This window comes from Frondihabitans sucicola (assembly GCF_030296615.1).
Taxonomy (GTDB): domain Bacteria; phylum Actinomycetota; class Actinomycetes; order Actinomycetales; family Microbacteriaceae; genus Frondihabitans; species Frondihabitans sucicola.
Genome location: NZ_AP027732.1, coordinates 1806888 through 1860952 on the forward strand (window position 1 = coordinate 1806888; position 54065 = coordinate 1860952).

62 protein-coding genes and 5 pseudogenes (2 of these 67 cut by a window edge) are annotated in these 54065 nt (G+C 65.4%); 40 read left to right on the top strand and 27 right to left on the bottom strand.

Features of this window, described 5'->3' with window-relative positions; translation table 11 throughout:
- The 5 genes and pseudogenes from iolD to QUE79_RS09325 all read left to right on the top strand — a co-directional run.
- A pseudogene (gene iolD / locus QUE79_RS09310) lies at positions 1-209 on the top strand (3D-(3,5/4)-trihydroxycyclohexane-1,2-dione acylhydrolase (decyclizing)) (it extends 1673 nt beyond the left edge of the window).
- Positions 210-240: 31 nt separating this feature from the next.
- Positions 241-1164 (top strand): sugar phosphate isomerase/epimerase family protein, encoded by a 924-nt coding sequence (locus QUE79_RS09315; protein WP_286346413.1) that lies wholly within the window; start codon positions 241-243, stop codon positions 1162-1164.
- 31 nt (positions 1165-1195) lie between these two features.
- A complete protein-coding gene (locus tag QUE79_RS26150; protein ID WP_434011043.1) occupies positions 1196-1714 on the top strand; it encodes a Gfo/Idh/MocA family protein in 519 nt (172 codons plus the stop codon).
- Positions 1663-2244, top strand: coding sequence for a Gfo/Idh/MocA family oxidoreductase (locus QUE79_RS26155; protein ID WP_434011053.1), 582 nt, complete (start codon positions 1663-1665; stop codon positions 2242-2244). The genes QUE79_RS26150 and QUE79_RS26155 overlap by 52 nt, the downstream gene beginning before the upstream one ends.
- 5 nt (positions 2245-2249) lie before the next feature.
- Positions 2250-3121: pseudogene (locus QUE79_RS09325) on the top strand (sugar phosphate isomerase/epimerase family protein).
- Between the two features lie 133 nt (positions 3122-3254).
- Here QUE79_RS09325 and QUE79_RS09330 read toward each other — a convergent pair.
- Complete coding sequence (locus QUE79_RS09330) at positions 3255-3461, bottom strand: hypothetical protein (RefSeq protein ID WP_286346414.1); 207 nt, start codon at positions 3459-3461, stop codon at positions 3255-3257.
- A 154-nt stretch (positions 3462-3615) separates the two neighbouring features.
- Here QUE79_RS09330 and QUE79_RS09335 point away from each other — a divergent pair, with 154 nt between their 5' ends.
- Positions 3616-4746, top strand: coding sequence for a transaldolase family protein (locus QUE79_RS09335; RefSeq protein ID WP_286346415.1), 1131 nt, complete (start codon positions 3616-3618; stop codon positions 4744-4746).
- 119 nt (positions 4747-4865) lie between these two features.
- Complete coding sequence (locus QUE79_RS09340) at positions 4866-5273, top strand: tautomerase family protein (protein WP_286346416.1); 408 nt, start codon at positions 4866-4868, stop codon at positions 5271-5273.
- A 112-nt stretch (positions 5274-5385) separates the two neighbouring features.
- Here QUE79_RS09340 and QUE79_RS09345 read toward each other — a convergent pair whose 3' ends face one another.
- Both QUE79_RS09345 and QUE79_RS09350 read right to left on the bottom strand, forming a co-directional pair.
- Positions 5386-6147 carry a GntR family transcriptional regulator gene (locus QUE79_RS09345; RefSeq protein WP_286346417.1) on the bottom strand — a complete coding sequence of 254 codons (762 nt, stop codon included), beginning with the start codon at positions 6145-6147 and terminating at the stop codon, positions 5386-5388.
- Positions 6148-6348: 201 nt separating this feature from the next.
- Positions 6349-6951: an exonuclease domain-containing protein gene (locus QUE79_RS09350; RefSeq protein WP_286346418.1), complete on the bottom strand. Its 603-nt coding sequence runs from the start codon at positions 6949-6951 to the stop codon at positions 6349-6351.
- 136 nt (positions 6952-7087) lie between these two features.
- On the opposite strand from QUE79_RS09350, the gene ychF reads away from it, so the two are divergent.
- Positions 7088-8161, top strand: a complete 1074-nt coding sequence (gene ychF / locus QUE79_RS09355) for a redox-regulated ATPase YchF (protein ID WP_286346419.1) — start codon at positions 7088-7090, stop codon at positions 8159-8161.
- Between the two features lie 52 nt (positions 8162-8213).
- Here ychF and QUE79_RS09360 read toward each other — a convergent pair whose 3' ends face one another.
- From QUE79_RS09360 to QUE79_RS09375, 4 genes and pseudogenes are all read right to left on the bottom strand, one after another.
- Positions 8214-8786, bottom strand: a complete 573-nt coding sequence (locus tag QUE79_RS09360; protein ID WP_286346420.1) for a GNAT family N-acetyltransferase — start codon at positions 8784-8786, stop codon at positions 8214-8216.
- 137 nt (positions 8787-8923) lie between these two features.
- Positions 8924-9943, bottom strand: a complete 1020-nt coding sequence (locus QUE79_RS09365; protein ID WP_286346421.1) for a Gfo/Idh/MocA family protein — start codon at positions 9941-9943, stop codon at positions 8924-8926.
- Positions 9944-9974: 31 nt separating this feature from the next.
- Complete coding sequence (locus QUE79_RS09370; RefSeq protein ID WP_350271691.1) at positions 9975-10607, bottom strand: Gfo/Idh/MocA family protein; 633 nt, start codon at positions 10605-10607, stop codon at positions 9975-9977.
- Positions 10605-10931 (bottom strand): annotated as a pseudogene (locus tag QUE79_RS09375) (Gfo/Idh/MocA family protein); the annotation flags it as partial. The pseudogene QUE79_RS09375 and the gene QUE79_RS09370, both read right to left, overlap by 3 nt.
- Before the next feature lie 524 nt (positions 10932-11455).
- Between QUE79_RS09375 and QUE79_RS09380 the strand changes: the two are divergent.
- The 3 genes from QUE79_RS09380 to QUE79_RS09390 all read left to right on the top strand — a co-directional run bounded on the left by QUE79_RS09380 (position 11456) and on the right by QUE79_RS09390 (position 16015).
- Positions 11456-11920 carry a DUF8821 family protein gene (locus tag QUE79_RS09380; RefSeq protein ID WP_286346422.1) on the top strand — a complete coding sequence of 155 codons (465 nt, stop codon included), beginning with the start codon at positions 11456-11458 and terminating at the stop codon, positions 11918-11920.
- A gap of 169 nt (positions 11921-12089) precedes the next feature.
- Positions 12090-14429, top strand: coding sequence for a glycosyltransferase family 2 protein (locus QUE79_RS09385; RefSeq protein ID WP_286346423.1), 2340 nt, complete (start codon positions 12090-12092; stop codon positions 14427-14429).
- A complete protein-coding gene (locus QUE79_RS09390; protein WP_286346424.1) occupies positions 14426-16015 on the top strand; it encodes a chitinase in 1590 nt (529 codons plus the stop codon). Before QUE79_RS09385 ends, QUE79_RS09390 begins: the two co-directional genes overlap by 4 nt.
- 22 nt (positions 16016-16037) lie before the next feature.
- Here QUE79_RS09390 and QUE79_RS09395 read toward each other — a convergent pair whose 3' ends face one another.
- A complete protein-coding gene (locus tag QUE79_RS09395; RefSeq protein ID WP_286346425.1) occupies positions 16038-16655 on the bottom strand; it encodes a hypothetical protein in 618 nt (205 codons plus the stop codon).
- Between the two features lie 22 nt (positions 16656-16677).
- Between QUE79_RS09395 and QUE79_RS09400 the strand changes: the two genes are divergently transcribed.
- Positions 16678-16863, top strand: a complete 186-nt coding sequence (locus tag QUE79_RS09400) for a hypothetical protein (protein ID WP_286346426.1) — start codon at positions 16678-16680, stop codon at positions 16861-16863.
- 204 nt (positions 16864-17067) lie between these two features.
- Complete coding sequence (locus tag QUE79_RS09405; protein WP_286346427.1) at positions 17068-17460, top strand: carbohydrate-binding protein; 393 nt, start codon at positions 17068-17070, stop codon at positions 17458-17460.
- 164 nt (positions 17461-17624) lie between these two features.
- On the opposite strand, the pseudogene QUE79_RS09410 reads toward QUE79_RS09405, so the two are convergent.
- Positions 17625-17732: pseudogene (locus tag QUE79_RS09410) on the bottom strand (IS481 family transposase); the annotation flags it as partial.
- Here QUE79_RS09410 and QUE79_RS25440 point away from each other — a divergent pair.
- Positions 17706-18257 carry an arginase family protein gene (locus QUE79_RS25440; RefSeq protein ID WP_350271692.1) on the top strand — a complete coding sequence of 184 codons (552 nt, stop codon included), beginning with the start codon at positions 17706-17708 and terminating at the stop codon, positions 18255-18257. The pseudogene QUE79_RS09410 and the gene QUE79_RS25440 overlap by 27 nt on opposite strands.
- A 516-nt stretch (positions 18258-18773) precedes the next feature.
- Here the strand turns inward: QUE79_RS25440 and QUE79_RS09415 are convergent.
- Positions 18774-19256, bottom strand: coding sequence for an RNA polymerase sigma factor (locus tag QUE79_RS09415; protein ID WP_286346428.1), 483 nt, complete (start codon positions 19254-19256; stop codon positions 18774-18776).
- The gene (locus tag QUE79_RS09420) at positions 19253-19780 is read right to left on the bottom strand and encodes a hypothetical protein (RefSeq protein ID WP_286346429.1); all 528 of its coding nucleotides are present in this window, start codon (positions 19778-19780) and stop codon (positions 19253-19255) included. Before QUE79_RS09420 ends, QUE79_RS09415 begins: the two co-directional genes overlap by 4 nt.
- 307 nt (positions 19781-20087) lie before the next feature.
- Here QUE79_RS09420 and QUE79_RS26305 point away from each other — a divergent pair, with 307 nt between their 5' ends.
- Both QUE79_RS26305 and QUE79_RS09425 read left to right on the top strand, forming a co-directional pair.
- Positions 20088-20348, top strand: coding sequence for an immunity protein CdiI family protein (locus QUE79_RS26305; RefSeq protein WP_491018487.1), 261 nt, complete (start codon positions 20088-20090; stop codon positions 20346-20348).
- A gap of 103 nt (positions 20349-20451) precedes the next feature.
- A complete protein-coding gene (locus QUE79_RS09425) occupies positions 20452-20892 on the top strand; it encodes a hypothetical protein (RefSeq protein WP_286346430.1) in 441 nt (146 codons plus the stop codon).
- Positions 20893-21086: 194 nt separating this feature from the next.
- Here the strand turns inward: QUE79_RS09425 and QUE79_RS09430 are convergent, their stop codons facing one another.
- Positions 21087-21377, bottom strand: a complete 291-nt coding sequence (locus QUE79_RS09430) for a hypothetical protein (RefSeq protein ID WP_286346431.1) — start codon at positions 21375-21377, stop codon at positions 21087-21089.
- A gap of 746 nt (positions 21378-22123) precedes the next feature.
- Positions 22124-22573, bottom strand: coding sequence for a hypothetical protein (locus tag QUE79_RS09435; RefSeq protein WP_286346432.1), 450 nt, complete (start codon positions 22571-22573; stop codon positions 22124-22126).
- A gap of 169 nt (positions 22574-22742) precedes the next feature.
- Here QUE79_RS09435 and QUE79_RS09440 point away from each other — a divergent pair, with 169 nt between their 5' ends.
- Positions 22743-23675 carry a serine hydrolase domain-containing protein gene (locus tag QUE79_RS09440; protein WP_286346433.1) on the top strand — a complete coding sequence of 311 codons (933 nt, stop codon included), beginning with the start codon at positions 22743-22745 and terminating at the stop codon, positions 23673-23675.
- 150 nt (positions 23676-23825) lie between these two features.
- Complete coding sequence (locus QUE79_RS09445; protein WP_286346434.1) at positions 23826-24386, top strand: GNAT family N-acetyltransferase; 561 nt, start codon at positions 23826-23828, stop codon at positions 24384-24386.
- Positions 24387-25672: 1286 nt separating this feature from the next.
- On the opposite strand, the gene QUE79_RS09450 is transcribed toward QUE79_RS09445, so the two are convergent.
- A complete protein-coding gene (locus QUE79_RS09450) occupies positions 25673-26248 on the bottom strand; it encodes a uridine kinase family protein (RefSeq protein WP_286346435.1) in 576 nt (191 codons plus the stop codon).
- A gap of 224 nt (positions 26249-26472) precedes the next feature.
- Here QUE79_RS09450 and QUE79_RS09455 point away from each other — a divergent pair, with 224 nt between their 5' ends.
- Genes QUE79_RS09455 through QUE79_RS09465 form a run of 3 tightly spaced genes read left to right on the top strand, consistent with a single transcriptional unit; the run spans position 26473 to position 28153 of the window.
- Positions 26473-27000, top strand: coding sequence for an RNA polymerase sigma factor (locus tag QUE79_RS09455; protein ID WP_286346436.1), 528 nt, complete (start codon positions 26473-26475; stop codon positions 26998-27000).
- Complete coding sequence (locus QUE79_RS09460) at positions 26988-28028, top strand: CU044_5270 family protein (protein ID WP_286346437.1); 1041 nt, start codon at positions 26988-26990, stop codon at positions 28026-28028. Before QUE79_RS09455 ends, QUE79_RS09460 begins: the two co-directional genes overlap by 13 nt.
- Positions 28025-28153, top strand: coding sequence for a hypothetical protein (locus QUE79_RS09465; RefSeq protein WP_286346438.1), 129 nt, complete (start codon positions 28025-28027; stop codon positions 28151-28153). Before QUE79_RS09460 ends, QUE79_RS09465 begins: the two co-directional genes overlap by 4 nt.
- A 118-nt stretch (positions 28154-28271) precedes the next feature.
- Here the strand turns inward: QUE79_RS09465 and QUE79_RS09470 are convergent, their stop codons facing one another.
- The 3 genes from QUE79_RS09470 to QUE79_RS09480 form a co-directional block, all read right to left on the bottom strand.
- Positions 28272-28457, bottom strand: coding sequence for a hypothetical protein (locus QUE79_RS09470; protein WP_286346439.1), 186 nt, complete (start codon positions 28455-28457; stop codon positions 28272-28274).
- Between the two features lie 298 nt (positions 28458-28755).
- A complete protein-coding gene (locus QUE79_RS09475) occupies positions 28756-29304 on the bottom strand; it encodes a patatin-like phospholipase domain-containing protein (protein WP_286346440.1) in 549 nt (182 codons plus the stop codon).
- Positions 29301-29942 carry a hypothetical protein gene (locus QUE79_RS09480; protein ID WP_286346441.1) on the bottom strand — a complete coding sequence of 214 codons (642 nt, stop codon included), beginning with the start codon at positions 29940-29942 and terminating at the stop codon, positions 29301-29303. The genes QUE79_RS09475 and QUE79_RS09480 overlap by 4 nt, the downstream gene beginning before the upstream one ends.
- A gap of 653 nt (positions 29943-30595) precedes the next feature.
- Here QUE79_RS09480 and QUE79_RS09485 point away from each other — a divergent pair.
- Positions 30596-31129, top strand: coding sequence for a hypothetical protein (locus QUE79_RS09485; RefSeq protein WP_286346442.1), 534 nt, complete (start codon positions 30596-30598; stop codon positions 31127-31129).
- A 461-nt stretch (positions 31130-31590) separates the two neighbouring features.
- Here the strand turns inward: QUE79_RS09485 and QUE79_RS09490 are convergent, their stop codons facing one another.
- Entirely contained in the window at positions 31591-31821 is a 231-nt protein-coding gene (locus QUE79_RS09490; RefSeq protein WP_286346443.1) for a hypothetical protein, read from the bottom strand.
- A gap of 439 nt (positions 31822-32260) precedes the next feature.
- Complete coding sequence (locus QUE79_RS09495) at positions 32261-32773, bottom strand: GNAT family N-acetyltransferase (RefSeq protein WP_286346444.1); 513 nt, start codon at positions 32771-32773, stop codon at positions 32261-32263.
- Between the two features lie 304 nt (positions 32774-33077).
- Between QUE79_RS09495 and QUE79_RS25445 the strand changes: the two are divergent.
- From QUE79_RS25445 to QUE79_RS09505, 3 genes and pseudogenes are all read left to right on the top strand, one after another.
- Positions 33078-33194: pseudogene (locus tag QUE79_RS25445) on the top strand (helix-turn-helix domain-containing protein); the annotation flags it as partial.
- A 54-nt stretch (positions 33195-33248) separates the two neighbouring features.
- Positions 33249-33722 carry a hypothetical protein gene (locus QUE79_RS09500; protein ID WP_286346445.1) on the top strand — a complete coding sequence of 158 codons (474 nt, stop codon included), beginning with the start codon at positions 33249-33251 and terminating at the stop codon, positions 33720-33722.
- Positions 33719-34228, top strand: a complete 510-nt coding sequence (locus tag QUE79_RS09505; protein WP_286346446.1) for a hypothetical protein — start codon at positions 33719-33721, stop codon at positions 34226-34228. Before QUE79_RS09500 ends, QUE79_RS09505 begins: the two co-directional genes overlap by 4 nt.
- A gap of 146 nt (positions 34229-34374) precedes the next feature.
- Here the strand turns inward: QUE79_RS09505 and QUE79_RS09510 are convergent, their stop codons facing one another.
- Together QUE79_RS09510 and QUE79_RS09515 are read right to left on the bottom strand one after the other, a co-directional pair.
- Positions 34375-34602 (bottom strand): cold-shock protein, encoded by a 228-nt coding sequence (locus QUE79_RS09510; RefSeq protein WP_286346447.1) that lies wholly within the window; start codon positions 34600-34602, stop codon positions 34375-34377.
- 103 nt (positions 34603-34705) lie between these two features.
- Positions 34706-35590 (bottom strand): LysR family transcriptional regulator, encoded by an 885-nt coding sequence (locus QUE79_RS09515; RefSeq protein ID WP_286346448.1) that lies wholly within the window; start codon positions 35588-35590, stop codon positions 34706-34708.
- A gap of 128 nt (positions 35591-35718) precedes the next feature.
- Here QUE79_RS09515 and QUE79_RS09520 point away from each other — a divergent pair, with 128 nt between their 5' ends.
- From QUE79_RS09520 to QUE79_RS09530, 3 genes are read left to right on the top strand one after another with little or no spacing between them, the layout of a single operon-like run.
- Complete coding sequence (locus QUE79_RS09520; protein ID WP_286346449.1) at positions 35719-36432, top strand: SDR family oxidoreductase; 714 nt, start codon at positions 35719-35721, stop codon at positions 36430-36432.
- The gene (locus QUE79_RS09525) at positions 36429-37229 is read left to right on the top strand and encodes an SDR family NAD(P)-dependent oxidoreductase (RefSeq protein WP_350271675.1); all 801 of its coding nucleotides are present in this window, start codon (positions 36429-36431) and stop codon (positions 37227-37229) included. Before QUE79_RS09520 ends, QUE79_RS09525 begins: the two co-directional genes overlap by 4 nt.
- Positions 37226-38437: an MFS transporter gene (locus tag QUE79_RS09530; protein ID WP_286346450.1), complete on the top strand. Its 1212-nt coding sequence runs from the start codon at positions 37226-37228 to the stop codon at positions 38435-38437. Before QUE79_RS09525 ends, QUE79_RS09530 begins: the two co-directional genes overlap by 4 nt.
- Before the next feature lie 22 nt (positions 38438-38459).
- On the opposite strand, the gene QUE79_RS09535 is transcribed toward QUE79_RS09530, so the two are convergent.
- From QUE79_RS09535 to QUE79_RS09545, 3 genes are all read right to left on the bottom strand, one after another.
- Positions 38460-39077 carry a TetR/AcrR family transcriptional regulator gene (locus tag QUE79_RS09535; RefSeq protein WP_286346451.1) on the bottom strand — a complete coding sequence of 206 codons (618 nt, stop codon included), beginning with the start codon at positions 39075-39077 and terminating at the stop codon, positions 38460-38462.
- Positions 39078-39114: 37 nt separating this feature from the next.
- A complete protein-coding gene (locus tag QUE79_RS09540) occupies positions 39115-39597 on the bottom strand; it encodes a nuclear transport factor 2 family protein (RefSeq protein ID WP_286346452.1) in 483 nt (160 codons plus the stop codon).
- A gap of 152 nt (positions 39598-39749) precedes the next feature.
- Positions 39750-40769 (bottom strand): LacI family DNA-binding transcriptional regulator, encoded by a 1020-nt coding sequence (locus tag QUE79_RS09545; protein WP_286346453.1) that lies wholly within the window; start codon positions 40767-40769, stop codon positions 39750-39752.
- Between the two features lie 218 nt (positions 40770-40987).
- On the opposite strand from QUE79_RS09545, the gene QUE79_RS09550 reads away from it, so the two are divergent.
- The 8 genes from QUE79_RS09550 (at position 40988) to QUE79_RS09590 (ending at position 48615) form a co-directional block, all read left to right on the top strand.
- Entirely contained in the window at positions 40988-42697 is a 1710-nt protein-coding gene (locus QUE79_RS09550) for a glycoside hydrolase family 127 protein (protein ID WP_350271676.1), read from the top strand.
- The gene (locus QUE79_RS09560) at positions 42640-42966 is read left to right on the top strand and encodes a hypothetical protein (RefSeq protein ID WP_350271693.1); all 327 of its coding nucleotides are present in this window, start codon (positions 42640-42642) and stop codon (positions 42964-42966) included. The genes QUE79_RS09550 and QUE79_RS09560 overlap by 58 nt, the downstream gene beginning before the upstream one ends.
- A 103-nt stretch (positions 42967-43069) precedes the next feature.
- Positions 43070-44386, top strand: coding sequence for an ABC transporter substrate-binding protein (locus tag QUE79_RS09565; RefSeq protein WP_286346455.1), 1317 nt, complete (start codon positions 43070-43072; stop codon positions 44384-44386).
- A 2-nt stretch (positions 44387-44388) separates the two neighbouring features.
- Positions 44389-45333 carry a carbohydrate ABC transporter permease gene (locus tag QUE79_RS09570; RefSeq protein WP_286346456.1) on the top strand — a complete coding sequence of 315 codons (945 nt, stop codon included), beginning with the start codon at positions 44389-44391 and terminating at the stop codon, positions 45331-45333.
- Positions 45334-45475: 142 nt separating this feature from the next.
- A complete protein-coding gene (locus QUE79_RS09575; protein WP_286346684.1) occupies positions 45476-46243 on the top strand; it encodes a carbohydrate ABC transporter permease in 768 nt (255 codons plus the stop codon).
- Positions 46171-47295: an alcohol dehydrogenase catalytic domain-containing protein gene (locus QUE79_RS09580; protein WP_286346457.1), complete on the top strand. Its 1125-nt coding sequence runs from the start codon at positions 46171-46173 to the stop codon at positions 47293-47295. The genes QUE79_RS09575 and QUE79_RS09580 overlap by 73 nt, the downstream gene beginning before the upstream one ends.
- Positions 47289-48269, top strand: a complete 981-nt coding sequence (locus QUE79_RS09585) for a Gfo/Idh/MocA family protein (RefSeq protein WP_286346458.1) — start codon at positions 47289-47291, stop codon at positions 48267-48269. The genes QUE79_RS09580 and QUE79_RS09585 overlap by 7 nt, the downstream gene beginning before the upstream one ends.
- A gap of 214 nt (positions 48270-48483) precedes the next feature.
- Positions 48484-48615: a hypothetical protein gene (locus QUE79_RS09590; protein ID WP_286346459.1), complete on the top strand. Its 132-nt coding sequence runs from the start codon at positions 48484-48486 to the stop codon at positions 48613-48615.
- Positions 48616-48632: 17 nt separating this feature from the next.
- Here QUE79_RS09590 and QUE79_RS09595 read toward each other — a convergent pair whose 3' ends face one another.
- Positions 48633-49199 (bottom strand): TetR/AcrR family transcriptional regulator, encoded by a 567-nt coding sequence (locus QUE79_RS09595; RefSeq protein ID WP_286346460.1) that lies wholly within the window; start codon positions 49197-49199, stop codon positions 48633-48635.
- 53 nt (positions 49200-49252) lie between these two features.
- On the opposite strand from QUE79_RS09595, the gene QUE79_RS09600 reads away from it, so the two are divergent.
- Positions 49253-49564: an MBL fold metallo-hydrolase gene (locus QUE79_RS09600; protein WP_286346461.1), complete on the top strand. Its 312-nt coding sequence runs from the start codon at positions 49253-49255 to the stop codon at positions 49562-49564.
- On the top strand, positions 49561-49971 hold the full coding sequence (locus QUE79_RS09605; protein WP_286346462.1) for an MBL fold metallo-hydrolase: 411 nt from the start codon (positions 49561-49563) through the stop codon (positions 49969-49971). Before QUE79_RS09600 ends, QUE79_RS09605 begins: the two co-directional genes overlap by 4 nt.
- A 35-nt stretch (positions 49972-50006) precedes the next feature.
- Here the strand turns inward: QUE79_RS09605 and QUE79_RS09610 are convergent, their stop codons facing one another.
- The gene (locus QUE79_RS09610) at positions 50007-51404 is read right to left on the bottom strand and encodes an FAD-binding oxidoreductase (RefSeq protein WP_286346463.1); all 1398 of its coding nucleotides are present in this window, start codon (positions 51402-51404) and stop codon (positions 50007-50009) included.
- A 171-nt stretch (positions 51405-51575) separates the two neighbouring features.
- Here QUE79_RS09610 and QUE79_RS09615 point away from each other — a divergent pair, with 171 nt between their 5' ends.
- Positions 51576-51860 carry a hypothetical protein gene (locus tag QUE79_RS09615; protein WP_286346464.1) on the top strand — a complete coding sequence of 95 codons (285 nt, stop codon included), beginning with the start codon at positions 51576-51578 and terminating at the stop codon, positions 51858-51860.
- Positions 51861-51874: 14 nt separating this feature from the next.
- On the opposite strand, the gene QUE79_RS09620 is transcribed toward QUE79_RS09615, so the two are convergent.
- Positions 51875-52564, bottom strand: a complete 690-nt coding sequence (locus tag QUE79_RS09620) for a hypothetical protein (protein ID WP_286346465.1) — start codon at positions 52562-52564, stop codon at positions 51875-51877.
- Between the two features lie 157 nt (positions 52565-52721).
- On the opposite strand from QUE79_RS09620, the gene QUE79_RS09625 reads away from it, so the two are divergent.
- Positions 52722-54065, top strand: partial view of an ABC-F family ATP-binding cassette domain-containing protein gene (locus tag QUE79_RS09625; protein WP_286346466.1) — the 5' portion only. The gene runs 264 nt beyond the window's last position; 1344 of the gene's 1608 nt are visible here — the first part of the coding sequence; the start codon lies at positions 52722-52724; the stop codon falls past the right edge of the window.

Below are 54065 nucleotides of genomic sequence, written 5' to 3' on the forward strand. Positions count from 1 at the left end.
TCGCCGAGCTGTCAGCCGCCATCGCGACGGCCAAGGCATCCGACACGACCACGCTCATCCACATCAACAGCGACCCCCTGATCTACGCCCCGGACGGTGCCGGTTGGTGGGACGTCCCGGTCGCGAAGGCGTCGACGATCCCGAGCACGCAGAAGGCGCTCGAGGAGTACCTCGTCGAACAGGCCAAGCAGCGACCTCTCCTCGGCTGATCCCTCACCCACCATTTCAAGGAAGAAAAGCATGACTCTCACCACCACCGAAGGCATCCGCATCGGCACCGCACCCGATTCGTGGGGCGTCTGGTTCCCGGAGCACCCCAGCCAGATCCCCTGGGATCGTTTCCTGGACGAGGTCGAGAAAGCCGGCTACGAGTGGCTCGAGCTGGGTCCGTTCGGTTACCTGCCGACCGACCCGCACCAGTTGGAGGACGAGCTGGGCAAGCGCAACCTCAAGCTCTCGGCGGGCACCGTGTTCACGGGGTTCCACAAGGGCGACGACCAGTGGCAGCGGGCGTGGGACCAGGCTCTGAACGTCGCCGGCCTGTCGTCCCGACTGGGCGCGGAACACCTCGTCGTGATCCCGGACCTGTGGCGAAGCGATGCGACCGCGGAGGTCCTCGAGGCGCGCACCCTCACCGACGAGCAGTGGGACAAGCTCGGCGCTGGCCACGACAAGCTCGGGAAGGCCCTGCTCGAGGAGTTCGGCGTCCACCAGCAGTTCCACACTCATGCGGACAGCCACGTCGGCACCTACCAAGAGACCGAGCGGTTCCTCCAGGTCACCGACCAGCAGTACACGAACCTCTGCCTCGACACCGGCCACTTCGCCTACTACGGCGGCGACAACGTCCGCCTCATCGAGCAGTACCCCGAGCGCATCGGCTACCTGCACCTCAAGCAGGTCGACTCCGACCTTCGGTTCACCGTCCTGAAGAACGACATCCCGTTCGGCGACGCCGTCGCCATGGGCGTCATGGTCGAGCCGCCCACGGGCATCCCCGAGCTCGCCCCGATCGTCGAAGCGGTCGCCAAGCTCGACCCGAACATCTTCGGCATCGTCGAACAGGACATGTTCCCGGTCGAGTCGATCGACCTTCCCCTCGGTATCGCGACCCGCACCCGCGAGCACATCTTCGCCACGTCGGCCTACGCGCGCGTTCACTAACCCCCACCACCAGGTTCACAGGAGAACAGACATGTCCAACTCACCCGCACCCCTCCGCGTCGCCGTCGTCGGCGCCGGCATGATGGGCGCCGACCACGTCAGCAGGATCACGAAGCGCATCTCCGGCGCCGAGGTCACGGCCGTCGTCGACCCCGACACCGCGCGGGCCACCGCTGCTGCGGCCAACGCTCCCGGCGCGCAGACGTTCGCCTCGTTCGAAGAGGCGCTCGCCGCGACGCAGCTCGACGCCGTCATCATCGCGACGCCCGGTTTCCTGCACGAGCCCGTGATCCTGCCCGCGCTCGAGGCGGGTCTCGCGATCCTGTCGGAGAAGCCGCTCAGCGACACCGTCGAGTCGAGTCTCCGCATCATCGAGGCCGAACAGAAGCTCGAGCGCCCGCGCATCCAGGTCGGATTCATGCGGCGCTTCGACAAGGGCTACCTCGAACTCCGCGACCTGGTGAAGTCCGGCGACAACGGTGCTCTGCTCGCGCTGCACTGCGCGCACCGCAATCCGTCCACCCCGCCGAACTATTCGAGTCCGCTCTGATCACCGACTCGGTGATCCACGAGATCGACACGGTGCCGTTCATCGTGGGCGAGCCGATCGTCTCGGTGGAGGTCAAGAAGCCGCGCCGCAACTCGCTCGCTCCCGATGGTCTGCTCGACCCGCAATTCGTCCTGCTCGAGACCGTCTCGGGCGTTCTCGCGATCGTCGAGATCAACGTCAACGTGCAGTTCGGCTACCAGGTCACGACCGATGCCGTCTTCGAGAGCGGCATCGCCTCGATCGGCCGCGCCGAGACCATCACGGTGGCCACGTCCGGGCAGATCGGCCAGGGCGTCACCCCGTCGTTCAAGGAGCGCTTCGGCGCTGCCTACGACGTCGAGGTGCAGCGCTGGGTCGACGCCGCTCACAAGGGCGAGATCGACGGGCCCTCGGCCTGGGACGGCTACCTCGCCAGCGTGGTCGCCGACGCCGGTGTGCTCGCTCAGCAGTCCGGCAAGAAGGAGCCTGTCGTCTACGCGCTCGAGAAGCCCGCCTTCTACGAGACGACCCAGTCGCTCGCCAGGGCCTGAGCCGCATGGTCAAGATCGCTCTCGACCCCACCCCTTCCACCACGACCACTCGCTTCTCGAGTTGCCGGGCAAGGTGGCACAGCTCGGCTACGAGTACCTTCAGCTCACCCCGCACAAAGACTTCATCCCGTTCTTCCGCCATCCGAAGGCCGACGACGACCTCGTCGACGCCTTCGCGGGAGCGTGCAGAGACGCCGGAGTGAAGATCGCGTCCGTGCTGCCCGTGCTGCGCTGGTCGAGCCCCGTCGAAGCGGAGCGCGTCGCGGCCGTGAAGCAGTGGAAGCGCGTGATCGAGATCACGGCGCGCCTCGGCGTCGACCTGATCAACACCGAGTTCAGCGGTCGCCCCGAGCTGCAGGAGGAGTCGGAGCGCGCCTTCTACGACTCCGCCGACGAGCTGCTGCCGCTGTTCGAGCGGGAGGGCATCCGCGTGCTCATCGACCCGCACCCCGACGACTTCGTCGAAGACGGTCTCGAGGCGCTCCGCGTCATCCGCGGGCTCAACTCGAAGCAGGTCGGGCTCGCGTTCGTCGCGTGCCACACCTTCCACTACGGCAACCAGACGCCGGCGATCTTCGAGGCGGCGGGTGAGAGGATCGGCCTGCTGCACATCGCCGACACGTTCGACCACCACCGGTCGCACGGCCTGCGGTACATCACCAACCCGCCCGGCAACCCGGTGCGCGTGCACCAGCACCTGCCCATCGGCACGGGCGACGTCGACTGGGACGAGTTCTTCGGCGGCCTGAAGGGTCTCGGCTTCTTCGACCGCGACGACACGGTCGCCGTGTCGAGCGTTTTCGCCGAAGACGAGAACGCCGACGAGGTGTCGCGCTACCAGCTCGACGAGATCCGCCGCAGGATCGCGTCGGCCTGACCTGGCCCGCCGCCGCCTCCTGGCCCGCCGCGGCCGCCTGGCCCGCCGCAACGCGTTTCACGGACAAAGCACCCTGCCGCGGCAGGGTGCTTTGTCCGTTCCGTGTCTGCTCGAGGCACGTGCGGGAGACGCGTCAGTCGGCGAGGGTGGCGATCGCGTGAGCCCAGAGGAAGTACTTGTTCGTGCCCAGATCGCCGATCGTGGTGATGCCGAAGGCCTCCTTGAGGTGAGTGGCGTCCCCGTCGCTCACACCCTGCAGGGCCGCAACCGGCAGCGCCGCCAGCTGGTCGATGGGAGTGGATTCGTACGCCTTGTCGAGTTTGTCCGCGATTCCTGCCATGGGAGACCTCCTAGATGAGATGGATAGTGCTTCCCTCCGCACGCTACTCAGGGGATCCCGACGGACTCAAGCAAAATCTTCGCGCGATTCGCCGACTTTGTTAGGACATTACGTCGCGCGCTCGTAGACTCGACGTAGAGATTGGAGAATCCCCATGACATCGACCTTTGCGACGAAACCCGTCACCGAAGACGGCACCGACACCCGCCCCAGCACTCTCCGCGCGGCCCAAGACACTCCCACGAGCCTCTGGAACGATTCCGCAGACCCCCGCGAGCTGAGCACGTCCATCAACGAGTTCGGTGCCGTCGGGGCCACCTGCAACCCGGTGATCGCGCTCACCTGCATCAAGAACGACCCCGACACCTGGATCCCTCGCCTCCGCGAGCTCGCCGCAGAGTTCCCGACCGCGGGCGAGTCCGAACTCGGTTGGAAGGCGGTCGAAGAGCTCTCCATCGGTGCCGCCAAGCTGCTCGAGCCGGCGTTCGAGGCTTCGGGCGGGCGCAACGGTCGCCTGTCGATGCAGACGGATCCGCGCTTCCACCGCGACAAGAAGGCCCTCGTCGAGCAGGCCGTGTACTTCTCCGGTCTCGCGAAGAACATCATTGTCAAGATCCCGGCGACGAAGCTCGGCATCGAGGCCATGGAGGAGGCCGTCTATCGCGGCGTCAGCATCAACGCGACCGTGTCGTTCACGGTTCCGCAGGCCGTCGCGGTGGGCGAGGCTCTCGAGCGAGGGCTGGCCCGCCGCAAGGCCGACGGCTCGGCGGCCCCGAATCCTGAGAAGACCGAGTTCGGCAACGTCGTCACCATCATGGGCGGCCGGCTCGACGACTGGCTCAAGGTCGTCGTCAAGCGCGACAAGATCCTGATCGACCCGGGCTACCTCGAGTGGGCGGGTGTCGCAGCCCTCAAGAAGGCGCACCACACGTTCGTCGAGCGCGGATTCTCGTCGCGTGTGCTCTCGGCGGGTTTCCGCAACTACATGCAGTGGTCGGAACTCGTGGGGGGCGACCTCGTCGTCTCGCCTCCGTTCCAGTGGCAGGTCGACATCAACAAGAACGAGATCCCCGCCGCGAACCGTATCGACGTGCCCGTCGATCCCGAGATCATTGCGGCTCTCCGCGCCAAGATCCCCGACTTCAGCCGCGCCTACGACGTGGACGGCATGGAACCTCACGAGTTCGATCGTTTCGGTGCGACGGTCACCACGCTGCGCCAGTTCCTCGACGCTGACGCCCAGCTCGACGCCCTCGTTCGCGACGTGATCGTGCCCGCCAACTAGCATCCTGCGCTTCTCCGGTTTCGGCCCTCGCTCTTCGGAGCGGGGGCCTTCGTCGTGCGAGAACATTTTCGGTGACTTATTTGTTAGTATGTTCGAACAAAGTCTTGGAAAGGATCATCATGCCACTCGTCCGAATCGATGTCACCGCCGGCCGCACCGAAGAGCAGCTCCGTGACGTCGCCGACGCGATCCACGACGCGATCGTGGAGGTCTACGGCATCCCGGTGCGCGACCGCTTCCAGATCGTCAACGAATTACCGGCGGGCAGGATCATCGCGCAAGACGCCGGGCTCGGCTTCGAGCGCACCGGCGACGTGGTGATGATCCAGATCTTCACGCAGCGGGGCCGCACCGACGAGAAGAAGGCCGAACTCTACGACCGCCTCGCGAACGGTCTGGCCGGGCTTGGCGTGGCCGGCGAGAACGTCTTCATCGGCTATGTCGAGAACGGCCCGCAGGACTGGTCGTTCGGTTTCGGTCGGGCGCAGTACATGACGGGCGAGCTCGGGATCCCCAAGGCCGTCTGAGGCCCCGGGGGCGTCGCTCAGGCGCCCGAGATGCAAGGCGGACGAGGAAGGCCATGGCGGAGCCATTGCCGACGAGGACAACGCCGCAGGTCGAGCGTCTGAGCGGCGCCCGCTACTTCTCGACGAGTGTGATGCTGAACGAGTAGAGGTCGGGGCGATAGCAGTGGTACCCGACCTCGACGGCGCGCCCCGAGGCGTCGTAGGCGGTGCGGCTCATCGTGAGGACGGCCCCGTGTTCTTCGATCTCGAGCAGTGCCGCCTCGTCGCCGTGGCTCGCCCGCGCGCCGATGCGCTGCTTCGCGACGCGCATCGTGACGCCGCGGCCCCGCAGGAGCTGGTACAGGCCGAAGGTCTCGAAGTCTTCTTCGCTCAGGTCGGCGACGGCCGTCGGGAGGTAGTTCTCGAGGAGAGCCACGGGCACCTCGTCGGCCAGTCGCAGGCGGCGGATGTGCGTCACGTCGTCGCCCACCGCGATGCCGAGGTCTTCGGCGATGCGCTCGTCGGCCGGGATCACGTCGTGGGCGAGCACGCGCGTCGTCGGGTGCTGGTCGCCGGCCTTGAGGTCGTCGAAGAGGCTCGTCAGCTCGACCTTGCGGCTGACCGGCCCGTGGACGACCTGCGTGCCGATGCCGCGGCGGCGGACCAGGAGGCCCTTGTCGACGAGCTCCTGGATGGCGCGGCGGATGGTGGGCCGGGAGAGTCCGAGTCGCTCGCCGAGTGCCACCTCGTTCTCGAGGCGGGATCCGGCCGGGAGTTCGCCGCTGGTGATCGCACTCTCGATGCGCGACGAGACCTGGAAGTAGAGCGGCATGGGGCCCGAACGATCGAGGTCCATGAAGAGGTCTGCTGGCAGCACGCCATCGTGAGTTGTCATCGAATCTTCCCGGTACGTTTACGGTGATGCCGACAGCTGCGTCGACCCACCGCGCGATTGTGCAGACAATATCACTGGACGTTGACCTGAGGGGCGGACAAACGCCGCCCGCGAGGTGATCCCGGGTGGACGGGTGCGACTCCTGCGACCGGAGCGGCTCCGGCAGCCTGGGCGGCCCGCGTGGCCCGCGTGGCTCGCGGCTCAGCCGGCGAAACGCACGGGCGTCTTCGCCGCCGCCGGGCGCAGGACGTTGATGCGGACCCCGGTCGCGGCGGCGAGCTCTGAGATGTCGGCAGCCCCGTGGCGCTTCGCGGCGTGCAGGATGATCGCGGCGCAGGCCTCGGCGTCGGCCAGAGCCTGGTGGTGCTCGAAGTCGTCGAACCCGGCGGCCATCGCTGCCATCGGCAGTCGGTAGCTGTCGAGCGTGTAGGTCTTGCGAGCCACTTGCAGGCTGCAGAAGTAGCGCGACGGGGGAGTGTCGAGCCCCGTGGCAGCGCAGGCGCCGCGGATGACGCCCATGTCGAACCCGGCGTTGTGGGCGACCAGGATGTCGTCGCCCGCGAACGCGAGGAGGTCGGGTAGCTGGTCGGCCCAGCCGAGAGCGTCGATGACGTCGTCGCGCACGATGCCGTGGATGCGCGTGTTCCACTCGGAGAAGTCGTCGTGGCCGAACGGCGGTTTGATGAGCCAGTTCGCCTTGTCGATGATCGCGCCGTCGTGCACCTTGACGAGCCCGACGGAACAAGCGGAGGCACTGGAGGAATTCGCGGTCTCGAAGTCGATCGCTACGTAGTCGAGGGGCACCCATTCATGGTTGCACGGGCCGCCGACAGTCGGCGGCGGCTCGCGGTGCGCCTGTGGACAGCCGTCGATCGTCACGCGAGTCGACGCCGACCGGGCCGGGACCATCGCCCGGGCGCGCAAGTTAGGCTTGTGGACCGTGGCTCTCACTATCGCGATCGTCGGACTCCCCAATGTGGGCAAGTCCACCCTGTTCAATGCGCTGACCAAGAATCAGGTGTTGGCGGCGAACTACCCGTTCGCCACCATCGAGCCCAACGTCGGGATCGTGAACCTGCCCGACCCTCGTCTGGGAGTCCTGGCGTCCTTGTTCGACTCCGAGAAGATCCTGCCCGCCCCGGTGTCGTTCGTCGACATCGCAGGCATCGTCAAAGGCGCGTCCGAGGGCGAGGGACTCGGCAACAAGTTCCTCGCCAACATCCGCGAGGCCGACGCCATCGCCGAGGTCGTCCGCGGCTTCGAAGACCCCGACGTGGTGCACGTCGACGGCGTCGTCGACCCCGCTGCCGATCTGGGCACGATCAACACCGAGCTGATCCTGGCCGACCTCGAGACGGTCGAGAAGGCGCTCGTCCGCTACGAGAAAGAGTTGCGCCTCAAGCGTGTCGAGCCCCTCGTTCACGACACCGCCGTCGCTGCCCGCGATGCCCTGCAGCGCGGCGAGGCGCTGTCCGCGACGAAGATCGACCTGACGCCGATCGCCGAGCTCGGTCTCCTCACCGCGAAGCCCTTCATCTACGTGTTCAACGTCGACGAGACGGTCATCGGTTCGCCCGAGCGTCAGGCCGAGCTCGCCGCGCTGGTCGCTCCGGCCGAGGCGATCTTCCTCGACGCCAAGATCGAGTCCGAGCTGATCGACCTCGACCCCGACGACGCTGCCGAGCTTCTCGCTTCCACCGGCCAGGAGGAGTCCGGCCTCGACCAGCTCGCCCGCATCGGCTTCGACACCCTGGGCCTCCAGACCTACCTCACCGCCGGGCCCAAAGAGACCCGCGCCTGGACCATCGGCAAGGGCTGGAAGGCTCCCCAGGCCGCCGGCGTCATCCACACCGACTTCGAGAAGGGCTTCATCAAGGCCGAGGTCATCTCGTACCAGGATCTAGTCGACACCGGTTCGATCGCCGAGGCCCGCTCCCATGGCAAGGCCCGCATCGAGGGCAAGGACTACGTCATGCAGGATGGCGACGTGGTGGAGTTCCGCTTCAACAACTAGGGAGTCGGCTCCTCAGAGCGTCGCCAGTATGTCGGCAACGTCCGGCGTCGCCTCAGCCCGGCGTCACCATTCTTGGTTGTCGGGTAGGCAGGCGGTAAAGAGCGAACGGCGCGTCCGCCTGCAAGCCTTCGCGACCCTCTACGAGGCCTTCGCGGACGATGATCCTTTCGAACTCCATTCCGAGACGTGTCATCACAGCCCGTGACGCCCGGTTGTGTACTTCCGTGAACGACACCACCGGGAGCTGGGGTTCAAAACGCGCTGTCCACTCCACCGCCGCCAGGCCCATCTCTGTGGCATACCCGAGCCCGGTCAGAGCGTCTCGTATGACCCATCCGATTTCGACCACGGTCTCCCCTTCGAGGTCGAGCCGAGTCGGACCACCGCGGCCGATGAGCGCACCGGTCGCCCGGTCTCTGGCCATCCACTTAGCCACTCCATCGCTCTGCCAGCGGTCAACCATGCTTCGCGCCCACCGCCGCGTGGCGCCTTCCGTCCAGGGACCGGTCCATCTCGCCACGATGGGATCGGAGTACAGCACGAGAAGGTCACGGACATCGCCGGCACCGATCGGCGTCAAGATCATCCTGGGGGTGTCGACGGGCGACAACCGGGACGGATCCATCAGGTGAGTCAAGCACCCTGCTGCCAGGGGCCGCAGAGCGGAGCATCACCTCCGGGCGGAGGGCACAGCCTGGTGCGATCGGCGAACGGGAGGAGCGACCGGCGCGAGCCGGCCGCGCCTCCCACGAAGGCGTACGGCTAGGCGCTGACCGAGTCCACCTGCAGGACGTCCGCGATGGAGCCCGAGCGAGCGCCCTCGTAAGCGGCGAGGATCATGCCGAGCACCGCGATGCCCTCGCGTTCGGTGTGGATCGGGCGCTGGCCGTCGCGGAGGCAGCGGCCGAATGCGCCGATCTCGGCGGCGAACGTGTCGACCTCCTCGAAAGTCTCGGTCTCGCTCGTCCCGTCGAGGAGGTTCCAACGGAGGGTGGTGCCGTCGCTGGTCAGCGAGCCGAGCTCGCCGACGGCGCTGAAGCGCTCGGTTCCGGCGGCGGGCTCGTAGGCCCAGCTGGTGACGAGCTGCCCGACCGCGCCGTTGTCGAAGCGGAACAGCGCCTGCGCCGAGTCCTCGCCTTCCATGAAGGTGAGCCGGTGCGTCGAGAGCATCGCGGTCGCCTGGACGGGCACGCCGCCGGCGAGGTGCATGAGCAGGTAGCTCGGGTGGTAGCCGGTGTCGATCAGCTCGCCGCCGCCGCTCGTCGACGCGTGTGCCCGCCAACCCATGTTCGAGGGATCGAACTCGTTGCGGAAGCTGTCGGTCGTGCGGACCTCGTAGACCGAACCGAGTGCCCCGGATTCGATGAGCTCCTTCGCGCGGGCGACCGCCGGCATGAAGAGCTGGTTGTGGGCGCACATGAGTGTGACACCGGCTTCGGCGACGGCGGCCTGGACGTCACGAGCCTCATCGGGGCTGAGGCAGAGCGGTTTCTCGCAGAGGATGTGCTTGCCCGCGGCTGCAGCGGCGACGATGGCGTCGCGATGCAGGTGATGCGGCAGGCAGATGTCGACGGCGTCGATGTCTGCATCGCGGAGCATGGCGCTGTAGTCGGTGAAGGACGGGACGCCGAGCTCGGCGCCGCGACTCTCCGCGGTCGCGGCAACGGCGTCGGCGACCGCAGCGATGCGGATGATGTCGCGGTTCTGGGCGTAGCCGGCGATGTGCGCGGTCGCGATCCCGCCGCCGCCGATGAGGCCGACGCGGATGAGGGTGCTGGTCATGGGAAGCTCCTGATTCGTGGGTGGGAGAGGGTCAGACGAGAACGGGCGCCGACGACTCGGCGGCCCGGTTGGCCGCGACGACGAGCCGCGTGAGCTCGATCGCGCGCGCGATGTTGTCGTCGGCGCGAGTGCCGTTGGCGATGTGGTCGACCCACTGGTCGTAGGCGGCGGGCGAGTCACCGGGGACGGGGAGTTCGACGACGCCGTCGCCGTAGGCGGCTCCACTCGCCGTGAGCCGGTTCCCCTCTTCGGTGTAGGACACGTAACCGGCCGTTCCGAAGACGTCGATGGTGAACGGCGATCCTGCGACGAATCCTGCCTCGATGACGCCGATCGCCTGCGACTCGTAGCCGACCGTGACGACGGCGTGATCTTCGACGGCTCTGCCCGTCAGCGAACGGTAGACGGCCTGGACGCTGTCGGGTCGGGCGCCGAGGAACAGCTGCGTGAGATACACGGGGTGGCAGCCGAGGTCGGTGAGCGCCCCGCCGATCGCGGTCGCCGGATCGAAGAAGCGCTCCGGCAGCCAGGGCCGGACGGCCCCGTCGTGCGACAGTCTCACGCGAGCGGAGGTGATCTCGCCCAGTCGGCCCGACTCGATCTCGTCGAGGACCGCTCTGGTGTACCCGTGGTACAGCCGCGGAAGCGACACGATGAGCTTCACGCCGTTCGCATCGCAGGCGGCGACGATCTCGTCGCATTCCTCCACGGTCGGGGCGAGGAGCTTCTCCGTGAAGACGTGTTTGCCGGCGTTCGCTGCGCGGACGATGACGTCACGGTGGACGTCGGTGGACGTGGTGATCGTCACGGCGTCGATGTCGTCACGGGCGAGCAGGGCGTCGAGGTCGTCGGTGTAGGGCACGCCGTACTCCGCTGCACCGGCACGGCCGCGATCGGAGTCGTCGTCCCAGACGGCGACCAGTTCGGTGCCGGGATGTTCGACGGTGCTTCTGGCGTAGTCGCCGGCGTGGACGTGCCAGAAGCCGACTGCGGCGACGCGGAGGGGGAGGTGGTCACAGTGTTCCTTTCGTAGGGGTGGACGGGCCGCGCGTCAGACGCGGACCTTGTCGTAGTCCTTGGGCGTCCCTTCGACCTCCGGACCACCTCGGTGTGGTCGCGGAGCGAATTCGTCCAGACGGATCGACTTATTAAATCCATTCGATGGACAAATTCGCTTGGGAAGAGATGCTAGGGAGCTTGAGCAGGCCGAGTCAACTGCTTCCGGGGCGTTTCGGAGTGCCGGGGTGCATCGCCGCCGGAGGGTCGTCTTCGTCGATCACCTCTCCGAGATCATCGACATCGGCGTCGCCGTTGCGATCTGCGCCGCGTATGAACGCCTGGGCGCCATGCCGGAGGCGGCCGAGTGGGTCACCCAGTCCGGAGCCGCTCTCGGCTCGGCTCTCGCGCACGCCGTCGAGCTCATCGACCGCGGGACATCGAGCAGGATCGGAGAAGCGGCGGGTACCCCGGTTGGCGTTACCGTGGGTGCAGCCATCGCTGACAGGAGAACACATGCCGTACACCGTCGATTTCGTGGACGTCTCCACGACCGGGCTCGAGTCGTCGCCGGTCGCCGACGCCCTCGCCGGGCTCCGCGCCAACGAGGCCCGCTACTTCTCGAACAAGTACGGGCACGTCTTCACGGTGAGCACCGTCGAGGAAGAGCCCGAGACGCTCGAGTGGATCACTCGGATCCTGAAGGAGGACCGCGACCTCGTCATCGAATCCGCACCGCTCGAGGTGACCGGGTTCGAGGTCGACGGGATCCGCATGGCGTACGTCTTCTACGAGTCGGGTCTGTCGATCAACGTGATGTACACGATCGCCGACGCCGGAAAGCGTGCCGTCGGGCTCAAGCTCTCCGACGGCATGGACGTGCCCGCCGAGTTGGAGTCGAAATTCAAGTTCGCCCGCCAGAGATCGAAGCTGGCGGGGACGATCCGCGGGTCGTTCTTCGTCATCAAGGGCGAGTACTGACGGTGTAGGGCACCGGGTGTGCCCCCAATGCAGGGGGCAACCGGACCATTTCGGACGGTCACATGTTGTCCGCTCTTTGGGGGACTCCTATAGTCGGAACGACCCTCCGCCCGAATCGGTGGGTCGCCGGCCCACGGCCCGAAACGTGCGGTCGAGGAAGTCAGAATCCATGCCCACCACCGCTGTTCCGCGCGCCCGAAAACGTCAGTGGGGCGCCGAGCGTCGCACCCAGCCGCTGCCCACCGTCCATCTCCGCCCGACTGACCGAGGGATCGCCCTCGGCCGCATGGCCATCGTCTCGACGATCCTCTTCTGGGTCGCCTACGTCGTGTCGACGGTGCTCCGCCAGTTCATGGCGCAGGGCGGCGACTACCGCTTCACGCTCGAGGCGACCTCGTACCTGGTCATCGTCACCTTCCTCACGTTCTCGGCTCTCATGTACCTCGTCGCTCGTCAGGGTGCACTCGAGCGCTTCAGCACGCACGTCCGTGTGCCACGAGCCGAACTCGACCGTCACTTCGGCCAGCACGCCTCGTCGATGACCGTTCTCGTCCCCAGCTACGCCGAGGAGCCGCAGGTCGTTCGCCAGACGCTCTGGTCCGCAGCGCTGCAGGAGTATCCCTCGCTGCGCGTCGTCCTCCTGCTGGACGACCCGCCCCACCCGGCCGACCCGCAGGTCGCGAGCCGACTCGACTCGACCCGCACCCTCGGCGAGGGCATCATGCGTGCCCTCGCGGCACCGGCCGGGCGATTCTCGATGGCGTGCGACGCCTTCGACGCGACGCACGACGCCGACTCGGTCATCGATGACGCCACCGTTCGCGAGCTGGCCGAGCACTACACCGCCGCGGCCGACTGGCTGACGGACATGGCCGCCTCCGAGGCCCGCGACGATCACGTCGACGAGTTCTTCGCGACGCAGATCCTCGGTGGCCTGGCCGATGAGTTCTCGCTCGTCTCGAACGCCCTCACGGTGGCCGCCATCGGCCACGAGGCGCCGAGCGCCGAGCGCATCGCGGAGCTCTACCGTCGTCTGGCCTGGACGTTCCAGGCCGAGGTCACCGTCTTCGAACGCAAGCTGTACTCCTCGCTGTCGAACGAGGCGAACAAAGCCATGAACCTCAACTCGTACATCGGCCTGATGGGCGGCGCGTACCGCCAGGAGTCGGCCGCCGGCGGCATCGTGCTGCGCCCCGTCTCCGAGCCTCAGCACGGCGACCTGGTCGTGCCCGACTCCGAGTACCTGCTGACCCTCGACGCCGATTCCCTCCTCCTGCGCGACTACTGCCTGCGGCTCGTCTACCTGCTGGAGCAGCCCGGCAACGAGCGCGTCGCCGTGACGCAGACCCCGTACTCGTCGTTCCGGGGCGCAGGATCCCGCATCGAGCGTCTCGCCGGAGCCACCACCGACCTGCAGCACATCTCGCACCAGGGGATGAGCGCGTACGGCGCGACCTTCTGGGTCGGGGCCAACGCCGTCATCCGGAAGCGAGCGCTCGAGGACATCCGCGAGACCGAGATCGTCGGCGGCTTCCCGATCAGCCGCTACGTGCAGGACCGCACCGTCATCGAGGACACCGAGTCGAGCATCGACCTCGGCATGCACGGCTGGAGCCTGATCAACTATCCCGAGCGGCTGAGCTACTCGGCCACTCCGCCCGACTTCGGGTCGCTGATCGTGCAGCGACGTCGCTGGGCCAACGGCGGTCTCCTGATCCTGCCCAAGCTGCTGCGTCAGGCCGGCGAACGGCGGCGCGCCGGGAATCGGATCCCGTTGGTGGAGATGGCGCTGCGGATCAACTACATGTCGTCGATCGCCTGGGCGAGCTTCGGGCTCGTGATGATGCTCGCGTTCCCGTACGACTCGCGACTGCTCAGCCCGTTCGTGCTGCTGGCGGCTCTGCCCTACTTCCTGGCCATGGCCAGCGACCTGCACTCGGCCGGCTACAAGCGCACCGACGTGCTCCGGATCTACGGCTTCAACCTGATCCTCCTGCCGGTGCAGCTGGCCGGCGTGCTGAAGTCGCTGCAGCAGGCGCTGACCGGCAAGAAGATCCCGTTCGCCCGCACGCCGAAGGTCAAGAACCGCACGGCTGCGCCGGTGCTCTACGTCGTCGCTCCGTACGCGATCGTGATCTTCTCGCTGGTGACCATCTACCGCGACTACCTCGCCCAGAACTGGGGCAATGCCGCTTTCGCGACGTTCAACGCCGTGCTCGCCTCATGGGCGATCGTCGCCTACCTCGGGATCTGGAACTCGATCGTCGACGTCTGGCTCGGCATGACGGGGTGGCTGTTCGTGACGAAGGCTCCGCGCGGAGCCCGACGCCAGACGGTGCCTTCCGAGCCGGAGCTCGACTGGCGGTCGGTGCTCTACCACGGCCAGGAGGTCGACGGTGAGCGGCCGCGAGACCCCGCCCCGCTCGATCTCGAGCGCGCTCGTCGCGCGGACCGTGCGTCGTCCGCTTCGGCGTCCGTCGCCGGGGACTCGTCCGAGATGGTGGTGTGACCGTGACCCGCGTCGATCCCACTCCCGTCCGCAGGCTCTCGATCCTGCGCCTGTTCATCGCGGTCGTCGTCACCGCCGGTGTCGTCGTCGGCGGCCTGTTCGGCTACCAGCTGTACGCGGCGCAGGCAGCCGGCACGACCTCCAGCGCCTGGTTCGGCGGCTACGTCGACGTCACGGCGACGCCGACCTACGCGTTCGAGTCGCCCGCGACGAACTCCGGCAAGCAGACCGTGCTGTCGTTCGTCGTCGCCTCCTCCGCCGATTCGTGCACTCCGAGCTGGGGTGCGGCCTACTCGCTGCAGCAGGCCTCCGATTCGCTCGATCTCGATCGCAGGATCGCCCGACTCCAGCAGCAGGGCGGCGACGTCACGGTCTCGTTCGGAGGTCAGGCGAACACCGAGCTGGCCGTCGCCTGCACGAGCGTCAGCCAGTTGGCCGCTGCGTACGCGTCGGTCATCGACCGCTACGACCTCACCACCGTCGACCTCGACGTCGAGGGCACCGCTCTGCAGAACGTCGCGGCGAACGCTCGCCGCGCCGAGGCGCTCGCCCTGCTGCAGAAAGAGCGGCGCGCCGAGGGCAAGCCGCTCGCCATCTGGCTGACGCTGCCGGTCACCCCGGACGGCCTCAGCGTCGACGGGCAGAAGGCCGTCAAGGAGACGCTCGCGAAGAAGGTCGACCTCGCCGGCGTCAACGCCATGACGATGGACTACGGGTCGTCACTGGCCGCAGGATCGAACATGGCCGTGGCCGCGGAGGACGCCCTGACCGCGACGCACCGCCAGCTCGGGATCCTCTACGGGCAGACCGGGACGACGCTGACCAGCCGGACCCTGTGGTCGAAGATCGGCGCCACGCCGATGATCGGCCAGAACGACGACGCCGACGAGGTCTTCACCCTGAAGAACGCGACGGCCCTCAACGCCTTCGCGGTGTCGAAGGGCGTGGGCCGCATGTCGATGTGGTCGCTCAACCGCGACGTCAGCTGCGGGTCGAACTACACGACGCTCACCGTCGTCTCCGACTCGTGCAGCGGCGTCGACCAGCACGGGCAGCACTTCGCGACCCTGCTCGGCAAGCACTTCAAAGGCACCATCGACTCCCTCGCGGGAACCGTGACCACTCCCGAGCCGGTCTCGAGCGCCTCGCTGAAGGACAACCCGAAGACGAGCCCGTACCCGATCTGGAGCGCTGACAACTCGTACCTGGAGGGCACGAAGATCGTCTGGCACCGCAACGTCTACGAGGCCAAGTGGTGGACGCAGGGAGACGTGCCGGACAACCCCGTGCTCAACTCCTGGCAGACGCCCTGGCAGCTCGTCGGGCCCGTGCTGAAGGGCGAGAAGCCCGTCGCGCAGCCGACCCTGCCCGCCGGAACCTACCCGAACTGGGACGGCACAACAGCGTTCACGTCGGGCGCACGAGTGCTGTTCGAGGGCACTCCGTACCAGGCCAAGTGGTGGACGCAGGGCGACAGCCCGGCGGCGGCCTCGTCGAACCCGGACTCGTCGCCGTGGGTGCCGCTGACGCTCGCTCAGATCGCGGCCGTCAAGGCGTCAGCTGCCCCTTCCTCCCCGGCTCCCTAGGCCGCCTCCGCTCCGGCGCCGATCAGTAGACGGACACATTCGTGCCCGTCACACGGATTCCGAATTCACCCTTGGCGTGAAGCGGCCCCGACTGAGCTTTGTACGTGACGCGAGCCCACGCTGATCCCGCGGAGCTCTGCGCGGCGCGGGCGATTCCGGTGGGAGAGGGAAGGCTGCAGCTGCTGGGGATGCCGACAACGGCGCAGCTCGCGCCTCGGAAGCTCCGGACCTTTGCCTTGCTGCTGGTGCTCGTCTGGTAGTCGATCGTGAACTTGGCCGACGAGATCGGGTCCCAGACGGAAATCTTGCAGTTGATCTTCCAGCCAGACGAAGACACGCAACCCGACAGGCCCGTCCGCGCCGCTCCCGCGTCAGCCGGCAATTCCACGGCGGTGATGCGCCGGGAGCCGTCTGCGAAGACGGAAACCGTCTGGGGCATGTCGGCGGTTTCATCGATGAAGCTCTCGATCGGCGCGGCGCCAGTGAACGAGTCGAGCTGCTTGCCTGCTTCCATTTTCGCGATCAAACTCTCTTGAACATCGAGGGGAATTCCGCCCTCCGCCAAGTGCTTGTGGAGCTGAACTTTCAGTTGAGCGGAGAGCTCGTTAGGACCAGCCACGAAGGCATGGGCCGGAGCCACCGTGAGTGCTGTGAGGATGCCGGTGAGGCAGACGGTGGAGACGGCGAAGGCGAATCTGATCGTACGGCGATTCATCAAGTGGATTCCTTTCTCAGGGGTCGACGAGGAGCGCCCTCACGGGCGGACGATCGACGACGACCGCGACGGGTTCAGTCAGCGGGAGGGCGCGTCGATGCGCCCCGTGCTCTATCGCGACGACGGACTCTGATCCGCTTCATCGTCGAACGCGCGGCAACTACGACAACAGCGGCGCCGACCGCGAGGAAGAGGAACGTCGTCAGAACGAGACCTGAACCGAACATGTCTCTCAATCTAGCCTGAAAACATTACTCATGTAAAGCGTAAAATATTGAGTGACGACACTCGGCGTCAATGCATAAGGGCCGCGCTCCGGGCCGAACGTCGAGGGGCGATGAAGACGGGCTTTGAGGGCACGAAGATCGTCTGGCACCGCAACGTCTACGAGGCCAAGTGGTGGACGCAGGGAGACGTGCCGGACAACCCCGTGCTCAACTCCTGGCAGACGCCCTGGCAGCTCGTCGGGCCCGTGCTGAAGGGCGAGAAGCCCGTCGCGCAGCCGACCCTGCCCGCCGGAACCTACCCGAACTGGGACGGCACAACAGCGTTCACGTCGGGCGCACGGGTGCTGTTCGAGGGCACTCCGTACCAGGCCAAGTGGTGGACGCAGGGCGACAGCCCGGCGGCGGCCTCGTCGAACCCGGACTCGTCGCCGTGGGTGCCGCTGACGCTCGCTCAGATCGCGGCCGTCAAGGCGTCCGCTGCCTCTTCCTCCCCGACTCCCTAGGTCGCCTCCGCTCCGGCGCCGATCAGTAGACGGACACATTCGTGCTCGTCGCACGGGCGCTCCCGCTTCAGCCGCAGACCGCGGCCGGTGTCGTCGGGGATGGTGTCCTGTGCGTCGGTGAACGACAGCAGCTCGCGGATGGGGTCGGTGGTGATTGTGGTGATGACCTTCCCGTTCGTCTGTGGCCGGTAGGGCCGGGACTTCTTCGGGGTGATGCCCAACTCGGCGCAGGCATCGCGCCAGGCATGGGATTTGTAGGCGGATCCATTGTCGAAAGGACCGCCCTTCGCGAGGCTGGCCTGGTGGACCGATTGGTGGCGGCCGGAGGGAGGGATGCGGGCGTCGTTCTTCCCGGTCGCTGCGTCGACGATGACGCTACGAGGGCGTTCGGCCACGTCCGCAACGAGGACGCGATCGTCGAGCACGCTCGTCGGCTCGGCGATCGAGTGGGCCAAGCACTCGATGCGGGAGAAACACCCGTGGTGGTCGGAGGCGACTGCAGCATGCTCGTCGGGATAGGGCTCGCGCTGGCGACGCGCGGCCGTGCCAGCCTCGTGCACGTGGACGGCCACACGCATGTCCGGCACCCGGGAACAGCGACCTCTGCGCGAGCGTCGGCGGTGAAGTTCTTGCCGCCGCAGTCGGGCTGCACAGGCCGGCCCTCGCGGACATCGACAGGAAGCGTCCCTCCTTCCTTCCGTGCACTGCCGTTCACATCGGTCGTCGCGACAACGACGAAGATGCTGACGAGGCTCGGCGATTTCTGGGTCTCGTCACCTCGGCGGCTGAGGCGATGACGTCCGGGCCCGACGATATCGCCCGGAGGGTGGGCGAAGTCGCTGGGACGGTAGACCGGCTCCAGGGCGACGTCGACGTCGAAGTCCTAAAAACCCTTCCTGCGACTCGTTTCCCAGTAGTGCAGCTCGACCGTGTCTCCGTTGGACTCGACGACGCGCCTGACTCGTCTCAGGAGCTCTTTTGCGCGTCGTTGGTGGTCCTCTGCTGCGCGTTCGGTGGCCCAGCCTGATTCGTCTGAGAATTTTTCATTGAAATCCTCGGCCCAAGCCCTCACCTCTGCATCGAGCCAGGCTGGGAGCGCCGGGTCGCCGTCAGGGCACTGCGATTCCAAGCTCCAAAACGGCCACTCCGCTTCGTACTCATTGGAAAGTCTGTAGTGCATGTGGCTACATTCGCATGCTCGACGTGAAGAGCGCTCACCGGGCAGGCGAAGACATCGACTGTGAGACGACCGCAGTTGGAACCTTGACTCAGGCTGACTCGGCGGGCACAGCGAGCATTGGCCGAGCCGCGCATCAGTGATCAGTTTTGATCAGAGCCTCCCGGAGGCTCGCGAGGGCGGTTGCGTATCGCGTTCGAGCGGTGCTCGGGTTCGTGTGGGTGAGCTTGGCGGCGTCGGTGATGGAGAACCCATCTCCGTGCACGAGCAGGATCAGCTCGCGCTGCGTCTCGGGAAGTGTTTCGATGACGTCGAGCACGCCCGACGGTTGCGGAACTGCCACCCTCAACTCGTCCCGCAACCGTTCCGCCAGCGCCACGCTTCGTTGCCGCCCGCGCTGGTGATTGGACAGGACCTTTCGGGCGACGCCGAACATCCACATGCGCGCCTTGACGTCGTCCCTTGGAAGGTCGGCGACTCGGCGCCACACCGTGAGCATCGTTTCGCCGACCAAATCCGCGGCGTCCTCTGGCAGGGCCACCCGGCGAGTGAAGTAGTGCAGAAGATCGGAAGCGTTCTCTTCGACGAGTGAACGCATCCGATCGTGGCGGGCGGTCATCGCTTAGGGTTCCAGTGAGCGGCGTCCACAGTCCACAGGTGGTTGGTGTCGTAACCCTCAGCCTTGAGATGAGCGTTGATTTGTCCGTTGAGGGTGCGACTGAGTTCGGCACCCTGGGCTGCGCAGTCAGCCGATGACGTTGCGTTGGGTGTCAGCATGCTCGAGAGGTCTATCGACGTGAGGTAATGGCGTGCCTCCACCGCAGCCGGCGAAGTCATCGGCGTCCCATTGGGATTTTCGGCAACCGAGAATGCTATTTGACACGCGGTGCCATTCGAAAGCTGGACCTCTTGCCCCGCGCTCCAGTTCCCTTGGAACCAGACGTTCGATGTGGCGGCTGCTGCCGTGCCGCCACCGGCGAGGAGGCCGCCCACGATTGCGAGCGTGGCGCCGCGTCGCCCAAATCGTCCCAGGAAGGACGGCCTTTGCGCGCCCTCTGCTTCACGCGCCATGCGTGACAATTCCACGTCGATTTTGGGCGTAGTCGATCGGGTAAGCGCTTTGTCGAGGTCGTCGGTCAGCATGATGTTCTCCCCTTTCAGAGGCTTCACATCTGTACCTGTCCAGCTCGACCTAAAACGTCTGACTTACACGCTGACCGTGTACGCATTCTGCCTCGATTGGCCACCGGCCGTGTCGTCGTGTTTCGCGGGCTGCTGCCACCCGCCGGGAGTCGCAACAAGAACGATTTGCAGGACGGGCGAGGACGGCGGGGAGGGACGGATTGACGTTCCGCCGTTTGTTGACATCTTCTCTGCGTCGCCAGGCGATCGACCAATCCCACGGCGCTTGTTGTGTTCAAGCGTCTAACTCCTCTCGTCAGGGTGAATCATGAGCGACACGCGTCGGAGCATCCGGCTTTTCTCGGATTGGGGCTTCGAGTGGCCCCTGTGGGAGAACGGCCACCCGTCTTACAACATGGAGCCTGCTGATTTGGGTCATTCCGCTGAGCTCACCGCGCGGACGCGACGGTGGGCCGACGACTACGAGAGCCATCTGGACATCAATGCGACTCCAGTGGTCTGGCGGGACAGTATGACGTGGAACACATGGGTTGAAGGAGGGCGCCGTATTTCCGAGCTGCTGGGCTGAGAAGTTGCGTCGTTCGCGGACGTGGTTTGCGACATCAGCCTGCAAGCCGAATAGGGAACCCTGTTTAGGCCGCGGCTGAATGAATGTTGGCAGAATCGTTCAGATGATCGAAGATTCCGACATTGCGGCCGACCTGCAGAAAGTCGAGCCCAGGCAAGTTTGGCCGGGAAAGCCGAACGAGCTGGATTACGCGCTCTGCGATGTTCGGTGCGAATGCGGCGTTCTCGACTTCGAGATAGCGCAGCGAGACGGCTCCGCCGCCCGGTTGCGGGTAGATCTGCCTTCAAGCGGCCGCCCGCAACCTTGGCTTTATTGCCGAGCGAGGGATCATGATGACTGGACGCAACAATTGCTCGCCTGGCTAGACGAAGAAGTCTTCACTGGTGGCCTCGGCCCGAGCCGCGCCCGGGAGTTCCGTTATGGCGCAAGCTACGTCGTGGCAGAAACCTACGGCTTCAGGTTGGCGGACCCAGCCGAGCACGCCCGACTCACGATCGCCGCCGGACCTCTCAGCTGGCACAACGTCTCGCCAGACAACCTGTAAAAAGCAGAACTAGAGGGGAGACGGCGGCTTCCGTTTCTGGAACGTTCAGTGTTCATGGGTTCGCGCTTCAAGGCGGCCCCTGCCTTGAAGACCCACAAGAGCGCACTCCTGGCAGTACACCGGCATGCGGTTGCATTTCGGAGATCGATTCGCGAAGGCGACTGCCTTTAGGTACCGAAAAGGAAGCGCTGGGCTTACTTGGTCTGAGGTGGTTCTGGGGCTTTATCGACGTGCTTCGCAAATCGTCGAGCGTGGCTCAATCCCGCCGACATGACGACGAAACCGACGATCATGGTCGCGGCCTCGGCACCGTACGTGTCGACGGACAGCCGGTTAATGCCGCCTCCTTCGGCGGCGCCGACGAACACGATGATTGCGGACACGACAGCCGCTATGACGGCTAGGGCGATGATGCCTGCGCCGACGTAAAAGAGCCGCGTGCCTAGCCTGTCGGTCACTGGTTGTGTCGGCTCTGATGTCGTCATGATCCCGCCCCTCATGTTCAGTAAGCCCCACTATTGCAGACGGGAGGGCGACGGCTTGGACGTCAACGCTGGCGTCGACAGAGACGGCAGTCGATACGCATCGGTCGCAGCCGGCTTAGCATTGCCACGTCTTCGTCGTCAGGATGGAGATACGGACCAAGGCGGTGCATCTATCTCCGATTAGTGCATGCCATACACAAGCCAGGACCCCGCTCGGCTATGGGCGACGCACAGCCCGACCCGAAATGTATGGATATTCGTCATGTTCGGCTTGGTCAAGCACCCTTCAGGAGGACCTCCACCGTCAGCCATCTCCCTCTCGCCTAGCTGTACTGCCCGGGGAGGTTGGTCAAACGGCTCATGGGGGCTGCTGTCGAATTGGTTGACCGTGTCCAGCACAAAAGCCGGACCCTCAGCGGACGCCACCGACGCGGACGATCATCGAGTCGTAGGCACGGTCGGTTAGGAGTCCGCGCGTGAAGATGAGGGGTTTGGCGCCGAAACCGACCGCGTAGCGAGTCTTCGGTCGACGCGGGGTGGCCGCCTTGACGATGGCCTTCCACAGAAACTGGACACTTATAGTTCGTCGTGGCCGGGGTTCGGACGGGAACCCCAAGCGCTCCAGACGAGCCGCCGCCCAGGTCGAGCCTCCGCATGATCCTCTGTCTTTCAGTTATGACTCTGCAAAACACTTTTCGTTCACTGAACAACGTCCATCGACGCTAATAACATCCTTCATCAGCAGGTCACAGGGTGTCGAAGGGGCGGCGGCGCTCGGCCTTCGTCATGAGGGTCTTGTAGGCGCCACGAATGACCAAGAGACCAAGAGCGACCACTGAAGAGGTGATGGCGGTGAAGTTCTCCCGCAGTGCTCCGTAGCCGATGCCTAAACCGATCCCTATGCCGAGATAGCGGATGAATCGGCCGCGCCGGCCAAGATCTAAATGCACCTCTTCATCGCTGTCCACGACTTCCTCCTGTGCCCCACCGAGGCTGAGGAAAACGGGCACAAATGCAAAGGTAAGCAGTGCGCCCGCGAAGAGCGCAATGGCGCTATCGAGTTGACCGTCGCGTAGTGAACGAACAGTCCCTGCCCAGATCATCACACCGGCGCCAGCCACAATGACCGCAACGACGACGGCTTCGGATATTATCGGGCGACGCTTCACACCATCAAGTGTGCCAGTGGCATTCACCGACCGCCTAGCCCCCTTTAGACGGGATGGCGCCATTTCTCACTCACCGCGTCAACCCGCTCGTGAATGCAAGCCGGACCCTCACCGTGCGCTGTCTCTTAGCATAGATACTTCTGCCAAGGTGGGATCCGCAAACGGGTGGGACCGCCGGCCTTCGTAGGCTAAACGCATGATCGATGTCGCTGCCGAGGTGAATAGAGCGTTCGCGCAACGTGACGCGAACATGTACGGCATTGTCGGCGGCGTGTCCGTTGGCGACGACATGACCGTGGCGGCGTGCGGGTCTTGGCCCACAGGTGAGCCGGCAGGAGCCACCACCACATTTTACGCGGCCTCCCTCACGAAACAGCTCATCGGACTTCTCACTGCGATCAGCGTCGAGGCCGGTGACATCGCGCTGGACGATTCCCTACGGACTTGGCTGCCATCTCTCCCGTCATGGACGACGCCCATCACGATCGGTCACCTGCTTCACCACACGAGCGGCCTTCCTCGAGAGCTTCCGCCCCTGGCCGGGCAGCGAAGCGACAGTTCGGTCCTTGATGCAATCACACGCTCGAATGGCCCGACGTCGCTGCCTGGCAGCAGGTTCGAGTACAGCAACGACGGATACGTGCTCCTTGCCCTGGCTCTTGAGCAAGCAATGGGGGCGCCTATCGAGCAGCTCGCCGATCAACGCATCTTCGCTCCACTGGGCATGGACTCAAGTTCGCTGGACAGAGCCACCCCCGTTCCGGTGGCGGACGAGCCGCCACCCCCAGCGACAATCGGCGATGGAGGCTGGTGGACGAATATCCACGACCTGCTGACCCTCCTCCACTCACTGAACTTCGGTGCATTCGGTCGAGCGTCGGCTCGGCTCCTGGAGCGCGGCAAGCTCGCAGACGGCACCAGCATCGATTACTCCTGGGGAGTCCGCACGACCACCATCGACGGTGTGCTTGCCGCCTCCCATGGCGGAAGCTGGCAGCGGTGGCAGTCCAAAACGCTCCGGCTTCCATCACGGAATATTGCGGTCGCCATCGCGGGCCGGACCTCCGATGCGCTGGCGATTAGCGACTTTGGCAACGACCTCGCCGCTCGCGCCATCCGCGCACGCTGACCGGACGCTGATCGCGCGCCGTTCTCAGCTACAGGAGGGTGAGCGAAAGGGAACCCTCAGCGCGCGGCAAGTGACTCTGGGGTCGAGAAGGGTTCTCGTGTTTCGACTTTCCCGGCTAGCTGCTAGAGCGTCGCTTCGTATCGTGGAGATATGCGCTCCGCACCGGCAAGGCCGCCCATTCATCCGTTGACCGATGGTCTCGTTGCCCTGCGTTTGCGGACCGAGTTCGATTTCGACGTGATTACGACGGGTCAGCGGGATCCTCAAATCGTGCGTTGGCTTTCCGACGCACCCGTGCCAGACGACTCTCCAACTCGGAGCGTCGGGCGGGCTGTAAACCAATGGAGCACCGGCCGAGGCACGCCGTTCGTCATTGCAGACCTTCAGTCCTCCGTCCCCCTCGGACTCATCAATTTGAGATTCGAAACTGACACCGAAGCTCTGGTCGCTTACAGCGTTTTCCCCGACGCGCGGGGGCGAGGTGTGGCGCCACGTGCTCTCGCACTCCTCACGACATGGGCTTTTCCAACCCTTGAGCTAACGCAGGTGACCCTCGAAGCCGACCGGTTGAATCTGGCCTCGATACGCGTTGCCGAGAAAACCGGCTTCCGGTGGATTCGTGATCGACGTGGAACTGTCGAGGAAGGTGAAACGTCCGTTATGGCCGTCTTCCAACTCGATAGCGAAGATGCAGCCAAGGCTGCCCGTTAGCCGGACCCTCTTCGTGCGCTGGAAGGGCCACCCACGGAGAAAACCCTTGCGGGACCCAAGCAAACGTCTGGCTCCGAGACCAATAGCGGGTGATGTGGACCTCGCGCGGCATGTTGACGGGCGGGCTTAACGCATAGCCGAGAGATCGTCATTCGTGGAATGCTTCGCAGATGAACGAGCCAGACGATGTGCCTCCCATGAGGCCTGTGCACGCCGACGACGTCCTTCCGGAGACGAGGTGGTGGCAGTCGACACGGCGGTCCGTGGTCAGCCTTGGAATTCTTGTTGTCATATGGGCGCTCATCTTCGTGGCGATCACTGTCTGGCGAGTTCCTTTCGCAATTCTCCTTACCGTTGGGGTCGTTGTAACGGTGGTGGCCGCCGTGGTTGACCTCGCACGTTGGCTTCGAAAGCGGCGACACACGAGGACGCCCAGGTCAGGAGTAAGTCACTAGGTCAGCGAGTGGGCTGGCGGCGATAGGCACAGCTGGATTCAGGACGATCCTCTGCGCGCGACTGACCAACTAGGGCAGTTGCGAGTGCTGATGCTTGTATCGCCACGATGCAAGATAGGCAGTGGCCAAGACGATCCAAGAAAGCTCCACCAAAACGCCCAGGACGATCACCGGAATGTTCCAGTGCCATGAGTGCTGCAGGTCTGCGATTCCCGCCGAGATCGCGCCTAGGAGGGCCAAGCCCCCAAACAGGAGCCCATAAATCAAGCAGTCCCGTGGACGGCCTTGACGAAGCCAGCGAGGCTCGCTACGCGGTGACGAACTCATGCCTGGAACTTAGCGCCCCTCGCGTCCGATGGCTGCTTTCGTAGTCCCGAACGCCACGGACGAAAGCGCGCTGGTGCAGCTCTCGCATACACCTGCAAGATGCCGGTGCTCACGAAGGGACCCTCGCCGTTCGTCCCGACCGGCGTCCGCAAGGAAACCTCCTGCGGGGCACCAGTCGCTAAAGGTCTGAGCCCTCTGGCGGACGAGACCGAGTTCGCGTCGCGCTCACTATGGTGATGATGGCCAGGACGATCGCGGCAACGATTAGGACGACCCCGAAGATGCGAAGGCTGCCGGTGTGACCGATTGCCCCAATGAGGCCGACGATAAAAACCATGGCGGCCGTGACCAACGGAACCCAATGCTGACGCGTGCTGCGATGCGAACTTCGGGTTGAATCTAGATCCGGCATGTGGCGACGATACAGCCGTCCTGTCCGACGGCATCGGCCGTAATTGAAGGTCAGTTTGAGGTCACCCGTGCAGCGACGGCCAGAGCGGCGCCCTATCGTGCCGTTGAAACGAGAATTTCTGCGTGGTCCCGAGGTGCGAAGAGTGAATCGAAGTCCCGTTCGTTGGGTATCCAGACGTTTTGCCAGAGCGAGGTGTGTTCGCGTCCGAGAGCGGCGTCGCGTGCCATGCCTCGCTCGGATGCGGTCGTGAGGTCGACGTCGCACCAGATGGTGAGATCCAGCGCAGGTAGGGCTTCCGGATGGAATAGGCCGATGAGATCGATCACGAAGATTTCGGCGTTGGGAACTGGTTCGGGGTGGCCGAGCCGAGACTTGGACCAGTCGTAGCGCTGGAACGTGCTCGGTCTTCCCTCGCGGACGGGGAGGAATACATCCGAAACGAGTCGTGCCCGATCGACTCCGTCCCAGTTCGAGGATCGTGAATGGGATCGTTTCGGATCGAGGAAGTCGTCCCCGCGGAGTCGGTAGGCGCCGGGCAGCGTGTCGGTCAGGCGGCGAGCGAGGGTGGACTTTCCCGATCCGCAATATCCGGAGATTCCCACGACGAGAGGTCGCCCGAGTGAGACATACCTTTGACTGACGAGACCGAGAATTTGACTGTCGTCCACGCACCGAGACTACAAGTGCCTGCTCGCCGCATGACCGCGAAAGAACCCTCTACGGTCAGCTCACGGCCGCGTCGTGGGCCAAGCGTGGGAGTGCGTCCGCGGCCTCATCTTCAGTTAGGTTCGGTGAGTTCGGAAACTGCCGTGAACTTAATTGCTTCGGATCGCCAATATCAGTTGTGAGTAGCGATAGCGAGATCATCGAACGGTCGAGGGACACCCCGGCGGTGTTCAGCGAGCTGTACGACCGTCACGCTGCGACGATCCACCGATACGCCGCCCGGCGCGTCGGTCCGCAGGTGGCCGAAGATGTCATGTCCGAAACCTTCCTCGTCGCCTTCGAACGGCGCGGAGACTTCGACATAACCCGAGATAACGCGGCGCCGTGGCTCTATGGAATCGCCACGACGCTGTTGAAACAGCACGCCCGCCAGGAAGCACGTTCTTGGAAGGGTCTGCTGGCCGAGAGCGGCGCTCAGGTCGGGCACGACGAGACCATCGCTTCAGACTCCAGGCTCGACGCACGGAACGAGATGAAACGCCTTGCGTCGAGTCTGAAGAAGATGAATCCCGGCGATCGGGATGTTTTGCTGCTGCACGCCTGGGCCGACCTTGGGTACGAGGGCATCGCTCAAGCGTTGGACCTGCCAATCGGCACGGTCCGCTCACGATTGAACCGGGCGAGAAAAGTTCTCCGCACGGCAACCGACCGGGGCGCAGCCCTGAAGCTAGAAGGTGCGAAATGGACGAGCTGAGCACGCTCCGCAACACCCGAGCCGATGTAGCCCCACCCACGCGGGAGGCCCTTGAACGTGGGCGAGCTGCCCTTTTCGAGAGGATCGAGAACGGAACGCCGTCTCGGCAGCCCGACCAGCGTATCAGGCGGCGACGCCTCGGTGTTGTCGTGGCCGGCGCCGGCGCCCTTGCAGTGGCGCTCGTCATGACGGGTGTCGTCGTCCCCCAGCTGGGCGCGGGTTCCTCCGCTCAGGCAGCCGCGCTGCTGACGACCGCCGCGCAGGCCACGATCACCGCAAAAGATCCCGTCGTGGGCCCCGGCCAGTACCTCCAAATAGACACGACCATGAGGGGACTTTCGACCGGGATTGAAACCTCAGGCGAAGCCGTCACATGGATGGAGGGCACGCACAATGTTCTCTATATTCCCTCTGACCGGAACAGCACGTGGATCTGGGACCGGCACCTGATCGCCCCCTTCGCGTTCCAGAACGCGGCCGCGAAAACTATGGCGCTCGAGGACTTCGCGGCCCAGAGGGGCAACGCCGACACCGACTCCATCGTCCGAGGTGCCGGAGGCAAGTTCTACGGCACCGCGGCTCCGGCCGCCAACGACTTCTTCGGCACAGACACCGTAACAAAGTCGCTCGACCAGCTGCCCACCGATCCAGCAGCCCTCCGCGAGTACCTGCGAAAAACGTGGAACACGGGAGCCTCCGGCTCGGAGGAACAGGATGCATGGGTTCGCATCACACAGCTCCTCGAAGATGGGACAGCTACCGCCAAGCTCCGCTCGGCCCTGTATCAGGTTGCCGCCATGATCCCCGGCATCTCGATCACCAATAACAGCACCACCCTCGATGGTCGTACAGGCACGGCCATCGGCCGCACCGTCGACGGAGTCCGCTCGGACATCATTATCGATCCCAGCGACGGCGACTTCATCGGCGGCCGCACGGTCACGCTTACACCGCTCTACGGATGGCCGGCGGGGACGTCCACCGAGTCAAGCAGCGTCACCACAAGCGTCGTGGACACAGCACCGTGAGCGCCGAAAGCGCGATCGCCACGCCGAACGCCGCGTCGTCGGCCGGGACGGTGATCGATCCTGCAGCGCTCGAGCTGCCGCCCACGGAAGCAATCGACATCACCTCTTGGCTCCACGAGATCTGAGGCCTCCTCGCCGCCCGCAGGCATCGCGCCCGTGGCCGGCAATGTCGATGCAAAATGGGACGGCGTCCGAAACGAGCCCGCTAGCTGTACTGCTGCCGCGCTTGCAAGCGTCAGTCGCTCATGACGTGATCGCGCTGACGATGTTGACGATGGCCACGACGACTCCACACAGGAGAAGGCCACCAAGGAGAAGCCTCAGCCGACCAAACGGTTCGTCGTCCCTCCGCTTCCAGGGCTTGCGAATCGAATAGACGACCGCGGGTAAGACGAGCACGAATATGAGAATCAACAGGAGGTTGCTCACGCGCAGGGGACCGTTCCATTGTCTGGTGTTGAGAAATCGAGAATCGTGTTTGATTTTCGCGCCGTCCAGCGCCCCGCGGGGTTCCTTGGACCACCCCTCGCCTTGTGGGCTGGTTAGAGGCGAGGTGCACGAGGCTCGCACCGATCAGCCACGCAAGTCCGAGGCCAACGCGGAGAGCGCCGACGGTATAGGTGTGAGGGAACGCCAGTTCGACAACTCCGAGGACCAGAAAAGTCAGCCCGAAGAACACGAACACCACGATCAGCACTTTTCGGGTGGCTTTATCCATGTGCACTCATCAAGCGTTTTCCTGTGGGGCAGCGTTGAGCTGGTCCGTGAGCACGCGGATGCGTCGCAGTTGGAAAAGACCTTGCCACGTCGAGAAGACAGTCATGACCGCGAAGAAAACGACTTCTGCCCACATCCTCCATCCGCCCCTTCCGGAGGCGAGAACGACGAACCCTAGCGCGAGGAGCCCCGGGTAAAGGACCAAGCCGGCGGTTGTGAGGACTTTCCAGAATTTGCGCGACCGGTCGAGCTTGGAAAGCCATTCGGCGGAGTGAACGTTATCGGGTAGGTGGCCCTTCTGTAGGGCCTTGTTGACGCGCTGCCCGAGAGTGATTGACGGGCTGGCGCTTCGCCGTTTGGTCCACATGGCCAACACCGTGAAGGCGATGCCGAGGAGCACTCCGAATACGACTCCTATAACAAGCGCCTGACGGAGGGATGTGCCCGCGAACATTGATAGGCCAACGATGAGGGCGCCCATGACAAGGCCGGCGCCGACGCCAACGAGGCCAGAGGGAACGTGAGCGAAAGGTGCTCGGAATTCGTTCTCGTCGGTCATCGCGGCTGACCGCCGTGTTGGTCCATGAACCGGCCCGCTTTTCGGTAGAGCACAACGAACTGGACAGCCACCACGACGAACGAAAGCGACACTGCAAGCTCGAGGAGCTTGATGATCAACTCATTCGAACCAACCGCGGTGGCAATCGCCAGAAGGACCGCAGCGGAGTAGATCGGCGCTATGCCGAGCGTCGCGCGACGGTTCTGGTTCGCAATGGCGACGACCACGAAAAGGTGCTCCGTGTCGGGAGCCACTTTCCCACTGATTTGTCTCCTGACGCCTTTCTTCTCTTGACGGTTCAGAGGGCTTGCGACTGCGCGCCACCGGGTGATGTAGTGCCCGGTGCGTTTGGCCCAGACGAAGCCCACGACCCCAACCACCAAACCAAGGCCGAGGAATACGAATTGGGCGATCAGTTGCTGCGAGCTGCCATCGCTGCTGGAATCCCCGCCAGAAGATGACTTCGGAAGGAACAAGAGCGCCACTACGAAACCGGTGATCCAGGACGCAGCCATGAGGATGACGATTCGGAGAAGAATGCGGGCCCTGCGTTTGGGGAAGCCATCATCGCTAACACCTTCTGCAAGTTGCGCGGCAGCAGCCCAACGGGCATCGCTGTACCGTTTGAGATCAGTCAAGGGAACTCCGTTGTTCGGGCAACAGGATGATTTGGAGCATACCGGCGCAGCGGCGACGAACCACCTCACGAAAAAAGGCGACGACGAAGCAACGGGAACGGAAGCCGGACCCGTACCGTTCGGGAAAGGGGTCAGGCGGAGGGGAATCATCAGCGGGCACGCAATCCGGAAGTCCTCGCGATTGTGCCGATGCTTCGAACCACCTCATTGAGGAGTCGCAGACCTGGTGCCGAATCCAAGTCAGCAGTACTGTCATCGAGCGGTGTTCATCCGCGATCTCACACGCCGGACACTGCACGCCGGATGGGAGCGGCCCCTCGCCCTCCAAGTGCATCAAAATGACTGACGCTCCGACGGCCTTGAAGCCGTCTGACTCTTCGCTCCGGTTCACCTTTCGTATCGTCGGCCGCGGATGGCTCGATACCGATCTCAGCTCTGCAGATCAACACGTAGGCATCTCAGCGTCTTATCTCTCCGACGCCCTTCCGCTACTCCTCGACGCACTACGTCGGGCCTGTGCAGGTGGACAGCGTTCCGAGACGAGATGGCAAGAAGAGCCGGGGTGTTACCGCTGGGAATTTCTCCCGAAACAGGACCGGATGCGTCTACGAGTCTTGAGGTCGCCTGATTGGAACGTACCTCCCGAAACCATCGTGTTCGAGTACGAGGGCCTCAGGCAGGATCTCGTTCTGGCCGTGCTGAACGGCTGCAACGACCTTCTCGACGACATAGGCGAGGTCCGTTACTTCCAGGAGTGGGGAACCCGCTTTCCCTTGGCGGAGCTACGGTGTCTCCAGCGGGCGGCGGGCCTTCCGGTGATGGCCCAGCGGCCGCCGGACCCGAACGCGACGCCGCCGGAGCCCTTGCGCGACGAAATTGCTAAGCGGTGGGAGGCGACGCTCCTGCGCCAGACAAATCCTAATAAGACCTCTGCTTGGGTCGAGGATCAACAACGGGCCGGTAAGCATGGGGAAGCCATCACGGCCGGTCTTCGGGAGTTAGCGAAGCTCCGCGACGTACCTCAGGAGAAGACGAAGGAGTATCAGAGGGCAGTTCAGGAATACGTCGTCTGGGTCATGCGCGTGGCCCAACGCCACGACGATGACCCGGTGCAGTGGCGTGGTCCTGCGGAACGGCTCTGGGAGTCAGTGCGCACTAGACCTGCGTCCCGAAAACTCAGCGACTGAACGGACTCCTACATCTCGATCGGGATTCGCTCTATCGCGCGAGCCCCAATAACGATCGCCGTGACATCCGGGTCCGCTGTCGGTTCGGGTGACTCCGAGCGCTGGCCGGACCTTCACCGTGCGGGTATGTTGCGGCGTCCGATGGTGTGCCCTGCCCAGAACGAGAGAAGGACGAGGCCGACTGCGATCAGCGCGGTCCCGTAGGACTGGAGGGACGGCCCGGTAGTGGGCCGGAATGTCGTGTGACTAAGAGGCGCATAGGCGAACCAGCCGAAGGTAGCCGGGTGAAGGGCCGCCCATATCCGGAAGACCACACCGGTTGCAAGGCACGCCGTGCCGAGCAGGGGCAGAAGTGCTCGGCGGATGGCACCGGCTGGGGGCCGTGACGGTCCGGTGTCTGTTTCATCGTTCATGCGCTATTCCGAGGTCGGGGTGTCGTCGCGCACGTGCCGCATTGTCCCTCATGAGTTCTCGATGGTGTCCGAACCGTGGGGTTTCCGGTTGCCTTGGTAGCGGGGTTCCCACTGACCGGTTCTCTCGAACAGGCGAACGGTTTTGTAGTGACTGTTCAGGGCACGGAGGATCGCGGTGCGGATGATGAGGTACCCGATGAAGATCGCCAGAGCTGCGATGACGATGTAGGCGACGAGGCCCCCGACGACGAACCCGTATCCAGCTGAATCGGTAAACATGGATTTCCCCTTTGGTGTGGCTTGATCGTATCGATCCAGTTAGGACATCGCGAGGACGTACATTCTGGGCGTCCTTGGCCGTGCGGTTCCGGGGGCCGGAGGAACGCAGATGGTGGCTCTTGCGGTGCAGGGTGAGTCGCGGTGTACTGCTGCCGTGTCTTTCTTCGAACCTCATTCGGGCACACGCCTCGCCGATGTTGGTGCGCCGAGGAATGTCCCTGCTTCTGGGGCTCCCGGATCACCTGGCTCGGACCGAGACTGATCACGGGGCCTGGGGAGGCCTCTGCCTGGCTCCGTGGTTTCGACGCCCTGTGGTCCGCGGTTGAATGATCGGAGGCGTCGCGATCTGCGCGACCTATGAGTGCGCAGCCGCGTACGTTTATGCATGGGTTCTCCATCGTTAAAAGCTCGCCGCGTGGCGACGTCTGCGTGGGAACAGCTATCGGACCATCCGAAGCTCGATGAGGTTCGAATCCCTGGGGTCGACGAATTCCGCTCCGTCGAAGGCGAAGCCGTTCCGTTCGTAGAACGCTGTCGCTCTGTCGTTGCCCTGCAACACCCAAAGCTGCGCTGGACGGCCACCGATCACCGAATCGTGGAGCGCTTGACCTGCGCCAGTTCCTTGTTGCTGCGCTAAAAGGTAGATCGAGAAGAGCGTGATCGGGCGCGCCGCGGGAAAGCCATGCTCCGCATCGACACCGATCGACTCGCCAGAGTTCGCGAAGCCGACGATCCTCCCGCCGGTCTCCGCGACTGCGAGGAAGCCAGGACGGGGGTCGAGCTGCAAGTAGGTTGACCAAAACGCGGCGCGTCGCTGAAAGGCGTCCTCGGAGAAGAAGCGCTCGTTGAGAACGCCCGCGTATGTTTCGCGCCAACTATCAACGTGAACGCGGGCGATACCCGTAGCGTCGTCGACCACGGCATCCCGGACGGCCACTACCTGACTGGTCATGCAAGGACAGTATCCCGGCACGGGCGACTTGCGGCCCATCTTGTCGCAGCCGTCACCGGTTGTTACAAAGCGGAACGTCTAGCGCCCGGCTGGCTTGGAGGACCACGTCCGGCGGGTCATCAGTTGCCCCAGGCAGGGGCTCAGCCGCGTGGGAGGAGACTCCATCCCGTTTGAGAAGGAGTCTCCGTGAACAGGGGAACCTGCGTCGTTCATCGACGAGCGGGTCGGGGCGTATCGAGCGCGGGTGGTCAAACGCGCGCTTGACTTTATACACATCCCTACCGCTACCGGTATGCTTGTGTGCATGCCCGAAGAGAGCGTTGCTGAGTTCGCCAGGCGTGAGGGAGTGTCCCCTCGTCGGGTGCGCGCGCTCATCGAGCAAGGCGCCATCCCGGCCCGCCGGGTGGGTAGGCAGTGGCTCATCGACCAGTCCTCCGCGCACCGCCCCGCAGCCTCCCGCCCGCTAGCCAACCGGATGCGCGCCAACCTCCTCGCGATCCTCTCCGGAGATGCCCCTGAAGGGCTTTCGGCATCCGAACGCGCACGCCTCCGCCGCTACCTCAACGAACTCATGCACAGCCCCGATCCGGACCGCATCCTTAGTGCCTGGGTCCGCGAGCAGGCGCTTCTGAAGCTCCAGGTCGCTGCCAGCGACCTCGCCGATCTCGCCGCCGATGAACGCATCGTCAAGTCCGGATTCAGCGATCCGCGCGCCGAGATCGCCGCCGCGGGCCAGCTCGAAGCTCGCGTCGCCAAGGATGATGCCGCCGCGATCCGCCGCGAATACCTGCTCCGCCCATCCGAGAGGCCCAACGTCCTCCTGCACCTCGCCGACGAGAGACCACCGTCACCCCTGCCCCTCGGGCTTCTCCTCGTAGACCTCGCGCACCATGACGGCGTCCGCGAGCGATCCCGCGTAGTCGAACTCCTCCGAAAGGTCGACGCTTGACCGTCACCGCCCCAGCCATGACTCCCGCCCAGGCCGAGGCGTGGCACGCGCTCTTCAAGGTCTACAAGGCGCACCCGGAGGGCTCGTGGAACCTTTACCGCCCGCTTCAGGGTGCTCATGACGGTCCGACTACTGCGGGTGGCCGCAGCGTCCGTGACAGACTTCGGTTCATGTGGCTCTCGAAAGATGGCGTCGTGAACATCGTTCACGGACGTGCTCCGGAGTTCTTCGTGGAATCCGAGTCGTACGTACTGCTGGCGCACGCCACGGACGAGGAACTCGAAGAAGTCCTCCTCGCACTCGAGTCCGTCGACGAAGATACCCATGAGGCGACCGACAAGCTCAGCTGGACCGTCGAGGAACTCGCCTTCGAGGACCGGGAGCTTCCGGAAGGCTGGCTGATCTGCTTCGATCCGGGTGATTGGTCTTTGGCGAAGAGAATCGACGACGTCCTTCGAGCCGTCGAATTGAGGTGGCGACTCGACGCCTCGAGCGTTCTGGAGTAAGTCATCTGGAACATCCAGGATGAACGTCGCGGGTCTTGGTTGAGGCGGCTTATCAGGAGGGTCAAGCCTCTTAGATCAGCTACCAGCGACAGCACATAGCCGACGGCCAACCACACAAGGACCCTCCGCGTGCAGATGGTCGCGGCTTAGGTAAGGATGGCTACTTCTTGGGCGCGGTAGACATATCCGTCTTGGCCGTCGGGGAACGGCTCAAGGGTGAACTCCACGCTCTGTCCCTCGTGGAGGTCGAGACAACCCTCTCCGATGAGATTGGCGAAATGTGCGAAGACGTCGGATGGCGCTGCCTCGGTTCTGAGGGCGCCCCAGCCCTCATCCGCATTCCACAGAACGACGATTCCTCGTACGTGCTTCATCCCTCGAGCATATGGGCGCGTGCGCAGTCGGAACCTTCAGCGTGCTGTGAAATGCGGCGGCGCCTGCCGCGTTGCCTTGTGCGCCGATTCGCGTGTCTACGGCTCAGCCAGCGAGGGCGTTCTCGGTTTGGCCGATGGCTGCGGTGATGAAGCGGTCCCGGATGGGATCGAGGTCGTCGGCGCGCCAGAGCAGGCACACTCGGCTCGGCGCAAATGCTACGGCGGGAACGACGACGACGTCGGGCCGTCGATAGGCCGCGGTCGTGGACCGCGGAAGGACGATGAACCCGCGGCCTGCGGCGACGAGTTCGAGTTTTTCTTCGACGGTGTCGGCGGCCGGACCAGCTGCGGCATCCCGGCGACGTGACGGAGAGGCCTCGGCGAGCCACTCGGGCGCCACGGCTGCATCCTGCAAAAGCAGTTCATTGCGGAGGTCGGACGGGGTGATGCTGCTCTGGCTTGCGAGGCGGTGCCCAATGGGAAGGACGACATCGCGGGGTTCTTGGACCAGCTCTCGGACGACGAGACCAGGTAGCTCCGGTAAGTCGCGCGCGTAGGCGACGTCGACGGCGCCGGAGCGGACGGAGTCGACCTGGTTGTTCCAACCGAGTCGGATGACGTTGACACGGCACCCAGGGACGTCGTCCTGGAAGTCGGAGATCGCGCGCGTGGCGAGCAGCCCGGGCATGACGCCGACAAGTAGCTCCAGGTCGGAGTGCTGGAACCGGGCCAGACGCCTGCGGATGAGGGAGGCGTCGTCGAGGACGATTCGGGCGTCGATGAGGAGCTGCGCGCCGGCGCCGGTCAGGGTCGTGCCGTGTGAGTCGCGGAGCAGGAGAGCGATGTGCAAGTCGTCTTCGAGGGCACGGATTTGCCGAGAGAGGACGGGCTGGGCGATGTGCAAGCGTTCGGCAGCTCGTCCGAAGTTGAGTTCTTCGGCCACGGCGACGAAGTAGCGAAGCTTGCGCAGGTCCAGGTCGGCGGGCATGTCCACCATCCTCGCCGTCGCGGCTGGCGATGTCCATCGGGTATCACCAAGGACGGAATGAGTCTTGGACAGGCCGCGGCGCTCTGACGATGCTTGAACCCGTCAACCGCTGAAAGGAACCCCACTCCATGTCACTCTCAGAATCGCGCGTTCTCCTCGTCGGAGGTACCTCTGGCCTCGGTCTCGCCACCGCGAAAGCACTGGAAGCCCACGGCGCAGTGCCGATCGTTGCGAGCCGCAACCCGGAAAGCGTCCGCCGTGCCCTCGAAGAGCTGACGTATGCCGAGGGCATAACCGTCGACCCGACGAACGAGGAAAACCTCCAGGACCTCGTCGGGCGCGTCGGCGACTTCGACCACCTCGTCTACACGGCCGGGGAGCCCCTCGCGCTCGTGCCGCTGGCCGACCTCACTTCGGAGAGAATCGCCACATTCCTTCAGACCCGCCTCCTCGGCGCGGTCGCCACCGTCCGTGCTTTCGCCCCGCATCTTCGTCTCGGCGGTTCCATCACACTCGTCACGGGCACTGCGGCGGAACGGCCTGGTGCGGGGTGGGCTCTCGGGGCGATCGTCTGCGGAGCCGTCGTCTCGCTCACTCGGCAACTCGCCATCGAACTGGCACCGATCCGGGTGAATGCCGTCATGCCCGGCGTGACTCGCAGCCCCCTCTGGTCGGGCTTCAGTGAGGCAGAGCAGGACGCGATGTTCGAATCGATGAGTGGGCTCCCGCTGGGTCGAGCCGGCGAGGTCGACGACGTCGCGCGCGCGTTCGTGTACGCCATGGAGCAGCAATACGCGACCGGCACGATCCTCACGGTCGACGGCGGGTCGATGCTCGTATGAGCGTGCAACGCATCCTCGTCACCGGGTCCGCTGACGGCCTCGGCCTCGCCACCGCGCGAGACCTCATCGCACGCGGCCACCAGGTCACCGCCCACGCCCGCACTGCTCAGCGAGCCGACACCCTGAGGCGCCTCCTGCCTGACGCGGATTCGGTCGTCGTCGCCGAGGCGGCCGACTTCTCGCAGATCCGCACGATGGCCGAATCGCTCAACTCCACAGGTCCCTTCGATGCGGTGGTCCACAACGTCGGCATCGGCTACCGAGAACCTCGACGAATCCAGACCGTCGATGGACATGCTCACGTGTTACAGGTGAACGTCCTCACGCCGTACCTTCTCACCGCGCTCCTCACTCGGCCTCAGCGCCTCGTGTGGCTCAGCTCCGGGCTGCATCGCGACGGTCACGCATCCCTGGACGACCTTGACTGGAGCGGACGTCCTTGGAACGGGTTCGAGGCCTATGCCGACAGCAAGCTCTTCGACGCCGTCCTCGCCGCGGGTATCGCCAGGCGGTGGCCCGGAGTGGCTTCCAATGCCCTTGAACCCGGATGGGTGCCGACGAAAATGGGTGGCCCCTCCGCACCGGACGACATCGAACTCGCCCACGTCACCCAGGTGTGGCTTGCCGAAGCCGCCGACCCGGCCGCGCGGCGAACCGGGAACTACTGGTTCCACCAAGACCCCGCCCCCACACATCCCGCCGTCTACGACCCGCCGTTCCAGGACGCCCTCCTCGATGCCTGTCGGCGACTCACCGGTGTCACCCTGCCCGACCTCACCCCGAACGGATTCTCATGACCACGGCAACATCTCCCGTCACCTCCACGGCGACTCCGCCCCGCAGCGTCGTCCTGCTCCTCTCGATCGCGACCGGCGCGATCGCCGCGAACCTGTACTACGCGCAATCGTTGCTCGACGTGATCGGACACGATCTGCACGCACCCGGTGGGGCCGGCGTCCTCGTGACCGGTTCCCAGATCGGGTTCGCACTCGGGCTGATTCTGATCCTCCCGGCGGCCGACCGGTTCGAGGGTCGCCGGCTGCTGACGCTCCTCCTCGGAATCGATGTCCTGGGACTCGTCGGTGTCGCGGCCTCGCCGAGCCTCGGCATCGCCCTCGCGGCTTTTGCCGTCGTCGGCGCCGCGAACGTCGCCGCGCAGCTGCTCGTCCCCGCCGCGGCCAACCTGGCCTCCGACGCCGACCGTGGCCAAGTCGTCGGGACCGTCATCTCGGGCCTGCTCGTCGGAGTTCTCGTCTCCCGCACGGTCTCGGGCGTCCTGGGGCAGCTGATCGGTTGGCGTGGCGTGTTCCTTATCGCGGCGGGTCTCACCGTCGTGGTCCTGCTCGCGCTGCGCAGGATCCTGCCTCCCCAGCCGGGTACCTCGACCGCACGCTACGGCTCCCTCCTCCTGTCAGGTCCGCGCCTGCTGCGTCAGCACCGCACCCTGCGACTCCGCGCCGTCTTCGGAGGACTCGGATTCGCGGCATTCAGCGCCTTCTGGGCGACCGTGTCGCTGCACCTCAGCGGCGCCCCGTTCCATCTCGGCTCAAGCCTCATCGGTCTCATCGCCTTGCTGGGCGCCGCCGGTGCCATCGTCGCCGACCTGATCGGACGCATCCGCCACCCCGAACGCTCGAGGCACACCCTTCTGGCAATCCTCGTCACCGGCGCAGCCTTCGGACTGCTTTCGGCGGGCGCGGACTCCCGTGCTGCGATCCTGGTCGGGCTGGTCATCCTCGACATGGGGGTTCAAGGAATCCATGTCCTCAGCCAACGGCAGATCTACGAACTGGACGAGGCCGCTCGGAGTCGGATCAACAGCGTCTACATGACGTTCTACTTCGTCGGTGGCGCTGTCGGCTCCGCTGCCGCCACGACCGCCTGGACCCTCGACGGCTGGACCGGTGTGTGCGCAGTGGGCACTGTGATCGCCGCCGCCGCACTTGTCCTCTGGGCAGTCTCGACGCCCCGCACCGGGCGGCTACAGCGAGCCGAATCGCTGTAGGCGCCCAGGTGGCGGCGCTGCCCTACCGGTCGGACGACGGCAGAGGGCTTTCGCGGATGATGTCCTCGAGCTCACGACTTCTTAGTGGGCGGGACTTGACCACGGCAGCCTGGTTCGTGAAACCGGCCAGCAAGAACTCCGTGTGTCGCCTCCAGGCGATGTCGTCGTCCACCCCGGCCACGTCTATCACGCCTGCGATCGACCACAGGGCAACTGCTATGTCTTCTGGTGTCAGGTCAGGACGCACGGTCTCGGCGCTGATCGCCGCCATCAGGAGACGGGCTTGTGACAGTCGGGACGACGCCACCAGGCTCGTCGTGGCAGGAGAACTCCAGATACGTGAGAGCGTCCCCCGGTTCGCCTGAAGAACCCGGCCCACCTCGTCGAAGTAGTCGAAGAGTCCCCGTCCGTCGGGATCCTGTTCGTGCCGCTGCGCGATCGCAATGACCTCGCTGAGAAGGCGTCGGACGAGTTCGAGAACAAGGGCCTCCTTGTTCTCGAACCGTCGATAGATGGTCCCGAGACCGACGCCTGCGTTCTCGGCGACCACCTCGATGCTCACCTGAAGACCGTCACGGGCGAAGGTGGACCTGGCCGCATCGATGATGCGTGCCAGGTTCGCCTCCGCGTCCGCCCGCATCCGTCGAGGCGGCGGCCCCGATCCCGCGCCCTGCGAATCAGGCAACGAGCGCTGCCACATCGGCCAGGAACGACGGGTTGCCGGTGGCGTGGGTCGGCCGGAGACGCACGGACGTGATCTTCCATCCATCCGGCTGTCGGTGCAGGTGGTGAGTGCCCTTACCGAAGATCGTCCACGTGTTGACCTCCGGGCCTTCACCGAGGGCAGGATGCACGTGCAGAGCCTGCTCGTAGAACGTCACCACGGCGTCATCTCCGTCGATGGAAGCGACGACACTGCTGATCATGTGCTGCGTCACCGCCACCGGGCCGATCGTTGCGGCCGCGGAATCGCGTAGATCGTTGCGACTGATGCGACCGCCTGCCGGGCCGTCGTCGGATGCTGTGTCGTTCACGCCGCCGAAGTCCACTTCCACCAGCTCGGCGTGCAGGTCTCGGTAGGCATCGAAATCTTTCGCGTCGGGCGCCGTGAACGACGACAGGACGATCTGGGTTACCGCGACGACATCTTCACTCTTCATTATCTGGGTCCATCTCCTAATCGGGAATTAGTTTCCGCTAACGAGTGTAGCGGAAATCAATTTCCGTTTGAAAGTTTTGTGGTCGAATTGGCATTGACGCTTAGCGAGTCGCTCAGCAGAGGGAAGAACCTTTCGCGTACGTGCGACCAGTCTCAGACGCCGCCATCCGTGGACGCGCGGACCACGAGGGTCGGGGTGACCAGCTCGATGCCTGACTGGCTCTTGCCCTCGATCGCCTCGAGCAGTCGCTGTGCTGCGACCTGCCCGACCTGCGACAGGTTCATATCGATCGACGTGAGCGGCGGCCTCGCCCCCTCGGCGATCAGCTGCCAGTTGTCGGTGCTGCTGAGCGCGATGTCGGAGGGAATCGAGCGTCCGGCGTCGCGAAGCGCCTCGGTGACTCCTCGGGCGATCAGATCGCTCCCACAGTGAATTGCATCGATGTCGGGGTTCGATCGGAGAAGGATCTGCGCGGCCTGACGCCCCCAGGCCTCGCTCCAGGAGCCGGCCAGCACTCCGCCCGCGATCGTCGTACCCGCCTCTTCGAGCGCGTGCGCCAGCCCTTGCGCCCGGCGACGAACGGCGTCGAACGACGAGGGCCCTGTGATGTGGCCGATGCGTCGACGCCCCAGTCCGATCAGGTGGTCTCCGGCCAGCCGTCCCGCCGCGACGTCGTCGACGACGACAGAGCAGTCATCCGGATCGCTTGAGGGGGTCAGGGCATAGACAACCGGCGTCGATGCGTCTACGGAGATAGGTTTCCGCGGGTTCGAGCTGCGGCCGGTGACAATGATGCCGTCGACACGTCGACCCAGGAGTACCTCGATGTAGTGGCTCTCGCGGATCGGGTCGTCGCGAGAGTCGCAGAGGAAGACTGAGATGCGGCCGGCGCCGAGGGCGTCTTCGGCGCCGAGCATGACCGGGACGCTGAAGCGCTCGAAGCTGTCCGTCGTGATCATGCCCACGGTGAAGCTCCGGCGGTTGAAAACGCTTTTCGCGAGTTCGTTGGGGCGGAAGCCCAGCTCACGGGCAGCCTGCTCGATGCGCGCTCGAGTCTCATCGGAGACCTGACCGCTGCGATTAAGCGCCTTCGAGACCGTGCCGGGAGACACTCCTGCCGCGACGGCAACGTCACGAACGGTCGACCTTCGGGGTGGATCCTTCTGCGGCATGCTCTCCTCCTGGGAGGAGTCTATGACATGTTTCCGGAAACGAACTGTGACGCGATAGGTGGGATCGAGGAGTAGTTTGTTCGGTCTGCAGGGGAGAACGGCGCGTGTGCGCGCAGATTACGGAAACACCCGGAAACATGTTGCGGTGAGCATGGGATCGTGCCACCATCAGTCCCAGTCGGCGGCGACCCGCTGGCTCCAGCGAACGGAGATGACCTATGACCAGCGAGACGATGTCGTCCCTGCACCCAGCCGGTGTCGATACGGGTGGGCCTGTTGCGCCGTTCAGCGACGATCTGGTCCGGTATCCCGTGCCGTTCGGCGCGGTGCGTCTGGGCGACGGACTGCTCGGTCGCCTGCAGGAGAGCAACGCGGCGACGTCGATCCGTGAGGGCGACACGCATCTCGCCGACGAGCACGCCTGGGAGAACTTCCACAATGCCGCCGAGCATCGCAGAGGCGTGGAGTACCACGGACCCGTCTTTGAAGACGGCGAGGTCTACAAGTGGCTCGAGGCCGTCGCCTGGGAGGCCGGCCGGTCTCACGATCCTGAGCTCTCGACCTGGCTCGACAGGTACACGGCCTTCATCGCCGCTGCGCAGGCCGAGGACGGCTATCTCAACACGTACTTCGAGGTGTCGGGCGAGCGCACGGAGCGCTACGAGATCCTCGAGTGGGACCACGAGATCTTCAACATGGGCGCAATGATCCAGTCGGCCGTCGCGCAGTTCCGCGCGACGGGAAAGACGGGCCTGCTCGACGTCGCCCGCAAGGCGGCGAACCACCTCGATCGCACCTTCGGCCCGAACAGGCGGCAGGGCACGTGCGGTCACCCCGTCATCGAGATGGCTCTGGTCGAGCTGTACCGCGCGACCGGTGAGCGTCGCTACCTCGATCTGGCGAAGTTCTTCGTCGAGGTCCGCGGGCACGAGATCCTCGACAAAGAGTTCGGACACTTCGGCTCCACGTACCTGAGCGACAGGGTGCCCGTCCGCGAGACCGTCACGCCCGAGGGACACGCCGTCCGTGCCGTCTACCTGGCCGCGGGTGCCACCGACGTCGCCATCGAGACGCACGACGACGAGCTCCTGCGCGCCCTCGCCGTCCAATGGGACAACATGGTCGGCTCGAAGATGTACCTCACCGGCGGTCTCGGCTCTCGCTGGGACGGCGAGGCCTTCGGCGACCCGTACGAGCTGCCCTCCGACCGTGCCTACGCAGAGACCTGCGCGGCCATCGCGAGCATGCAGTGGAGCTGGCGGCTCTATCTCGCAACCGGCGACAGCAAATACGTCGATCTCATCGAACGGCAGCTCTACAACGCCGTTCTGCCGGCGATCTCGTACGAGGGCGACGCCTACTTCTACGTCAACGCGCTCCAGGTACGCGAGGGCGCGCAGGTCGACGACCCCGGTCAGCGCAACCCCGCGCACGGCAGGCAGCACTGGTTCGGCTGCTCGTGCTGCCCGACGAACATCATGCGCACACTGGCGTCCGTCCACCAGTACGTCGCATCGTCGAACGCCCACGGCATCAGGATCGAGCAGTTCACCTCCGCCGCCCTTGACCTCGAGACCGGGGTCGGCCTCGCACGGCTGATGATGGAGACGCGGTACCCCTGGTCGGGCGAGATCGCCATCACCGTCGAGAGCGGCCCGGCAGACGCCTGGGAGCTCGGAATCCGGATCCCGGCCTGGGCCGAGGGTGCGACGGTCACCGTCGACGGCGTCCCGTCGGAGACCCCGCGGGAGCCTATTTCACCGCTGAGCGCGCATGGACGCCCGGCACGGTCGTCCGGGTCTCGCTGCCGTTCGCACCGCGACTCACCCGCGGCAACCCCCGGATCGACAACGTCCGCGGCTCCGTCGCCATCGAGCGCGGCCCGCTCGTATACGCGATCGAGCAGGTCGACCAGGAGCCCGGCGTGACGGTCGATGACCTCAAGATCACGCGTCCCGCCCTGAGTGACCTCGACGCCCCGGACTTGTTCGGCGGCATCCCAGTCGTCACCTTCGAGGGCACCTCGAGACCGCTGGATCCACGGGCTTACTCAACGAACGGCACGGCGACCGGCTCCGCGGCGGACCCGACCATCGGCAGGCCATCACCGGACTCGTACGCGATCGCAGCCATCCCGTACTTCCTGTGGGCCAATCGCCACGTCGGCCCGATGAAGGTGTGGATCCCCGAGGTCTGACACACCCGCCCCACGAACGCGCGCCCGGTCCGGCGTCGCGTCGCTCCCGAGCGCCCTGAATCACCCCCAGTGCACCACCAGCACCATTCGATCAAGGAGGATCATGGTCCAGACACGACGAGCACGTCGAATCACGACGCTCATCACCGCGACCACCGTCACCGCCCTCGTGGCGGTCGGCACGGCGGGCTGTTCGACCGCTCAGAAGGCCGAGCCGCTCGGCGCGAAGAATCCGACGGGCACTATCCAGCTTTGGGAGAGAGCCGGGATCGACCCGTGGACCAAGAAGGTCGTCGCGGCGTTCAACGCGTCGCACAAGAACCTGAAGGTCGTGCTCACCAGCATCAACGATGCGCAGATCAACACCAAGCTGTCAACGGTGTTCCGCACGAACAACGTGCCGGACGTGGTCCTGGCCGATGACGTCGATGGGCTGCCGTACATCCAGAGCGGCAATATGGCGAACCTCACCTCGCAGCTCGACGCCTCGGGGATGAAGAGCGACCTGAGCGCCCCGCAACTGAAGCTGGCGACGCTGAACGGAAAGGTCTACGGCACGCCCGCCGTCCTGGATGCCTCGGTGCTCTTCTACAACAAGGCCCTGTTCGCCAAGGCCGGCCTCACGGCACCGCCGTCGACTCTCGACGAGCTCGTCACCGACGCGCAGAAGATCCGAGAGCTGGGGAGTTCGACCTACGGCTTCAACTTCGCCGGCAACTGTGCCGGCTGTCTCACCTTCACCGTCCTGCCGAGCCTGTACGCCGACAAGAGCGATGTCTTCACGGGTAGCGACCTCACCAAGCAGACCGCGACTATCGAGGGCAATACGGTTCTGCAGAAGACTCTCCAGGCGTACCAGACCATCTGGAAGGACGGCCTCGCGCCAAAGTCCGTACAGTCGGACAACGGCTCGCTGTGGAACAAGAATTTCCTCGGCGGGAACATCGGCATGGCGACCGGCGGTCTCGGCACCTACTCCGCGGCGTCGGCGGCAATGAAGAAGAACATCGGCATTGCACCGATCCCGGGCGCGACCGGCGGAATCAGCACATACATCGGTGGCGCCAACTTCGGGATCCCCGCCAAGGCGAAGAACCAGGCCGGAGCGTGGGAGTACATCAAGTTCGCCTCCGGCAAGAAAATGCAGGCCCTCCTGCCGTCTGCCGGATTCGCACCGATCCGTAATGATCTGGTGAACGACAAGTCTTTCACCTCGGCGAATCCCGAGGTGGTGCCCGGGCTCACCGCCGCCGCGACCGGCTCGGCCCCCTTCACGCTTTACCACAACCAGCTCTTCTCGCTCGAGGCGGGCCCGTGGCAGACGATGTTCACGAAGGCGGTCTTCGGCGGCGACGTCGCGGGTGCGATGAAGCAGGGCCAGACCGGCTTCACCAGCGTGCTCAGCGGAAGCGGCAACTGACCATGAGCACTCTGACAAGACATGAATCGACGGCGAGTCGGAGTGCCACCGCGACGGCCAGGGTGCGGCGCTCGTCGCCCCTGGCCCAGCGCCGGTCGCGAACCGGGTTCCTGCTGACGGTGCCGGCACTCGTGCCCGTTCTGGGCATCGTCATCTTCCCGATTCTGTTCGCGATCTACATCTCGTTGAACAGGTGGCCGCTTTTCGGAGACATCTCGTTCATCGGAATCCAGAACTATCTCCGTCTGGGCAGCGACCCCGTCTTCTTCCAGGCCGTCGGCTTCACGCTCCTGTACACGGCGATCGTCACTCTCCCCGTGCTCGTCATCGGCTACGCGCTGGCGGCGTTCGTTCGAAGCAACCGTCGCGGTGCGATCCTCTTCCGCACCCTGTTCTTCCTGCCCACGGTCGTCGGACTCTCGACGCTGAGTTTCCTGTACCTCGTCGAGCTGCAGCCGGGTTCCGGCACCGTCAACGTGGTCCTCAAGACGGTCGGGTTGACCGACGGCAACACGCCCTGGTTCCTCCACTGGCAGTCCGGGCTCCTCATCGTCAGCGCCCTCGTCGTCTGGTTCGCCGGCGGGACGACGATGATGCTTCTGCTCGGCGGCATGCAGGCGATCCCGACCGAGCTGTACGAGGCCGCGGAGATCGACGGTGCCTCCCGGTGGCAGCGCGAGATGCGGGTGACCGTCCCGCTCGTCAAACGCACCATCGCGATGAGTCTCGTCCTGTCGATCATCGGGTCGTTCCTCGCCTTCCAGCAGTTCCTGATCCTCACCAACGGAGGCCCGGGATCCTCGACGACCACGGTCGTCATGCGCGTCTACCAGGAGGCCTTCGTCAACCAGCAGCTCGGCTCCGCCACCGCGATGGGCGTCGTCGTGATGTTCGCCATCGCCGCACTCACCAGCATCCAGCTTTTCGTCCTACGAGAGAAGGACTGACCATGACCACCACGACGAATGAGCTTCTCTCGACGCAGGAGCTCGGCCTGGCTTCACCGCAGAGGACCCCTCGGCGCAACCGACGCGAATCGCCCGCCCCCTCTTCATCCTGATCGGCATCGTCATCAGCGCCATCTTCGTGATGCCGCTCGCCCTCGCCGTGTTCCGCTCCGTTCAGAGCGCCTCTGAGGTCGTGGCGCCACCGTCGGTGAAGAGCTTCCAGAGGCTCTCCCTCGGTAACTACATCGACCTGTTCACCCACCTGCCGTTCTTCACGTTCCTGCTGAACAGTCTCTTGGTCTCGATCGGCGGAGCCCTCGGTACTGTCGTCCTGGCGTCTCTTGCGGGGTACGGACTCGCGAGGTTCACCTTCCGGGGACAGGGCGTCGTCTTCGGGCTCCTGCTCGTCGCACTGATGGTGCCCTTCCAGGCCCTGCTCACGCCGATCTACCTCGAGTTCAACGCGATCGGTCTGACGGACAGCAGGCTCGGTCTCGTGCTCTTCTACGTAACGTTCAATCTTCCGTTCGGCGTCTTCGTGATGCGGAACACGTTCGCCGCCATCCCGAAGGAGCTCGAGGAGGCCGCCTACATGGACGGCGATACGATCCTCGGCACGCTCTGGCACGTCATGCGACCCATGGCGCTTCCGGGCATGGCAACCACCGTCCTCTTCACCTTCCTCAGCTGCTGGACCGAGTTCCTGGGGGCGTTCTCCTTCCTCACCACCGACGACAAACAGACCTTGCCCGTCGCCCTTCTCAACATCGTGCAGGGGACCTACGGGCAAGTGAACTTCGGTTACCTCATCGCCGGCAGCGTCATCTCGCTGATCCCGTGCGTCGCGCTGTACCTCGCGCTCCAGCGCTACTACGTCCAGGGTCTCGCGGCCGGGGCCGTCAAGAACTGACCGTCCATCCCACACCCAGAAAGGCACGAATCCATGCACAGAACCGCTCCGGCCCCCATTTCGACGGAAACGGCGCGATCGCCGTCAGAGACCACGACTACCGCGATCCCGGCGATGGTGAACTCCTCGTATCCCCGCGCGCCAACGCGCTGTGCGGCACTGACCGCGCTTTCTATTTCGACGGCGCAGGACACGTCCCCGGGCACGAGACCGCCGGCGTCGTCATCGGTGTCGGCCCCGGTACGACGACACCGGTCGGTACCAGAGGCGTCGTGTTCCTGATGGACTACTGCGGTGTCTGCCGTAGCTGCCGCCTCGGCGCGACCAACCAGTGTCTCGACAAGAGGGCCGACATGGGCATCGCCGACGACGGCGGCTACGGCCCCTTCGAGATCGTGCACGAGACGAACTTCTTCCCGGTCACCGACGACATCGAGCTGCCGACCGCAACCATGCTCCTCGACGTCATGGGTACCTCCAGTCATGCTCTCGGTCGCGCCGCACTCGTGCGTCCTGACATCGAGTCGATCTACATCGCGGGAGCCGGCCCCATTGGCATAGGCATCCTCCTTATGGCGAAACTCCGCTACGGCGCCGGTCTGCCCGTGCACATCAGCGACGTTTCGAAGTGGCGACTCGAGTTCGCCGAGAGCTTCGGCGGAATCCCCGTCGACGCGACCGCTCCGAACGCCCTCGCGACCGTCGGCCGCCCCGACGTCGCCTTCGATGCCTCGGGAAAAGAGATCGCTCGTCGGGCCGCGCTCGACATCATCGGCAAGCGCGGGGCGCTCGTCTGCGTCGGACACGGCGAAACCGTGACGGTCGACGTCTCGAACGATCTCCTCGAACCCGAACACGCCGTCCTGGGCAGCGAGTACTTCCGATTCGACGAGCTGGGCGCCAACCTCGAGCTCTTGCGCGAGAATGAGGACTCCATCTCACGGGTCATCACCCACACGTTCCCCGTCGACGAGCTGGACAATGCCTTCGAAACGTTTCTCGGCGGCGAGACCGGCAAAGTCGTCGTGGTTCAGGAAGGAACCCAATGGTGACCCGCGTCGCCGTCGTCGGCCCCGCCGGATGGGGTACCCAACACATCCGGGTCTTTACGGAAAGGCCCGACACCGAGGTCGTCGCAGTCGTGGGACGCGACGCAGGACGCACCGCGGCCGTCGCCGCCCGCGTCGGCGCGAATCCCTATACAGACATCGGCGCGATGGTCGACGGGGAAAGGCCCGATCTGGTGACCGTCGCGCTTCCGAATGAGGCGCACTTCGAACCGACCCGTCGACTCTTGCGCACCGGCATCCCCCTTCTGGTCGAAAAACCGCTTGTGTTCTCGCTCGAAGAGGCCGACGTCCTGCTCGACGAAGCCCGGGCGTCGGGAAGCTTCTTCGCCATCAACTTCAACCATCGCTATGCCGAACCTGTGAAGAGGGCCAAGTCGGCCGTCGATGCCGGATCGTTAGGCGACCTCGTTTTTACGACCTGGCGATTCGGGGGCGAGGCGAATCACGGAGAATCGCCCCATAAGAATCTCATCGAGACCCAGTGTCACGCCTTCGATATGCTCGAGCACCTGCTCGGGCCGATCGTGAGCGTCATGGCTCAGATGACCGACAAGACCTACGGTGCCTACAGCACGGTCGCCCTCGCTCTCGAGTTCGCGAGCGGAGCCGTCGGGACGCTTCTGGGGAGCTACGACTCGTCGTACGCCTACCCGGAGACGCATCGACTCGAGGTGAACGGAACCGCAGGGCGTCTCACCGTCGTGGATACTGTGAAATCGTTCACTCTGTCGCGTGCCGGGGACGAGTCGACGGAGCGCTGGGAGGCCGGCTACTTCAACGACGAGGCGCGCAGCTTCGAGAGGACGTTCGACCGCTACGTCGACGACATGCTCGCCGCGCTCCGTCGAGGGATCGAACCGCCCGTCCACGCCTCCGCCGGCCGTCGCGCACTCTTCCTCGCCATGAAGACCATCGAATCGTTCGACTCCGGAACGCGGAAGGACACCCGGTCATGACCAGCACCGTCTCGCGGCGTCTCTTACGCGCCGGTCGTGAAGTCAGCCCGCCGGGATTCGGCACGTGGGCTGCGGGCGGCCCTCACACTCGGGACGGACAGCCATCGGCTGAGAACCCGTCGATGACGACGAGTCCGAGGAAGACATCCGTGCCGCTCTCGACACGGGAGTCGCGTTCAAGGACGCGTTGAGAAGTCCAGCAAGCCACCACCAAATGGAAGCCAACGTCGCCGTGCTATTCGCCGGTGCGCCGCCGACTCTCAATCGTGAGCCGGGCAGTTCCTACGACTCCTGGGTCATCGCCGTCTCAGGCGCCGACACCGAAGGCATCAGCCAGGTGTCCTGAGCCGTCAGGACGGTGGCTCAGGCAGCGGGCGCGTCGGTCGTCGTCGGGCGGCTTCTGATGGCGGCGGTGATCGCGGCCAGGCCGAAGTCCCACGCCGATTGCACGTCGCCGCCCAGCTTGAAGCTGCCGCTGAGCTCCATGCTCACGAAGCCCGCGACCCAGGCGGTCAGCGTTCGGGCGGCCTCCAGACCGTGCTCGGGGCCGGCCAACGCGCTGGTGACTCGGAGGACGGCTTCCGTCGCCCGGATGGCGAATTCGAGCCGGATGGACGGAACGCCGGGAGCCGGCGTCATGACGAGCTGGAAGGCCGCGGGACGCTCGTGACCGAAGTCGCGGAAGCCGTTCGCCAGCTCGGCCACGGTCGTCGCGCCGTCGAGCCGGGAGGCGAACTCGGTCATCGTGGCCTCTGCCACCAGTTGGATCAGTTTCTCCCGGCTCTCGACCCGCTTGTACAGCGAGGGTGCCCGCACACCGACTCGCGCCGCGACCGCGTTCATCGTCATGCCCGACAGCCCCTCCGTCTCCAGGAGGTCACGGGCGGCGAGCACGATCGCGTCGAGGGAGGTCCTATCAGGTGTGGGCACGATTCGAGTATAGCTATTGACGATAGCCATGATGGCTAATTATCATAGCCATCATGGAACTCTCACCCTCACTCCACCGCATCGGCAACGACGTCATCGCTGCCTACCTCGTCGTCACGCCCGACGGCGTGACCGTCGTCGACGCCGGGCTCGCCGGTCACTGGCACGACCTGGTCGCCGAGTTGAAGGCCCTCGGGCTGAGCCTCGCCGACGTCAAGGGCCTCGTCCTGACCCACGGCGACGGCGACCACATCGGGTTCGCCGAGCGCCTGCACCGCGAGACGGGCGCTCCGATCTACGTGCACGCGGCCGACGCGGCGCGAGCCAAGGGGGCCCGAAGCCGAAGAACGCGAAGCAGACGATGAAGCTCGGCCCGATGCTCGGGTTCCTCGCGTACACGGTCCGCAAGGGCGGTCTTCGCACGCACTGGCTGACCGAGGTCACCGAGCTGCACGGCGGCGAAACCCTCGACCTTCCGGGTTCGCCTCGCATCATCGCGCTCCCCGGGCACTCCGAGGGCAGCATCGCCGTGTTCGTCCCGTCCGTCGACGCGGTCTTCGTCGGCGACGGGCTGACCACGCGCCACGTCCTGACCGGCGTCACCGGGCCCGCGCCCGCGCCGTTCACCGACGAGCCGGCCGAGGCGATCGCGTCGCTGAGCGCGCTCGTCGAGACCGGCGCGACCTGGGTCCTGCCCGGTCACGGCGCGCCGTTCCACGGTGGTGTGGCGGCGGCCGTCTCCGCCGTCGAGACCGCGGCTCGTCGCCCCTAGGGTCGTCGTCTACCGCCCGCTCCACGCGGCGCAGGTCAGAAGGCCTTGCCGGGGTTAAGCGTGCCGGCGGGGTCGAGGGCGTCTTTCACCGAGCGGTGCAGCGCGAGCACTCGCGGACCGAGCTCGGTGCGGACTCCCGGCAGCTTCAGCAGCCCGACGCCGTGCTCGCCGGTGACGGTGCCGCCGAGCTCCAGGCACGACGCGACGATGGCGTCGAAGGCGATCTTCGCTCGGGCCTTGGCAGCGTCGTCGCCATCGGGCGCGACGATGAGCGGATGCAGGTTGCCGTCGCCGGCGTGGGCGATGTTCGCGATGACGATGTCGTGTGCCGCAGCGATGCTCTGGATCCTGCCGAGCATCTCCGGGACGGCCCGGCGCGGCACGCAGATGTCTTCGGTGAGCAGCCGGCCGATCCGTTCGAGCGCGGGATGCGCGAGGCGGCGAGCCTGGAAGAGCCGGTCGATCTCGGCAGGATCGGTGGCCCTCTCGACGTCCGTGCCGCCGGCGGCCTCGAAGATGTCGGCCATGCGGTCGGCCAGCGCGTCGCCGGCGGCACCCGCCTCGTCGATCCGGGCGAGCAGCATGGTGTCGACGTTCGACGGGAGACCCAGGTGCAACCAGTCGTCGACCGCGGAGAGGCAGGTGTGGTCGATGAGTTCGAGGGCGGCGGGGACGATCCCCGCACGGGAGACGTCCGCGACGGCGGTGCCGGCGGCTTCGAGGGACGGGAAGTAGCCGATGACGGCACGTTCGTCGCGACCGGCCAGCGGGCGCAGCTTGACCGTGACCGAGGTGATGATCCCGAGCGTCCCCTCGGAGCCGACGAGCAGCGAGGTGAGGTCGTAGCCGGCGACGCCCTTGGCGGTGCGGCGGCCGAGCTCGACGACGTCGCCGTCGGCGAGCACCACGGTCAGCCCCAGGACGTAGTCGCGCGTGACGCCGTACTTGACGCAGCAGATGCCTCCGGCGTTCGTCGCGACGTTGCCGCCGATGGTCGAGATCGCCGACGACGCAGGATCCGGGGGATACCAGAGCCCTTTCTCGGCCACGATGCGCCGAAGCTCGTCGTTGATCACCCCCGGCTGCGTTACCGCGTAGCGCTCGTCGGTGTTGATCTCGAGCACGCGGTTCAGCTCTTCGAGCGACACGACGATGCAGTTCTCGATGCCATTGGCCCCGCCCGAGAGGCCGGTGCCGGCGCCGCGGGCGACCACGCGGACGCCGGCCGCGGCGGCCCAGCGCACACTCGCTGCGACGTCGTCGGTGCTGCGTGCGAGCACGACGGCCAGCGGCGGCGTGAAGTCGGCCCACTCGGCGCGGTCGTGGCTGTAGGCGCGGGTCTGCTCGCTGTCGTCGAGCACCTGATCGGGTTCGAGGAAGCCGAGCAGGGCGTCTCGCACGTCTTGCGTCGTCAAGCTGCTGCTGATGGTCATCGCGTCGCCTTTCCTGCGGATCTCGACCTCGAGGCCCGCAGGTCGAGGCTACGCGTCGGGTCTCGACCCGACCAAGCGAGCGCCCGGAGCGAGCGCCTGGAGCGAGCGCCTGGAGTGAGCGCCCAGAGCGAACTCACTGTCGGAGCCGGGGAGGCGTCCTAGGCTGCGACCATGCCGCACATCGTCTACGCCGGTCAGAGGATCGCGATCAGCACCCAACAACTCGTCGATATCAAAGACCGGCTCCGCGAGGCCGCCGCGGCGGCCCAGCCGCTCGAACTCGACGTGCTCGACACCGAGGGCAACGCGAGCTGGCTGTTCTGGACGCCGGGCGCACCGATGGTCATCAACGACGGCGATGTCCCGGCGCTGCCCGAGTTCCCCTTCCCCGACCTCTCGGCGCTCGGCTTCCCTGCCCCGCCCGAGGCTCCGCAGCAGCGCCGCGTCGGCTTCTAGCGTCGCGGAACGCCTCACTTCAGCAGCGACACCGCTCGGGCGATGACCAGCCCGAGCAGCACGAAGCCGCTCGCCGACTCCAGCGCCATGAGCGCCTTGGCGCGCGTGGTCAGGGGCATCGTGTCGGTCGGACTGAACGCCATCGAGTTCGTCAGCGAGAAGTAGAAGTAGTCGAAGTACGAGGCGACCCACCCCGATTTCTCCGACGACCCCACCGCGACCTCGCGGATGGCGTCGTGGTCCTCGTCCTGCGGAAAGCGGAAGTCCGCGTGCGGCAGGTCGCGCCGGTCCGCGTGCCGCCGGGTCACCGGGCCGCCGCGGTCCAGCTCCCAGTAGACGAGGCTGAACGCGATGATGCTCGTCAGCCACACCTGCAGCGCGGCGAGCAGCAGCCGGGGTCCGTTCTCGGGATGCGACGCGACGAGCTGGAAGATCAGCTGCACGAGAGCCACGAGGTTGGCCGCCGCCAGCAGGAACGCCTGCCCCGACGACAGGTACTTCGACCACCGCGTCTCGCGGTGCAGCCGGGATGGATTGAGAAGCAGGAGCGGGACGAGCAGGATCACGCCCACCCCGGCGACCCCGTAGCGCAGGGGCGGGTAGAAGGTGCTCGGCAGGGCCACGTACAGCGCCAGCGCGATGAGCAGGGCGATGATCGCGGGCGCGCGGTGCTCTGCGCGGCGGCGACTCTCGTAGAGGTTCACGCCGGTCGATGGTAGCCGCCCGCATCCGCCGGAGGTCGGCCGCCGGTCGCGTTGCTCGGCTCCGGAAGGCCCCGGCCGCGGTGGCCGTCGACCGTGTCGATCACGGCGCCGCTCGATCGCTGCCAGCCTGTGAGCGGTTCCCTGCGAGACTGGGGTCATGAGTCTGCTCCGCCTGAACGACGTCACCGTGCGCTTCGAAGGGCGGACGGTGCTCCGTGAAGCGTTCCTGAAGCTCGACGCGAAAGACCGCGTGGGGCTGATCGGACGCAACGGATCGGGCAAGACGACCCTCCTGAAGCTCGCCCTCGACCAGGTTCAGCCCGACGAGGGCGCCGTCGCGGTCGAACAGGGCGTGCGGATCGGCTACTTCTCGCAGTTCTCCGAGCTGAACGGCCACAAGACGATCGCGGAAGAGCTCGAGGCCCTGTTCGACGACATCCACGCCGTCGAAGCCGAACTCGCGACCATCGAAGCCGAGATCCCCGTCGTCGCGATGGATCCCGACGGCAACCTCGACGGGCTGCTCGAACGGCAGTCGGAGCTCTTCGCCGAGATGGAGCGCCAGGGCGGCTGGGACTACCAGCGCAAGATCGACACGGCGCTCTCCACCCTCGGCTTCGCCGACGCCCACCGCGACCTTCCCATCGACGATCTCTCCGGTGGCTGGCGCAACCGGGCGGCCCTGGCGAAGATCGTGCTCGGCGAGCCCGACGTCCTGCTGCTCGATGAGCCCACCAACTTCCTCGACGTCGCCGGCGTGGAGTGGCTCGAGGCCTGGTTCCGCGACTTTCGCGGTGCCGCCATCGTCGTGTCGCACGACCGGAGCTTCCTCGACGCCATTGCGACCCGCATCGTCGAGGTCGAGAACTTCCACCTGCACGAGTACCCCGGCAACTTCGCCGAGTACATCGTGCAGAAGCAGTTCCGCCTGAAGACGCTCGAGGCGCAGTACGTCCACGAGAACGAGCTCCTCGCCTTCGAGGCCGAGGGCATCAGCGATCGCCGCGAGGCCGCCAAGGCCGCGAAGGCGAGCGGGCAGGGGCTGAGCAAAGAGCTGTCCAAGATCAAGAAGTCGCGCACCCCGCGCCCGGTCGACCAGATCATCACCGACATCTACGGCGGCCTCCACGTCAAAGACGTGCTCTGCCGGGTGGACGCGCTCGCGAAGTCGTACGGCGACCGCGTCCTGTTCGACGACCTGTCGTTCGAGGTGCGCCGGGGGAGCCGCATCGTCGTGACCGGAGCCAACGGCTCGGGCAAGAGCACGCTGCTCCGCGTCCTCGAGGGCAGCGAGAAGCAGGATCACGGGACGGTCGCCTGGGCGGGCGGCGCCAAGGTCGTCTCCTACAACCGCATGCTCGACGAACTCGACCTGCAAGACACCGTCACCCACGCCGTCAACGGCCTTCCCGACAGTCTCGCGATCACCGCGACGCGCAAGTCGGTGGCGCGGTTCCTGGCGATGTTCCAGTTCTCCGAGGCCGACCTGAAGAGCAGGATC

What these genes read in the sequence shown, in the direction of transcription:
- QUE79_RS09385 (WP_286346423.1), top strand. Translation starts at nt 12,090, where the DNA reads ATGCCCACCACCGCTGTTCCGCGCGCCCGAAAACGTCAGTGGGGCGCC.
- QUE79_RS09460 (WP_286346437.1), top strand. Translation starts at nt 26,988, where the DNA reads ATGGACGAGCTGAGCACGCTCCGCAACACCCGAGCCGATGTAGCCCCA.
- QUE79_RS09590 (WP_286346459.1), top strand. Translation starts at nt 48,484, where the DNA reads ATGGAAGCCAACGTCGCCGTGCTATTCGCCGGTGCGCCGCCGACTCTC.
- QUE79_RS09535 (WP_286346451.1), bottom strand. Translation starts at nt 39,077, where the DNA reads ATGCGGGCGGACGCGGAGGCGAACCTGGCACGCATCATCGATGCGGCC.
- QUE79_RS09565 (WP_286346455.1), top strand. Translation starts at nt 43,070, where the DNA reads ATGGTCCAGACACGACGAGCACGTCGAATCACGACGCTCATCACCGCG.
- QUE79_RS09520 (WP_286346449.1), top strand. Translation starts at nt 35,719, where the DNA reads ATGTCACTCTCAGAATCGCGCGTTCTCCTCGTCGGAGGTACCTCTGGC.
- QUE79_RS09605 (WP_286346462.1), top strand. Translation starts at nt 49,561, where the DNA reads ATGAAGCTCGGCCCGATGCTCGGGTTCCTCGCGTACACGGTCCGCAAG.
- QUE79_RS09365 (WP_286346421.1), bottom strand. Translation starts at nt 9,943, where the DNA reads ATGACCAGCACCCTCATCCGCGTCGGCCTCATCGGCGGCGGCGGGATC.
- QUE79_RS09420 (WP_286346429.1), bottom strand. Translation starts at nt 19,780, where the DNA reads ATGCTGACCGACGACCTCGACAAAGCGCTTACCCGATCGACTACGCCC.
- QUE79_RS09405 (WP_286346427.1), top strand. Translation starts at nt 17,068, where the DNA reads ATGAAGACGGGCTTTGAGGGCACGAAGATCGTCTGGCACCGCAACGTC.
- QUE79_RS09335 (WP_286346415.1), top strand. Translation starts at nt 3,616, where the DNA reads ATGACATCGACCTTTGCGACGAAACCCGTCACCGAAGACGGCACCGAC.
- QUE79_RS09515 (WP_286346448.1), bottom strand. Translation starts at nt 35,590, where the DNA reads ATGCCCGCCGACCTGGACCTGCGCAAGCTTCGCTACTTCGTCGCCGTG.
- QUE79_RS26305 (WP_491018487.1), top strand. Translation starts at nt 20,088, where the DNA reads ATGAGCGACACGCGTCGGAGCATCCGGCTTTTCTCGGATTGGGGCTTC.
- QUE79_RS09600 (WP_286346461.1), top strand. Translation starts at nt 49,253, where the DNA reads ATGGAACTCTCACCCTCACTCCACCGCATCGGCAACGACGTCATCGCT.
- QUE79_RS09430 (WP_286346431.1), bottom strand. Translation starts at nt 21,377, where the DNA reads ATGACGACATCAGAGCCGACACAACCAGTGACCGACAGGCTAGGCACG.
- QUE79_RS09345 (WP_286346417.1), bottom strand. Translation starts at nt 6,147, where the DNA reads ATGACAACTCACGATGGCGTGCTGCCAGCAGACCTCTTCATGGACCTC.
- QUE79_RS09500 (WP_286346445.1), top strand. Translation starts at nt 33,249, where the DNA reads ATGCGCGCCAACCTCCTCGCGATCCTCTCCGGAGATGCCCCTGAAGGG.
- QUE79_RS09540 (WP_286346452.1), bottom strand. Translation starts at nt 39,597, where the DNA reads ATGAAGAGTGAAGATGTCGTCGCGGTAACCCAGATCGTCCTGTCGTCG.
- QUE79_RS26150 (WP_434011043.1), top strand. Translation starts at nt 1,196, where the DNA reads ATGTCCAACTCACCCGCACCCCTCCGCGTCGCCGTCGTCGGCGCCGGC.
- QUE79_RS09510 (WP_286346447.1), bottom strand. Translation starts at nt 34,602, where the DNA reads ATGAAGCACGTACGAGGAATCGTCGTTCTGTGGAATGCGGATGAGGGC.
- QUE79_RS09550 (WP_350271676.1), top strand. Translation starts at nt 40,988, where the DNA reads ATGACCAGCGAGACGATGTCGTCCCTGCACCCAGCCGGTGTCGATACG.
- QUE79_RS09315 (WP_286346413.1), top strand. Translation starts at nt 241, where the DNA reads ATGACTCTCACCACCACCGAAGGCATCCGCATCGGCACCGCACCCGAT.
- QUE79_RS09445 (WP_286346434.1), top strand. Translation starts at nt 23,826, where the DNA reads ATGCGCTCCGCACCGGCAAGGCCGCCCATTCATCCGTTGACCGATGGT.
- QUE79_RS09440 (WP_286346433.1), top strand. Translation starts at nt 22,743, where the DNA reads ATGATCGATGTCGCTGCCGAGGTGAATAGAGCGTTCGCGCAACGTGAC.
- QUE79_RS09615 (WP_286346464.1), top strand. Translation starts at nt 51,576, where the DNA reads ATGCCGCACATCGTCTACGCCGGTCAGAGGATCGCGATCAGCACCCAA.
- QUE79_RS09490 (WP_286346443.1), bottom strand. Translation starts at nt 31,821, where the DNA reads ATGTTTACCGATTCAGCTGGATACGGGTTCGTCGTCGGGGGCCTCGTC.
- QUE79_RS09530 (WP_286346450.1), top strand. Translation starts at nt 37,226, where the DNA reads ATGACCACGGCAACATCTCCCGTCACCTCCACGGCGACTCCGCCCCGC.
- QUE79_RS09425 (WP_286346430.1), top strand. Translation starts at nt 20,452, where the DNA reads ATGATCGAAGATTCCGACATTGCGGCCGACCTGCAGAAAGTCGAGCCC.
- QUE79_RS09475 (WP_286346440.1), bottom strand. Translation starts at nt 29,304, where the DNA reads ATGACCGACGAGAACGAATTCCGAGCACCTTTCGCTCACGTTCCCTCT.
- QUE79_RS09495 (WP_286346444.1), bottom strand. Translation starts at nt 32,773, where the DNA reads ATGACCAGTCAGGTAGTGGCCGTCCGGGATGCCGTGGTCGACGACGCT.
- QUE79_RS09340 (WP_286346416.1), top strand. Translation starts at nt 4,866, where the DNA reads ATGCCACTCGTCCGAATCGATGTCACCGCCGGCCGCACCGAAGAGCAG.
- QUE79_RS09330 (WP_286346414.1), bottom strand. Translation starts at nt 3,461, where the DNA reads ATGGCAGGAATCGCGGACAAACTCGACAAGGCGTACGAATCCACTCCC.
- QUE79_RS09360 (WP_286346420.1), bottom strand. Translation starts at nt 8,786, where the DNA reads ATGGATCCGTCCCGGTTGTCGCCCGTCGACACCCCCAGGATGATCTTG.
- QUE79_RS09380 (WP_286346422.1), top strand. Translation starts at nt 11,456, where the DNA reads ATGCCGTACACCGTCGATTTCGTGGACGTCTCCACGACCGGGCTCGAG.
- QUE79_RS25440 (WP_350271692.1), top strand. Translation starts at nt 17,706, where the DNA reads ATGGGATTTGTAGGCGGATCCATTGTCGAAAGGACCGCCCTTCGCGAG.
- QUE79_RS09585 (WP_286346458.1), top strand. Translation starts at nt 47,289, where the DNA reads ATGGTGACCCGCGTCGCCGTCGTCGGCCCCGCCGGATGGGGTACCCAA.
- QUE79_RS09575 (WP_286346684.1), top strand. Translation starts at nt 45,476, where the DNA reads ATGCCGCTCGCCCTCGCCGTGTTCCGCTCCGTTCAGAGCGCCTCTGAG.
- QUE79_RS09545 (WP_286346453.1), bottom strand. Translation starts at nt 40,769, where the DNA reads ATGCCGCAGAAGGATCCACCCCGAAGGTCGACCGTTCGTGACGTTGCC.
- QUE79_RS09525 (WP_350271675.1), top strand. Translation starts at nt 36,429, where the DNA reads ATGAGCGTGCAACGCATCCTCGTCACCGGGTCCGCTGACGGCCTCGGC.
- QUE79_RS09570 (WP_286346456.1), top strand. Translation starts at nt 44,389, where the DNA reads ATGAGCACTCTGACAAGACATGAATCGACGGCGAGTCGGAGTGCCACC.
- QUE79_RS09415 (WP_286346428.1), bottom strand. Translation starts at nt 19,256, where the DNA reads ATGACCGCCCGCCACGATCGGATGCGTTCACTCGTCGAAGAGAACGCT.
- QUE79_RS09610 (WP_286346463.1), bottom strand. Translation starts at nt 51,404, where the DNA reads ATGACCATCAGCAGCAGCTTGACGACGCAAGACGTGCGAGACGCCCTG.